Below are 57,671 nucleotides of genomic sequence, written 5' to 3'. Positions count from 1 at the left end.
GCGGTCGTAGCCTTCGGCCTAGGCAGTTTCACCATCGCCCGTCGCACGTTAGAGACGGTAGGAGACGATATTACAGAGCTACCAATTCTCGCCTCACTGATCGTCTCCATAGTTGGTGGCACAGTCATCACGATTCTGTCCTATTTCGGAATTCCGGCAAGTCTCGCAGTAAGCACGACGTCGACGATTATTGGACTCGGATGGGGGCGGGCAAGCCGAGCAGCGACCCTCATTGAGTTTGCGACGCCGGAACGTGAAAATCCGGATTTAGAGATCGCGACAGGAGCGTTGGTCACCTCCCGCGCTGAGGATATGCCTGCAAGTCCAACGATCGGCGATATTGCCCGTCACGAGGAACCGGCGGAAAAGCCGGAGGAACTGCCAGACGTGCCCGACGTTGGTGCAGAAGGGCCGGCGGATCTCGATCAGCGGAGCCTGTTCGACTCGGCAGCGGCCAAACGTATCGTTACAATGTGGGTGTTGACGCCCTCGCTAGCGGTTGTTGCCTCTTATCCGGTATTTGCGTTTTTGTTGTGAACGTGGTTTAGCCGATCTCACGTATACAATATTGACGACGTGATCGACGATCTGATGGCCTGGACGTGCCCTCACCACGTCCACCGCAACGCCTTTTGCAAACACATAGCCGCCGTCGAAACCGCAACTGAAGAGGGAACGCTCGACGCCTTCCCATCGGAAGACGACAACGATGCCGAACAAGCAGACTGCGACTGTGACGGCCTCGGTGACTTCCCGTGCTGGTCGTGCGTGCGAACGGGACGGAAAGAACTGCCGAACTAACCACCACTTCAGCCTGTTTTATCCATAACACGCCAGTTAGCGTTCTCGGGATCACCGACCAGCGAACGCTGGCGGAAAGCGCGAAAACTGCGACCGACGATACACCTGAGGGAGATACATAACAGCACACGGCCGATATCGCCGCCGAGTACTTCCCGGGACGCTTGAGACTTTCTCCTTGGGGTGAAGATTGACGAACCTAAGAAGTGCGACTATGAGGGTTTCAGCGGCATCTCATAACCGGTAAGCTGACTTCATTAACATTATTCTATACAGTAATGATGGCGGCCATTATGGTATTTTTGTGATAAATCCTATATATGTAGAGAAAGTGTCTGTGCATTGCTATGGGACTACTACATTGGTTACGCGGTGCCTTCAGTTCAGAAACCCCGTCTCAGCAGACAGAACAGCAGGTACGGGCGACCGGTGATATTTTTGAATGCGAAGAATGCGGTACCACCTTTATCTCGAAACCTTCCTGTTGTTCAAAATGTAACCAGAGCGACTTCCAGAATCTCGGCAGTTGTTAATCCGATATTTCTCACCATTCTCTTTATACTGATACAGTTTCTAAATGTTGTGACCGACGATACACCTGAGACACCGACGGCCCTCCTCGACCGAGCAGAGCAACACGCAACGAACGTCGCCGCCGAACATTTCTCTGACTTGCCGGTCGAAACGATCGACAGGGAGGTTTCACATCGAGCGCAACGACAAGCAGACGTTACGAAGTATGCCCTCTGTTCGGTACGAGACAGTCCTTATCAATTATCGACGAAATCACACGAAACCGAATGAACTCGAGAGGTGGTCGTCAATCTGGAAATAGTGCCACCGTCCCGAGCGCCGAGCTTTTGATGCCGATCATCCCCGTTTGAAGTGCTACTCGGCAGTTCGGGTACGCTACTTCCATAGTTAGTTATACTGGCAGTGATCTATTCGTAGCTTCTGTCTGAAAATAATATCTTGCTAGTGATCTACCACTGAACTCTGAGTGCGCTAGTAAGTTGCTCCACACCTGGTAGTACCACGAGTTTGGCGACGCTGACCATGGTGTGACGTTCACCCGATTCCCACGATACCTCGCAACACTGCGAGCGCTTCACCGTGCCAAAGTAGTGGCTGGTGTGCGAGGACTGTGGCGGTCGGAGTGCCCGGTATCGACGCTCGAAGACGGTACGTAACCCCGAACAGTACTGCTGTAGTGAGTGCGGTGGGTCAATTCACGTCGAAGAGGGCGATAGTCACTGACCGAATTCTCGTTTAAGTAGTTCTCGCGATAAGCAGTAGATACGAGGAAGATTTTCCCGAGTTGCAGTGTTCTGCGTGAGTCTATTCTATCCCTCTTGCATCAGATTTTGAGCCAGTAGTGAGTTAGCAGATCATACTAACCTTCGTAGTTCTACTTCGCTTCGACTGGCGACCGTCTCCGACCCTCTGCCCGGTAGCATTGATGTATACTCCGAGGAATGCCCCCTTTCGCACTACTCGTCTGCTTCACTGGGTGAGCGCTCACTGACTGACTCTGACTCGGACTCGGACTGATGGAACGTAATCTGCCCGCTGCTATCGATTCGAACGTGGTACGCATCGTACGTGAACGAAACCCGGCCATTCGTCTCACGCGGGTTACCTGCAGCCCGTGGTCCGAAGAGCGCATCAAGTGCTTCGGGGTCAACAAACTCCCACAGAAGCGCCAATTCAGTGGGGTCAGCATCATTGAGGGTGGCAATTGCCCTGACAAGTTCTTCACTAACGCTGTCTGTAATCGGATCAAACTCTGTCTGGTAGGCCGCATCGTCTGTCTGCTTGTGCTCGTCGTTGGAATGGGGGTGTTCGGTCATGGTGTGGGTGCGAGAAGTACTAACTATAGAATGCACCCACACATGGCATGTGAAACAGCCAGACTGTTTCTGAAAGGTTTGTTTCCGCCGGGTGGAAATAGATACACAGTATGTTCTTGCTTCTACGTCGAAAACTTTACGCGCCAGTCACATAAAGCTCTGGCTGGGAATCGAACACAATTGAAGTGAAGGATACTCCGTGCCACTCGTACATCCGTCCCTCACGAACACAAACAATACAACAGAAGGCAGTCAGTCCCCGCCCGCAGTCGGCTCAGAGACCGTAATCCACCCATCACTGGCAACCTCGACGTGATATTGATTATACCGGAAGGAAACACTCCCTTCACTATCACGGGTCTGCCCGGCGACTTCCTTGCCGAAGAAGCCGTCTTCGATCGCAGCAATATCCACACACTCGTATAACGGGGGATCCTTGAGATCCACGGGAGCAACGTCTGCGGCGTCCGCGATCGCGAAGATGATTTCGGTGGTCAGATCGCGGTGGCTCTCGCGGTCGTAGTGAGCCTGTGTCACAAACGTCATGTCGGGGTCATCGGGTTCGTTTCCATCCGGTGCAAGTTTGATGCCATCATCAGTGTGATCATTACTTGAGGTCATCTGTCGTCCTCCGTGTGAAAGTGTCCTATCGGTGGATCATCTCCGAGGCAGTGATACCTCTTTGGGTAGCCATGGGTTACCGAGTGTCCTCCCGGTCGAACTCGCTGCGAGCGTGTGTTTCTTGCCGATTGTCGAGACTGCCGCCTGCGCCCTCCAACGCCGCCAACACCTGCACGGTATGTGGGCCTGGCGTGATCGTCTCGGTACTGTCGTCGAACTCGATCACATCCAAATCCACGAGTTTCGGGACGTGGGAGTGATAGAGCGATGTGTACATCTCCTGGCGCGTGAGCGTCGCGATGTTCGCCTCTGCAGTATCGGTCTCCCAGGCAGCGAGTTTGGTCGCAAGGTCATCGAGTGACCACTCTGTCTCTTCGGCGAGGGTGTAGACGAGGTAGCGTCGTCGTGGATGGGCAATCGCCTCGAAGACGGGTTGTAACTCGAGGACAACTTCCGAAACATCAATATCGAGATCACGCTCGGCAGCACTCTCCCCGGCGGACTGACTGGAATCGTTCTCCCACTCGTCGGGAGGTGGCTCGTTCTCCGCCATAGTCGATGCTGAGGCGTCAAACGAAAAAATTCCGGTAGACACTGTTTTCCCGACCATATTCGACAGATACGCACTTCATCGCTGTATTGTACTATCCACGGGTACTGGTATGTTCTCAGTGTGACTATTCGAAGCGACTTGAGAATGACTAGCGATGGGGAAAAATCACTGGTGTGCTAATAGTGGACAGTCAGCCTGCATTCGTACGGAGGACAGTCGGTTGGCTGAAACAGGGTGCTTGGCATGAAACACCCCGTCTTTCAAGTGAATTCCAACATCACAAACAGTCTACACCAGCTACCCTGACAGTCCATTACTAGCACACAACAGTTCGGGAGTAACTCAGCTATATACTACCAGAAGACGCCTTCTCCTCCCACAATCACTCTTGTCCTCATAGACAGTCCCATTGACTCACCCCCACTGACAGTCTATCTGCTGATTCACAGAGGACAGTCCAGTGGTCTCAACCGGTCCACTTCAAACTCGTTGTAGCACACTGGACAGTTCTCTAGTCATCATTGGATACGACCACCTTCTACGGGTACCAGTATGACAGCCTCACGGGCTACAACACTACTATCTTCTGTTCTGCTGGTCGGCAAGGGACAGTCCAGAGCTCATAGATACCACAGCGCGGATACCCGCGACTTTAGGCTCGGGAGAAAGACGCGTACGCTTGACTACTGTACTACCGTTTTCTGCCGGGACGACTCCCGGTTGTATATCAGCATTTATAAGCACAGTCGTTGTATATGATCTATGAAGGTCAGGTGGACTGTTCAAGTCAAACTTGAAGTGACTGAAAGCGACGCCGACCTTCTTCACGAGACGATTCAACAGTTCCGATGGGCCGCTAACTACGTTGTTCTGAATGCTCGAAACGACGACGGCTATGTCGAAACGAGTAAAGGCAAACTCAACAGCCGAACCTACGACGACGTTCGTAGTGAAACAGAGCTTCACTCGAATCTCGTTCAAGCGGCACGAAGCCGCGCGGCAGACGCGTTGAAATCCGTCGTGGCAAAGTGGAAACGCGGAAAGAACGCGAGTCTTCCATACTTCTCGTCGCCGTTCCTCGAATACGACAAACGGAGCGCGACGTTCCACGACGACCACGCGTCCCTTTCGACTGTTGGCGGTCGAATCACCGCCGACTACGTGTTGCCTGACGACGAACGCGAGACTCCACATTCGGAGTACCTCTTTTCCGACGACTACGAGACGACCGGCGCGACGCTTCACTACCGCGATGCCACGGACGAGTTCTACCTTCACGTCAGAACAAAGGCTGACGTGAACGCTCCCGAACCACGCGAGAACGGAACGGTTCTCGGGGTGGACCTCGGGGTCGAAAACATTGCCGTCACTTCGACTGGCGAGTTTTGGTCGGCAGCCGAACTCGACCACTGGCACCGCGAATACGAAAAGCGTCGTGCATCGCTCCAACAGTGTGGCTCGCGAGACGCTCACGAGAACATGCAAGCGGTCGGTCTGAAAGAGACAGGCCGATTCGAACAGCTCTTGCACCGCGTGTCGAATGAACTGGTCGAAGAAGCCGACAAAAACGGCTGTTCACATATCGCCTTTGAAGACTTGACCGACATCCGTGACCGGATGTCCGGCGCGAACCGGCTTCACGCATGGGCGTTCCGCCGTCTGCTCTCCTATGTGGAGTACAAGGCCGAAGAACGCGTGATTTCGGTTCAACAGGTGAATCCAGCCAATACCTCGCGTCGATGCTCGTCGTGTGGCTTCACTCACGAGGACAACCGTTCGTCGCAGGATACGTTTGAGTGTTTGAAGTGCAGCTATGCGAACCATGCAGACTACAACGCGGCGAAGAACATCGGTTACAGACTCCTTGGCAAGCAAACCGCTGACGAAGGAGGCGCACCCGTAGGCGTGCGCTTGAACACCGGGATGATGAACGCGAACGGCGTTAAAACCGTGCCAACGTTGGTTAGAGCGGGAGTCCATGGTGAATGCCACGGCCTTTAGGCCGTGGTAGCTTACTAGTTGCTTGATGATATTCACGTAGTTCTAATTATAGTGATTGCTGGCTCACACAAATTCTACATATTAATACAATATAATTATAAGGGTTGCTGCTGTACCACTACTTTGAGTACAATCCCATGCCCATCCCATATTACCCATCCGACGACCCCGAGGAGGTGCCTGCCCCGGACATCGATGGAATCATCCAGCACATCCTTCATCCGAAGGAACGACAATCGCCGCCACCGGCCAGTGTTTGACTCCATACGATCCACGATAGATCCACAAGCAGTACTACGTAGTGGTGTGTTGATTTTCGTCTTCCAGTTTCGTAAATAACCGGCCACGATACACAGGTGAGGACAAAGAAAACAGGTTGCGTAAACTACAGCTGCTTATCGCTGGGAAGTGATCCCAATCGGTTGGTAACCGTACCGCGAGAGGTAACTCGTTTATTTCCCTTGCGAGGGCAACCAAGAGCTATCAACCGTTGGTTTCCCATTAGTGAGACGAGAACCAATGGACGACTCGATTGACCAAAGTGAACAAATAAAGCAGATCGAACGAGGTCTCGATCTGCTCTTCACGACAGAAATCGCGAAGAATCTGCTGAACAGCGTAGACATCCAAGCATTACACGATGGAGGTGGGTACGATGAGGCCGTCGACTACGAACAACTCGCTGAAACACTTGGTCGAACGCTCGGACGGGGTTTCGGAAAGCAACTCCTTAGTCGCTTCAGCGACGATCACCTGGTGGTTCGCTTCGCCGGGAGTACGGTCGCGGGACGACTAAGCGCAATCGTTGTGCGAGAACTTCTCCACCAAACAGAGCCCGAAGAGGTGATGACATGGTTTTCTGAGGTCGCAGACGAGGGTTCTCTCGACGTTGGAGATGACATAACCATCCCACTTACTGTTGTAGAAGAGAGCGACGAAGATTGAAATGCCCGAGTGCGATGCACTCCTGTCGATTGGAAAATCGACGACGGGACGCTCGAGGCCTTCCCATCGGAGGACGATACCGAATCCGAAAACTGTGACTGCGACGGCCTTAGTGACTTCCCGTGCTGGCCATGCGTGAGAACAGGACGGAAGGAATTGCTGAACTACCTCGTTTCAGCCTTTTTATCCATGGCACGCCAATTGATGTTCTTGGGGCCTGTTTCCACCCTTCGTATGGAATCTCTGTTATCTTCTACATTGTTTTTGAGTTGAAAATCTTGTCTATAACCATGCCCGAATTTTGACGGTCATAATCACGGAAAACGGAAGCGATAGCACAAATGATAAAAAACATCTATCTACTGACTTAGTCGTTCGACCTGATGTCCGTTCGCACAGGGAGTGCGAGATTTTATAACATATATACAAGTCATATGTATGAAGCGTAACTGAACCGCTGTCTTTTCACTGCCTACCCTTCTCTTTTCGTGCTATCTTCCTCCTCCGACGTCTGGAACCCACTTTCCAGATTAACTGATGTGATTCGTCCAGAGACCACGAGCCAGTCTCGAACAAAAACGAGTAACGAAGGAATCATCGCGACCGTAGCGAGCGGCACTATCACATCGGATGAGAGCACTGGAATCAGCGCGATCGTAATCACGATCATATGGAGAGCAGCGAGTGGCCGTCGGACGCGGCTCGGGGGGAGTGGCGCGACATATACTCCCCGGTAGCGACGGTACGCTGTGCCACCACGGAAGAGATAACCGGCGGCGCTAATAGCGAGATACCAAATCGGGAGTCGTCCCCAGACGACAGCGACAAGGGAAGCAACGAGGGCGCCGAGCAAGTCGAACGAGAGGTCGAGTTTCGCGCCAAGTGTCGATTGCTGGTTGGTCTGGCGAGCCACCCACCCATCGAGAAAGTCGAGGATAGCACCAGTCCCGTAACAGAGCCCCGGAATCCACCGAACCCCCTCGACTGGTGAGACAATGAGAAACCCACCCACGACAGCGTACAGCATCCCACGAGTAAGTGTTATGACGTTCGCAGCTCCCAGCGATCCGTCGCCCTGGTCGTTCAGCGAAAGGTGACGCTGTAAAAACCAAAACTCATAGACGAGCACGCCACCAGTGAGAAAAAACCACTGCCACCTTACGTCCTCCACGACAGCAGCATCGACAAAGTAACTCCCGGTGAGAGCGACGCTAAAGGCGATGAATATAGCGAGGCTCCACTCGATCCGGAGTCTCGTTGTGAGAGTACGTGTCTCGCCACTCATGGCCTAATTCCTGGGGTGGATAATAGCTGACTACACTCCCACCCGACGTCGAAATGGTTCAGCCTCACTGCGACTCCGTTCGCAGCGACGTCATTGGTCAATACTTGTGAAGATGAGGAAAACGCTCGCTCGATGGTCGATGGGAGAACAATCTGAGCGAGAGTCGCGTTGCAATCGACGACTGCCAAACGTTGGAGGCAGATGGCGGCATCAAGTTCGATCACATCTTGCATTGTGACGGCATCGCAGCCCATTGAGTCGACATGCATAGGGTATCGGAGGACTGACGAACCAAAAAGCTACGTTCCTAGGAAGTCCAGCGTGGTGACTGGCTATACCCAGTAGTTCCACTTACTGACCTAAATATTCATTTCCAAGTATATTCATTGAAATACACATGGTGGTGCCACCCGAGTGGGGGTTCTCCGAATCCCCGTGATTACAACGGTATACTCAGCGCCCTCCGTTTCGTTCCGCGTTGGACTATCTCGAAGAGTTCATAATGAACTCGGGCGCAAATCAGTGAGATGTAATCAACTCATCGGGCGGTTCGACTGCACCTAGTTGGGCGAAGAACGTGAGTCGATCGTCATTGATGTATTTGTCTTTGATCTTCCCATCCTCGATGTGCTCGATTACTATCCCTTTTAACTCGACCTCCCGGTTCGTCGGCTCAATACCTATGAACTCCCCTTCGTGGGTTGCTCGCATCGTTACTCGAGCTGCCACCCGATCATCTTTGGCGATTATTTCCTCGATTTCCGTACCCATGTTCGCGAACGCTGCCCGGAACCGCTCAGCGAATTTCCGGTACTCGTCCGGGCCACGAATCTCAGCGAAGCCCATCGGGTCATAGAAGACGAAATCCTCGGCCACGATTTCGTCTATGATGTCGAGGGAACCGCTGCTGTTCCACACCTCTCCAATATCTTGGCGAATGATTGATTCGGCTGCTGTACTCATGGAATTCCCTCCCCCGTATAACCAGTACACCAGCAACGGTAATTTGTGTTTGCACACGGGGGTGGTGAAGTCGTTCATCACCCCCTACCGGGTGGAACCCGGTTCTCCGGCACACGGTGACCAGCAGCCTTCTACCGCAAAAACACCGCTATAACAAGTTCACTTCCAAGTAATCGGGTCGTAGTTCTCACTTCCGTCCGCCGGAGGTGTTCAACCGCCAGCCGTGATGGTGGTTTCTTCGGTTGTGTTCGTGGCGGTTGAAACCCGATCGGGGTGATGAACCAGTTCACCAACCTGCCGTGTGTAGCTTAGCAGGTGAACGAGTTCACCCCCTCCCAGGTTTTCCGGGAAGGTTGCTCGTCGCACCAAATCGGGTAAGGATCCGCCGAGGGAGTCGAACCCTCGTGATGACCGTCACGGGTTGGATCGGATCGTCAGTCGTCGTCCCAGACGTCGAGGTCGGTGTAGAGTCTTTTGCGTCGGGCGTTTCCGTTATTCTGATCTGAAGGTGGTTCGGAGGCTTTCCACGTCACCCCGTGTTTTTCACCGAACTCCTCGAGAAGCGCAAGGCAGTAGCGCTCACTGAATCCGGTCGCTTACTGAATCCAGACTAAATGGTGAGTTCAGGCAAAAAGCAGTCTGGTTTCTGGAATATTGACTCGCTTCTCGATGATTGATCAATTCTATAACCGACAGTAGAACGGACGACGGCAGCGAGGTCGACTTTCGGAATTCGCCTGATTTTGGATGGGTGACTTCCTGTGGGCAGTAAAAGCGGCAATGAAAACTGGTTAGTCGTCCCCGGAAAGCATATTTCGGTTATATTTCTTCCGTATAGGTTCCAAACAGTAGCAAATCGATTAATCTGCGACGTCCGGAGTCGGCGTTTCCGGTGGTTCGTTGATAGCATACTGCTTCAAGAACACAGCAGCGATGATGGCGAATCCGACGATATCGGTCATCAGACCAGGTGCGATTAGCACTACAGCACCAATGACGAGAGCGGTCCGTTCAAGGTAATTGGTGGGCATATACAGGAACCCTTGCGTTCCAGCAGACAGTGCGAGTACGCCGACGATGGCCGTTATTGCCCCGATGGCGATCTGTGTAGTTGACCCGACAAGTAGGAGTTGTGGGCCATAAACGAACATATACGGCACGAGGAAACCTGCGGCCGCAAGGTTAAGCGCAGTAAACCCGGTCTTCCACGGGTCAGATTCGGCAATCCCGCTGGCGGTAAACACAGCCAACATGATTGGGGGCGTAATCGCCGAAATGATGCCGAAGTAGAAGATAAACAGGTGCGCAGCGATCAGTTCAACACCCATATCAACGAGTGCGGGTGCTCCAAGGGCGGCAAGAACGACGTAGGCGGCCGTCGTCGGAAGTCCCATCCCAAGAATGATTGAAGTGAGCATGGTCAAAAACAGCGCGATGATGAGCGAACCGCCCGAGAGGCTGGTGATGAGCGTGCTGAATTTCAGCCCAAGGCCGGTGAGCGTGACCATACCAACGACGAGACCGGCAGTCGCACAAGCAGCGGCGACGGTGATGGTCATCCGCATTCCGCGCTCTAGGGCTGCAACGCCCATAGCGAGGGCATTACGTCCGAGGTGGCGAATCGTTGCACTGTCACCGTTTGTGAGCGCGCGACCGAACTCTTCGGCCCGGGCACGTGGAATTGCAACCACGATGGTCAGCAGAATGGCGTAGAACGCAGCTTTCATCGCGGAGTTCCCCTGAACGAGCATTATCACGAGGGAGACGAGGGGAATCAAGAAATGAACCCCGGTTCTGAGTAGCTGCCATGGGTTGGGGAGATCTTTCGCATCCATACCTTCGAGTCCCTCCTTTTTCGCACGGAAATGCACTGCTGCGCCAATTGAAAGGAAGTAGAGCAACGCTGGAATCGACGCCGCGGAGATGATGGTCACGTAGGAGATTCCCGTCCACGAAGACATTATGAATGCACCCGCACCCATCACTGGTGGCATGATCTGGCCGCCGCTCGATGCGGCGGATTCGACGGCAGCGGCGTATTTCGATTTGAATCCGGTGCGTTTCATTAGCGGGATGGTGAACGCACCCGTGGTCGCGGTGTTAGCGACGGCGCTACCGTTCAGGCTGGCGAGGAAACCACTCGCTAGAACCGACGTTTTCGCGGGACCACCGGTTGTTCGACCCGTCGCACCGTAAGCGAGGTCGATAAACCAATCGCCGATACCGGTCACTTCGAGGAACGCCCCGAGGATGATGAACACGACGACGAAGGTCGCGCTCACGCCGAGCGGGATGCCGAAGATACCCTCGGTGGTGAGGTAGGAGTGTGAGATGATGCGTTCAATGGTATACCCTCGGTGGATGATCGGTTGGGGCATGCTCCGACCGTAGTAGGCGTACAGGAGGAACGACGAGGCGATTATCGGCAGCGCTCGACCCGTCGCACGGCGCGTGATTTCGAGAACGACGAGGATGGTGATCGCCCCGAAAACGAGGTCACGCGTCAGTGGAGTTCCCGATCGAGACGCGAGCGTTCCGAACTCGATGGCGTATGCGATGTATAGAACACTCGGAATGGAAACGAGCATCAACAGCCAGTCGTACCACGGTACGCCCTCCGTGTCCGTTTTGCGGCCGGGGAACAACAAGAACGCGAGGATGGTGACGAACGCGAGGTGAAGCGGGCGATTGATGAACGCGCCGGGCGTCCCGAAACCGGCGGTGTACACGTGATAGACGCCGGCGATGACCGCCACAGCGACCGCGAGATAGCGGGCGATTCCGGTTAGTTCACGCGTCTTTCCGGTTTTCGATTCGGCCGTTTCGTCTGGATTTGATTCAGTTGCTTCGCTCATGCTTGTGTAGTTGTTTTGTAATATGCATATTCGAGGTACGACATCCGCTCCGCGGAGAATGTGAGGGTGTCCCATCGCTCGGCGTAGTCGGTCAGCGGCGTTCGTTCATCACCGATGACGAGCGACTGGTTCGTATACGTCGCCACACGAAGGGAAAACGAGTCGAAGGCTCGCTCCATGTGAAGAACGGTGAAGTTTCCGACACGCTCTTGATCGCGTTCGGTGTACTCCAATCCGATCGCGAAATACTGAAATTCCTCCCGTATCTGAACTATTTTGCCGTCACGGATGACGTACACCTCGTGAATGGGGGTTTTATCGAATGAATGAATGTAGTGGATGGCGAACTCCTGTCCGGGGTCGATCCGTTCGACGCCGGTCGTCTCGCCAGTTCGGGCATCTTGAATGTGGAGGACGGTCACATCCGTCGTCGAACCGACACCGACAACTACCCCGCAGGCGAGGAGAGCGAGTAGCAGACGGATGCGCATGAATTTAGTTTAAATATCTGCTTCGTCGAAGTATTTCTTCGAACCCGGATGGAGGTCAATTGGGGCGGCGCGGGCCGTGCTCTCGAACTGATTCGCGGCCTGATGGACTTCCGACAGCGTATCAAGATTTTCGAAGACGGCTTCCGTCAGTTTGTACGCGAAGTCGTCATTCATGCTGCCTTGAACGACCATCGTGTTCGTGACGCCGGGAACCTGCACGTCCTCGTCAACGCCCTTGTACGTACCCCCAGGAACGGTGCCCTTCGAGTAGTAGTCGAACTGTGACGTAATCTCGTTCAAATCCTTCTCGGGGAATTTGACGAACTTGATATCACGCTGACTGGCGAGGTTCTGAATCGAGGACGCTGGATAGGCGACCGACCAGAATCCTGCCTCCACCTGTCCGTCCTGAATCGCCGTCGCTGTCTCGCTGAACGAGAGTCGCTGTGCGTCAATATCCTCGTAGGTGATATCGAAATAGTTGAGAAGTTCCTTCGCGATGACTTCGGTTCCGGAACCGGGGGCACCGACGGAGATTTTCTTCCCCTTCATATCTGGAATCGTTTCAATATTGGAGTTGTTCGTCGTGATAACTTGGGTACTGTTTTGATATGCTCCAAAGGCAGCCTTCAGGTCGAGTGCCTCGTCGAAGTCGCCCTCGCCGTTGACCGCGAGCAGGACGGAGTTTCCGAGAGCGAGGGCCATCGTCATCTCGCCGTTCGCGACGAGGCGGCAATTTTCGACGGATGCTCCTGTCGATTCGGCGGTTGCCTCGACGTTATCCAGGTTTTTGTTCATAATATCCGCCATTCCGCCGCCGAGCGGATAGTAGACGCCGCCCGTCCCACCGGTGCCGATAGTCACGAACTGCGTTCCACCCCCATCGCCGCCGCCGGAACCACCCGAATCTCCCGATTCAGCGGGACCACCAGAACAGCCGGCGAGCGTCGCCGCCGCTGCGATACCCGCGCTCGATTTGAGAAATGTACGCCGATTCACACCATGTGTGGGTCTATCACTACTCATACCAAAAAACAACAATCAGTAACAATAAATGCATCGAATTCAATTCTGTCTAATTTATCCACATATTATATTAGTATAGTTGGACATCTATAATATTCATCGGTTTTCCTCCTTCGCATCTTCTCGACGAACCGAATTCCCCGAACAATTGTTTTCAAACGTACTGGTTCGAGTCACTGACGCTTGCCGAACCCATTGACCGCCATCTAGAGCGTGGTTTTCCCGTGATTTCTCCGTCCATCCAGAGATAGAAATCGATCGTCTGCCTGTCGGTTGTAAAATAAGTTAGGTCATTTTTGCGGAGAACGCCTTACCGAAACAGTTTAACCCGGATTTTTCAAAACATCTACTACGACCATGTTAGATTTCGTCTCGCTAGCCACAAATCGACCGACTGAATTGCGGACGAGTCGGATATCCCCCCACATCACCTGCCGCCCGCCCGACGTGACCGAGAACGGAGCGAAGTACTCGTCGGTGTGTCCAATGGTGGACGCGGAGACAACGTCAATCGCGGACGAGACGCGCGACCTTCACGTGATGATTTTCGACCGACTCGCCGAGAACATTACCTAACAGCACATGGTTGGAGAAACAAAACAGCCAGAGACGAATCGTGGACCCCTCGACGGTGTTACCGTCCTCGACGCCTCTCGCGTCCTGGTCGGCCCGTTCTGTACGATGCAGTTGGGTGACCTCGGCGCGGACGTCATCAAAGTAGAACGACCGGATAGGGGTGACCAGACGCGAGGATGGCACCCGCCAACGTACGGCGATTCGGAAGAGAGCGCGTATTACCTCAGCGTGAACCGAAATAAACGCTCGATGACGCTTAATCTTGCGAGCGAAGACGGGCGCGACCTCTTTCGTGACCTCGCAAGCGAGGCTGACATCGTCGTTTCGAACTTCCGCATCGGCAAGATGGAGGAGTGGGGACTAGATTACCAGACACTACGGCAGGAGAACCCCGCACTTGTGTACTGTTCTCTCTCGGGATATGGCGAATGGGGCCCAGACAAAGACCGTCCCGCTTACGACCTCATCATGCAGGCGGAAGGTGGCCTAATGAGCATCACTGGTGAGAAGGATGGTGCGCCCGTGCGCGTGGGTGTCGCAATCGCCGATATCGGTGCAGGGATGTACGCCACGCAGGCCATTCTTGCCGCCCTGCTTGAACGTGAACTCGGGGATGGAACGGGACAGAAAATCGACGTTTCGTTGCTCGACGGGCAGGTCGCATGGATGAGTTACATGGCGTCGAACTACTTCGCAACGGGTTCCGCACCTGGCAGGATGGGAAGCAAACACCCAACGATTGCCCCCTATCAAGCGTTTCCGACTGCTGACGGCTACGTCGTTATCGCGGTTCCCTCCCCGAACCTCTGGCCGAAGTTCTGTACCGCAATCGATCGCGACGACCTCATCAATGACGACCGGTTTCACGACAACGCCTCACGCGTCGAAAACCGCGAGGAACTTGATGCGTTGCTCGAAGCGCAGTTCGCGGAGTACACGACGATGGAAATCCTCGACCTGATGGACGATCACGGCGTCCCAGCGACTGCCGTCAAGGACATGGAAGACGTGTTCAACAATCCTCAGGTCATGGCGCGAGGAATGCACCAATCCGTCTCTCATCCGACAGCGGGTGACGTTGAGATGGCAGGCAGCCCAATGCATCTCTCGAAAACACCTGCGAGTGTCCGTTCCCATCCGCCACTCCTCGGTGAACACACTGAAGAAATCCTCACTGAGTACGGCTACACGGCGGCCGATATCGACCGATTAGAGCACAATGATATTATCTAACTGATTCTCGCCCCGGTTATGTGCGTTCTCGCATTTCCGAAAGCAGTTGGTTACTATCTGAATTGTGGAATGACAATGGTGACGCTCGCGTTTGGTATTGGAGGAGACACGGGACGACAGGATCGACGCTGACCGACTTGCGACGCGACTGCTTGAAAACGATGGAGCTAAACAGTTGCTGATCGGCGTCACGGAGGGGGTAACAGCGGCCCCACCTCCAATCAAATAGTCAAATTGGTTACGAGAACGTCAATTGAGACTGACCGACTAAATGGCAACGAGAGTCGTCATATCGACCGCAAACGGAAGGACAAGTGCTTGAATCATTGCAACGGCTTGGACGTTTTTCGACTGAGTGCAATCGAAGATGATAGCAGTGAGAAGCTACTGACTGTACTGAGCGATGATTGTATCCTCAAAGGGCTCTGGAGAAACGAGGGGTGGATCGAGGGGGTGGATTAGGAGTGATGGCGCCAGATCCGGTGATGTCAAAGCGCCCTCGATACATGCTACCGTTTAGCATGGATTAATAAATACTTTGTGGCAATATGGGAAATAAAACAGAACTTCTTATTCAATAAGGCTGACACTAATCTCCTTTCTTTAGGAAAGAACTCTCCACAGAAATCCTACAGAAGCAAATATCATTGAGCCGATACGCTCTGTTGAGTTGTAAGCAATCAATCGAGGGGGCAAGAATCACGACTCATGAAATCCATAAGCGGAAGTGCACCCACCCCGGGACCCTCGAATCGATCTGTGCATATCCCTTTCTATTGAACACAGCTATGCCGAGGTCACCCATCGAGGTTGGTTCTTCGGTCGTTCACAACACATTACGCAGACGTACCTGCGTACACGGCGATCGCACCCTCATTGGTGACCTCAATACGATAGTCGCCGAAGCGAAATGCAACGGTTCCAACGCCATCCCGATTCTGGCCTCCGACCTCAGGCCCGAAGAAGGAATCCTCGATCGCAGCGACATCCACACATTCGTACAAGACGGGGTCTTTCAACTCGGCTGGAGCGACGCCCTCGGCCGCAGCGATCGTGGTGATAATTGCCGTCGTGAGATCATGACGCCCGTTGCGGTCATACTGGGCTTGCTCGACGAGCTGCCAGTCATCTGCGGTCAGATCTACTTCAGTCATGGTTCACCTCGTAAATCTCAATCCCCCACCCGGGAGCAGACCTATCTCGACACGGAGTGACCCACCACACTCACCCCAACTGTATTGCTCGGGGTTGCGAACCGTTTTCGAGCTTCGATAGCGGGCAATCCGACCGCCGCAGTCCTCGCACACGAGCCACCACTTTGGGTCGGTAAATCGTTCGCAGTGTTGCGAAGTGTCGAGAGTGTCTGTCCATCGGGTGAACGTTGTCCCGTGATCCGCGTCGTCGAACTCGTGGTACTGCCAGGCGTGGATGAGTTTGTGCCGGACGGTCGCACTGAATTGCGTCTGCCTGTGTTGTTCGTAAGCCTTCCAGGTAAGCGCAATCGTGATCGCCTCTGTTGCAGGGTCATACTTCGTGACGCCTGCTTGCCGTTTCGCTCGGTGCGAGACCTCCCAGTCGATCGTGTCGACCGGCAGTTCTGGGAAGTACACAGCAGATTATAGGGAGTATTTTTCCTCGAAATAATGAGACTGGAGTCACCAATGAGGGTTCCTGTGGGTTATCCAATTTTGTTGGCTCCTAAACAACTTAACCAGAAGACTAAGGGGAGTCACTCACGGGGTTTGGGTATGGAACACACGATTCGACTCCAGAATGGGGCTGATCTCGAACTCACAGATATCGGTATTGCAACTGACGATGATCACATTTCCTTCTCGATCGATGGCCGGATCGAGGGCGTCAATGATGACTTGATGGACGCGTTCAGTGGCAAGTCACTCACGTTGACTGCTGTTACATTCCGGGCCGAAGCAAGCAATCCTGGATGACGGACGGTACGCGACTATTCTTCGTCGGTACTCGGCTCGACAGTGACTGTTCGGTCGCTAGTAACGGTTATCTCATATCCGGCATGGACGAAGGTGATCTGGCCAGTCGTTCGGGCAGTCCCGTCAGTTCGATGAGCAAAGAGGGCGTCCAGTGCGTCAGGATCGATTGTCTCATAGAGCGGCTCAAGGTCCGCTGGATCGACACCTTTGTGGTTCGCGATAGTTTCCGCAATAACGGTACTAATCGGTTCGTTGTTCGCATTCTCTCCGCCACTTCCTAGTGCCATGCTTACAATCATTGAATCGAACTCCGATCACCCAGCCTCCTGCTGAGACAGTCACTAGGTCACCCACGTCCAGTTACAAAATCACTCTGAAGTCCACTGACCACTAACCTTGCTGTGAGCGTTGGTTAGTCGGTGATATCCGATGTGCAGGCCATCAGTTCCAGCCCGAACAAAAGTGATGCTCCTGCTACCTTCTAACCGTCTTCATCAGAGTGTACACCACGAAGTAGAGCGTCGTACTCAAGCTGGCTTTCATCCGTCCGTTACCTCGGAGACGTAACTCTCCGTAAACTACTGGAATTCTTCTAATTGGGGTCATATGAGAAGGGCGGCATTCAGGCGTACGTGTTAGCAACCATGTAGCCGAGGAAGAGCCCGGAAAGGTTGCAAGCCCCAACTATCACGCCGATCGACTCAGTGAGCGCAGGGGATGGCAGGTCGACAATCGCAAGGGTGAACCCCACGAGACTTCCGACAATCATCGATCTCAATGCTGATTTGATACTGAATACGGGTTCATACATTGTTATTACGTCCCTTCTTCAGATGCTCGTTCTCCTACCCATTGGTAGAGATCCGCTGCTTCTTCCGCCAGATCGTCGAGGCCCGCCTTCCCGCAGTATTCGGTTGTGAAAAGTAGGCCATCAAGAGCGTCTTCGAGCATCGATAGCGGGCAATTCGACCGCCGCAGTCCTCACAAACAAGCCACTACTTTGGCGCGATGACCCGCTCACAGTGTTGTGATGTGTCGAGGCGGTCTGTCCATAGGTGAATGTTGCTCCGTGACCCGCCTCGCCGAACTCGTGGTGCTGCCATGCGTGAATGAGTTCGTTTCGGACGGTGGAACTGAATTGCTCCCAGCCGTGTTGTTCGGAGGCCGTCCAGGTCAGCGTGATCATAACCTCGTCCGTTGTCGGGTCGTACTTTGTGACCTCTGTAAGTGCCTGGACGCTCTTCGAAATCTCCCTAGCAAACTACTTTGACTGCTAGATCTCGAAAGTATACTGCTGAGATCGCCATTGAAGGGTTATCTACTCGGCTCAATCGGCGTGTTCGAGGACCTTCGCGACGGTCACAATTGCGTCAAATTCGGTTGGTGTCCCCTGAATGGTAATTTCTCCTTCATTGCGATCATATTCAATCGAGTCAATTTCAGCTGTTTTCGGGATATGCACCTGGCGAAGAGAGAGTTCGATCCGATCGTACTGCTCGTCAGGAATTGTTTCATCAGTCGCGTCGTTTTCGTGATTTGCAACATACTCCACAACCTCATCAACCGTTACTGTTCCACTCTGTTGATCGAGATAGTATAGTGCGTATCGTCGCCGCTTCTTACTGAATAAGTCGAAGATAGTGTCTAATGTCGCCATGTTTCCCATCAACGTCTAGCCAATCGTCGACGATAGTGATTGTGGATTCGACCACCAGCCCGGAAAAAATTCTTGCTCCAAATTGTGTTAAGAACATTTTATTAAAACTCGGAGAGTTGTCAATCGGGACTCCGAATATCCCAACTCGTGTGAATTCTCGCGCTTTAGCGTAGGGGGAATGTCAAAGCGAACTCAGGCTAGAACGTCTGGATTGAGCAGAATCTTAGCAGCTGCCGTGATTCCGAAATTCGTTATGATCGCACTTTGAACACTGGGTTGGCTTTGAAATGAACGTTGTACCACAGTCTTCACATTCGAAAATATCACCGGTTGTTCGGACTTGCTTTTCTGTTTGCTGAGGGGCCTCTTCCGGAGTGAAGGCGTCACGTAATCGATGAAGGAGCTCCATAGTCTGGTATGGGGTACAAGCAACTCAGCCATATATGTTTTCATTTTAAAAATTATGAAACGATCGTTAACCTATTCCGCAATAAATATCGATATATAACTCTGCAATTGGAGTTTATTTGATAAATTGACGCCACTGAGAATTATTGAGAAATGGATTAAAACGGAAGCACAGGTTTGTTCGGCAGTTCCTTCCGTCTCGTTTCACGCATGGATAGTCTGGGAAGCCATCGAGGCCATCGCAGTCACGGTCCTCCGGTAGCCCGCTCTCGTCGTCGATAGGTGTCTCAGTATCTTCACTCTCGTCGCCATTCACCGAGACAAAAATGAGTCAATAGCGGTGCTAAATAATTTCTATAACCAATAAGAATCCATGACATAGCCTATCTAAATACACTTATATACTTCACCGTTCTTTTAGAAAGTAGGAAGTTTTTCTTCCGATACCATGACTGCATCCACCATCTCTCCAGACACTCGCAACACCTTCGAAAGCACCATCGGTGGCTACACGGTCGGCACCCGTGCGCACAGCCTCTCAGCTTGGTTCGTCCTCGCGCTTCGGCTTATGATGGGGTGGGCGTTCGCATACTCGGGATTCACGAAAATCGTCGCCGCCGAACCGTTCTCGGCCGGTGGCTACCTAGCGAACGTCGCCGCGACCAACGGCAACCCGATCGCCGGCCTATTCGCCTGGATGGGCTCGACCCCGTGGTTCGTCGAATTCGCGGACGTGGCCGTCCCGTGGGGCGAGCTGTTCATCGGTCTTGGACTGTTCGTCGGCGCGGTCGTCCGTCTTGCGGCGTTCTTTGGCGCGCTCATGATGCTCATGTTCTACTTCGGGAACTGGGACATCGCTCACGGCGTCATCAATGGTGACTTCGCGTACATGCTCGTCTTCCTGGCCGTTGCAGCGTTCGGTGCCGGCCGGATCCTCGGCCTCGACGCCTGGATCGAGAACTACGAGATCAGTGGGCAGTCACTCCTCGAGCGCTACCCCATCCTCGAGTATGTCCTCGGGTAGATTCTGACAGTCAACCCCATACCGCCTTCATGTGAGAATCGGTCTATCACTCGTTCTTGATCCTTCGTTTCCTCCCATCAAATTCGGCCGTCTCGCTCGTTCTAGTGAGTGAATCGGCACGGTACTTGTCATAACATTCTCATCTGCACTACGTTCGCGCCCAGACGAAAAAGCCGGTGGTGTCTAAGGTGTGATACAGTCTTCACTTTTAATGATTACAATTTGAATATACTTGATGAGTGGACACTGATCAGCGATTTACGGAAGCGTTTGTTGACGGGCTATAGAGAAGAGGGGCTGAGAGAGGAGTTACTCTGGAATCTCTCGCCGATCCGTTTTTATGCATTCCTAACACGGGAAGCCACCGAGGCCCTCACAGTCGCAGTCTTCGGGGTCGGTATCGTCTTTGATGTCCTCCAATGCGAATTCCTTGAGTAACCTGTCGTCAGTTGCGTTTTCGACGGCAGTGTCAGTGTCTCACCTTTCGATATCCGTCTATACGGTTTCTCCCCTCTCGTTCGCACCAGAGTCTTCTTGCTGATCGTATTCCTCAATAGCATCCTGAACGACGGCAGGATACTCTATTTCGCCGTCAAGCGGATGGACACCGCCGTAATCAAAGAGACACATGTACTCCCACTCTTCGTGAAAACGAATGTTCTCTGGAACATCCTCGACACGGAACGACCCACTACACTCACTACAGCAGGACTGTTCAGGGTTGTGGACGGTTTTCGAGCGACTCACTCGTCGCGACGCGGGCGGACGTGGCCGCCCGTTCACTCCACAACATATAATTCGGCTCCCACCAATCCTCGGAACGTATGGTACCAATTGACATCAACTGCGACATGGGGGAGAGTTTCGGCAATTGGAACATGGGGAATGACGAAGCGGTGATGCCCTACATCACCTCCGCCAACATCGCTGGCGGATATCATGCGGGTGACCCCCACGTGATGCGCGAAACGGTCGCCCTCGCGGCAGAACACGACGTCGGTGTCGGCATCCACCCTGGCCTGCCAGACAAGATGGGTTTCGGGCGGCGAACGATGGCCGCCTCGCCTGAGGAGGTCAGAGACTACGTGGTCTACCAACTCGGGGCTCTCAGGGCGTTTGCAGACCAGCACGATGTTACGTTCCAGCACGTGAAACCTCATGGGGCGATGTATTCGATGCTCTCTGAGAGCAGTGAGCACTCCCGGGCGGTGATGGAGGGAATCCTTGACGTCGACGACAACCTCATCTACCTCGCGACAGACATGAACATCTACGAGGTCACCGAGGAATACGACGACTTGCGCGCCGTCTTCGAGGGCTATGTTGACCTCGACTATCGCTCCGACCGCAGCCTCATCGTTGAGCAGGAGAAAGTAGCTCCCGACCCCGAACTGGTCGCAGACCGGTTTGTCAGCATCGCGACTGAGGGCGAAGTCGAGGCGGCAACCGGTGAGATGATAGACGTCCCGGCAGACAGCATCTGCATCCACGGGGACAGTCCAAATGCCGTCGAACTGCTCGAGGCCATCCACAACCGTGTCGAAGAACACGACATCGAACTCGTGCCGCTCGACGATATTGCCTGATTCTCACGCCGCATTTTGTTTCGCGGTCGAACGACCCCTCGCGGCAGTTCCTGATTCGAACTTCGATACCGTCTCCGGCGACAGTGAATGCGGCGGCGAAGCCGTCATCCATCGTCCGTGGAGGCACTGCCCGCACGATAGAGGAAGACGGTCGCCATGGCAATGAGCGAGAGCGACACGAAAACGGTCATACCCGCGAGTGCGAACACTTCGGGTGAGAGTTCGACCTGCAGTTTCGCGTACACGTAGGTCGGGACAGTGTTGTCACTGCCCTGAAGATAGACCGTTCGGGAGAACTCGTTGAACGACAACACGAAGCTGAAGATGACCGCGCTAATAATGCCAGGTTTAACGAGAGGAAAGATGACGTACCGAAACGTCTCTAACTCGTTCGCACCCAGATCGGAACTTGCGAGAAGGACGTCCTCGCGAACCGACGACATGCTCGTTAGTAGAACGAGGAACGCGAACGGAAACGCCCAGATGACGTGTCCGATGAGTTCGGCGACGAAGGGATTGTTGAACCCGAGTTGCTTGAACAACACGAGTAGGCTGAACCCCTGGACGACACCTGGGACGAACAGCGGGACGATCATCGCGCCGACGAACAGCGATTTGTACGCCGTCTTTCGGTAGGAGAGGACGGCAAGCAGCGCGAGGAGTGGCGCGATACCCATCGTTGCGACGCCAAGGATGAGCGACCGTTTCATCGCGGCGATCAGCGGTTCGCTCTGGAGCATCATCTCGTACTTCTCGAAGGTGATCCCCTGTGGAACCCGAACGAACGACGCCGTATCCAACGAAATGAACACGAGCATCACCGGCGGTGCAAGGATATACAGCACCCAAAAGGCGATGAAGGCCTTCCAAAGACGTTCTTTCCACGAGGTCGAGAGCCAGTCCGAAGGATCCATCCGTGCTACGCGACTGACCGACCTGGAAACGGGTTGGGTGGACATCAGATCTCACCCACTTTGTCGAGGCCGAACACGTAGTCCCAGACCAGCACCAACCCAATGGCGAACAGCAACACGATGGCACTGATGGCGCTCGCGAGCGGCAGCCGAAGCGAATTTACTGCGTTGTCGATGACGGTCGCGACGAGCGAAATGTTGCCACCGCCGAGGACAACGGGGACAACACTCTCACCGAGGACGCCAACGAACACGAACACCGACCCGATGACTAGCCCGGGTAGCGAGAGCGGGAGAACGATATGTCGGACGGTCGCGAGGGGCGACCCCCCGATATCGGCGCTCGCCTGCAGAATCTCGTCATCAATGCGACTCATGGCGAGCCACGCCGGAAATATCATGAACGGAAGGTAGCTCGCCATCAGGCTGAGGCGAACCGCGAACGTGGAATACAGTAGCCACCCCAGTGGTTCGCTGATGAGTCCGACCATCATCAACACTGTGTTGATTACACCGTCACTGCCGAGGAACGCGATCCACGAGAGCGTGCGAAGAATGTAGCTCGTGAGGAACGGAATCGCGAACAGGAGTAACAATGGGAAGGTGTAAGGTGAGTGACGCTTTCGGATGCCAGCATAGTAGGCGATGGGAAACCCAAACAGAAGCGCCAACGCAACTTGTAGGAGTCCCTCCTTCACCGTTGTCCAGAACACCGACAGTCGGTAGGAATCAACAAAATTCCGGTAGTTGTCGAGGGTGAATCCTAACTCCATTCCGAACGGCTCCTCTATTGCGACACTCCAGATGAAGATTGCTGCCAGCGGCAAGAAGACGAAGAACGTGAACAACGCGAGCCACGGCACCACCTCTAGTCCGAACCGAAGGCGGTCATTGTCGATGAGTGGCCGGAGGGGTGACGGGAGTCGCTCCTGCGGTGCGTAGTCGACGCCCCTACTTTCACTGTGCTCCACCGGCGTCGTTTCGGAGTTGTCGTAAGACATAGTGAATCTGAGGAGGGGTTAGGCCGTTAGCCGGTTCCACTGTTCGTTCAGATGACTAAACGTTTCGGGGTAGCGATTTCCGAATACACTGCGGTCGTCACGGAACCGACTCCGAACCTCTTGGTGGCGCTTCTCGATGAACTCGGCGTCGAAGTCTTCGTCGTTCTTTGCGTGATCGATTCCGAGTTCGCTCGCAGAGAGATAGCCACGGATGGTCGTGATCTGGGCATTGTACCAGCCGTCCATCATCCAATTGATGAGTTTTTCGCTCGCCTGGCGGTTTTCCGCCCCTTTCTTGGTCACCCACGGTCCGATACCCCATAGCGAATAGCCCTCTTTGGGTTCGAGGTACTCGGCCTCCATGTCCTTGTCGCGCAGCGCGAAGACGACCGGTTCCCAGGTGTCCATGGCGTGAACCTCCTCTTTAGCGAGGAGATTGACCGCGGATTGCCAACCGCTCCAGAACGTCCGGAACTGCCCAGCTTTCTTTTGTTCGAGCAAGAAGTTGACAACCGCGTCGATGTCACTTTCGGTCGGATTTGTGACGCTCTCGATGTCGGCCATGTTGTTGAATTTGAGATAGTTGGCGACCTTGTGGAACGCTGTCGCCCAGCCGGCCTCGAGTGCGGTTTTCCCCTTAAACTCGTCGTCGAAGAGGATGCCGTAGGAGTTGACGGAAGAAGCGTCGCCGACGTGTTGTGGGAGAAACGCGACCGAGTCGCCGTTCTGCACACTCGATAAAGAGTATTGTTCTCCGTCGACCGTCGTCGGTTTGCTGTCTTTGATCTCGTCGTAGACGTGCTCCCAGTTCGGGAGGTCGGCGAGATTGGTCTTCTTGATAGCGTCCTGTTCGTGGAGCACCTGCGTGAGCGTGGTGTCATTGCCAGCGAGGTCGAAGTCGGTCGATGCCGTTCCCTGTACCATCTTGGTGACGATCTGGCCGGGACGCCACGGCGCAGCCGTGTATTTCACCTCCATGTCGGTTTGGTTGGTGAAGTCCGCCCACTTTTCGGGATTCGTTGTTCCGACACCCCAGTAGGAAAGTTGGTCGACTTGCTTGTTGCCGCCGTCGGAGTTCGAGTCGTCCTCGTCGTCTCCGCCACCGTCATCGTCACTACCGAGACAACCGGCGAGACCACCTACGGTCGCGGCGCTGGCGACGCCACCGGAGAGCTTCAAGAAGTCTCGACGGGTGCCTGGTGTTTGTTCACATGCATCATTCCTGCTGTGCATGCCCTCTCCTGTGTAGCAGGGGGTTATCAATGTTGCTATAATTACACACCATAGAACGAGAAATATAGCCAGTATTAAATAATACCTTATTATAGCGATGAAACTTAATCACCGTTCCATTTTGAGACATGAGCTAGGATTGAGTTCAACAGATGGTGATTCACTTGACCGAGGGGGTACCATTGCTCTTTATAATGCCTAGTTGAATACAGTCCAACGATGGACGCACGAGATATCGAGATTTTAAAAGCGATCTCGGATTTAGGGGAACCGAGTCCAAAGGTTATCGAAGAAGAGACAGGGATCCCGAAATCGACCGTTCACTATCGAGTAGAGAAGCTACGGGAGCAGGGAGTCATCGAAGACAATCTGTACAACATCGATCTCGGTGCGTTGAGCCTGAACCTCACAGTCATCTCAGAGGTAACGGCTCGGTACGACGAAGGGTATCAGGAAATAGTCGGCGAGAAACTGAGCAACATCGAGGGCGTGAATCAGGTGTATTTCACGATGGGGGATACGGACTTCATCGTCATCGCACACGTGGCAGAGCGCGAGATGGTCGAAGATCTGATTCAAGCCTACGAGCGCATAGAAGAGGTCGAACGAACGAGTTCCCGCTTCGTCATCTCTACAATCAAAAATCAGTTCGCACCGTTACGGGACTTCGAACTCGAGACGCTCATCGAACTCGGCACCGAGAACGGGGAGTGAACAGCCCTCGCGGACGCGTCCTCCGCGTCAGAAGTCCGGACTGCAATTTATTACTCGATAGTCAGTTCCTCGTCGACGTACTTGGTGGTGTGTTCAGCCTCGACGAACGTCTCGTCGGTGAGTACCTGGACGTGGAACGGAATCGTGGTAGGAACACCGCGAATGTCGGCTTCATGGAGCGCGCGTAAGCCGCGACGAATCGCTTCGTCCCGGTTCTCGCCGTGTACGACGAACTTTGCGAACATCGAGTCGTAGAACGGAGCGATGCTGTCACCCTCGTCCACACCGTCGTCGATGCGCGTGCCGATCCCGTGCGGTGGTCGATACGTCTCAAGCTTGCCCGGCATCGGTGCGAACTCCTCGCTCGGCTCTTCGGCGTTGATACGGAATTCGATAGCCGCTCCTCTAGGTTCGACGTCACTCTGTGCAAACGATAGTTCCTCATCCGCAGCGATACGGAGTTGCCACTTCACGAGGTCAATACCGGTAACAACCTCGGTGATCGTGTGTTCCACCTGGATACGGGCGTTCACTTCGAGGAAGTAAAACGACCCGTCTTCATAGAGGAACTCTACCGTCCCTGCATTTATATAGCCTGCTTCGGCAACGCCGCGTCGAGCCGCATCCCATACCTCAGCCCGCGTGTCCTCGTCGAGGACTGGACTCGGCGTCTCCTCGATGAGTTTCTGCTGTCGACGCTGTGTCGAGCAGTCGCGTTCGGTGAGGTGCCTGACGTTGCCGTGATGGTCGGCTAGTACCTGGACTTCGATGTGGCGTGGATTCTCGAGAAATCGCTCGACGTAGACGTTCGAATTGTCGAAGTATGCTTCGCCCTCGCGTTGGGCGTTCTGGAATTGCTCTTCGACCTCGTTGTCACTCCGAACGACTTTGAGTCCACGTCCCCCACCACCGCCGTCAGCCTTGATGGCCACCGGGTAGCCGTGTTCAGCCGCGAACTCGCGTATTTCGTCGGCGCTCTCGACCGGGTCGGTCGTACCGGGCACGATAGGGACGTCTGCTCGGCGCATTATTTTACGAGCTCGGGTCTTCTCGCCGAAGTCGTTCATTACGTCGCTCGGCGGGCCGACCCAAATGAAGTCGTTCGCAGCGACGTTCGCAGCGAACTCCGTGCTCTCTGCGAGGAAGCCATACCCCGGATGGATGGCGTCGACGCCGGCCTCACGGGCGACGTCGATGATGGCTTCCTGGTTCAGGTAGCTCTTGCGTGCGACCGACGCTCCGACGTGGTAGGCTTCGTCCGCGAGGCGGACGTGTTTCGCGTTCTCGTCCGTGTCACTGTAGATGGCGACGGCGTCAACACCGAGTTCTCGACACGCCTGGATGACACGAACGGCGATCTCACCCCGATTGGCAATGAGTACTCTGTCAAACACACTCGTGGTATCGCACCATTTAGGATAATACTCTTGTGGTCTTGATAATGCTGAACGCAGTTCTATTTGAGATATAAAACTGGGATAAAAATCAAATCTATGTCGTATCTGTCACGGACGCGGAACGCGACGCACGTGGGTTCGCGCCGCGTCAGGAGAACAGTTTCGCGGCGGCAGGATCGAACCCAACCGTGACGTCGGTCCTTTCTTCGAGAAGGGATTCACCGGTCGTCTCGTGAGCGCGGAGTTCACGACCGTTCGGGAGTTCGAGTGCGTACTCCGTGTGCGGACCCTTGAAGATGGTGTCCGTGACGACAGCTTCGAATGCGTTCTCGTGGTCATCGCTGAACACGACTTGTTCGTTCGGGACGAGGAACGTGACCCTATCGTCGAGTCCCGAACCATCGTCCACATCGTCAACTGCCACCACATAGTCGAGGCCGTCGCTTCGGACGGTCAGCACCCCGCTCTCTGTGGCGACGACGTCGCCGGTAATGACGTTCGGCATCTGGAGGAAATCGGCGACGAACTCCGACGCGGGATTCTGGTAGATTTCGAACGGTTCGCCTACTTGTTCGACGTTTCCGTCGTTCATGATGGCGATACGGTCGCTCATCGAAAAGGCCTCCTCCTGGCTATGAGTGACGAAAATAAACGTTTTGTCGACTTCCTCCTGGATGCGTTTGAGTTCGACTTGCATCTCCCTGGCGAGTTTTTCGTCGAGTGCGCCGAGCACCTCGTCGAGCAGGAGGACGTCGGGTTCGACAACCAGACTCCGCGCGGTGGCGACGCGTTGGCGTTCACCACCGGAAAGGTCCTGAATCGGACGGTCTTCCTTCCCAACGAGGTTCATCAGTTCGAACATCGCGTCGGCGCGTTCGTGGCGCTCTCTATCGGGGATGCCCCGGAGCATCAGACCGTACTCGACGTTCTCACGTGCGCTCATGTGGGGAAATAGTGCGTACTCCTGGAAGACCAGACTCGTGTTGCGATTGTAGGGTTTAACGTCGTTAACGAGGGCTCCGTCCAGGCGGATTTCACCGGCCGTTGGCGTTTCGATACCCGTAATCATCTGTAACAAGGTGGACTTCCCGCTGCCGGATGGGCCGAGGATCGTGAAAAATTCGCCCTCTCGGACACCGAGATCTACGTCGTCGACGGCGACGATGACGTCGTCGTAGACCTTTCGTAGGCTGCGGATTTCGATGACGTTGGCGGGTGAAGTCTGCGAGTCGTGTAGTTCGGTTTGCGATTCCGTGCTCATTGTTGACACTCCATATACGAATGTACACCCATATAAATCCACCAGTAAATTCCCAACCTAGTTTTAGATTATTGCAATAATCCGAACAAAATCCGAGGAAAGGTTTAGATATCAGAAGCAATCCTATACTGGTAGATGAGTGGGAGCCGAACGAGTTCGACGGAGATTATCGACGGTACTGACGTGCTCCACGGTGCTGCACTGCTGGGCGACCTCGTCGCCGGACTGTACGGACCCGATGGCCGCTACAAACTGGTTCAGACCGCAGATGGTCCGGTCGTCACTGGAGATGTCAACCGACTGTTCGACGAACTGATCGTCGAACATCCAGGTGCCAGACTCGTGGCGGAAGGAGCTGTCCAACAAAAGGAAACGGTCGGTGACGGGTCGCTGTCTGTGGTGCTGCTCACCGCTGATCTCGCTCGACGGGCTATTGGCTTGCTCGATCGCGGCTTCCACCGAGCGACCGTGATAGACGGGGTCAACCGCGCCCGGCTCACCGCGCTCGACGCGCTTCCCGCGTTCGCCACGCCAGTCGACGGGCTCGACGACCCGCGAGGGCGAATCGCTGTGCAGACCGCACTCGGTGGGGCACCACGCACGGAAGCCGCAACGGGCGCGATCGTGGAGGCAGCACGCCTCATCGACCGTGCTCGCCGTACTCACACCGGTGGCCTCCGCATCGACGATATCGAGTTCCGTCGTGGCCCGACTTCCGACGCGGTGAACGTAGAGATCCTCCGCGGCGTCGTCCTCGAACGGGAGCCTGTAACGCCGAACACCCCGTGTGAGGTCGAATCCCCGCGGATCGCGGTCGTCGGCGGTGGTAAGAAGGCCGGATCGGGTATCGAGGAGCGGGAGTTGAAGCGTGCCGGTGGAAGCACGGGGAAGGGACGAACGGATGTCGTCTTGGATGGCAAGACGCCGTCGGACATTGAGGCAGCCCGCCAGCACGAGCACACCGACGTTCGGAGGCAAGTTCAGACGTTGGAGGACGCCGGTGTGAATGCGGTCTTCACGACGATGGGTATCAGCGACGTTGCCATCTCCGCCCTTGACGAGGCTGGCATCATCGCATTTCGGACGCTGACCAGCGAGCATGCACGCCGATTGTCACGGGCGACCGGTGCAGACGTCGTGATGGACCTCGCCGATTTCTCTGCAGAAAACGTAGGCACGGCTGGACAGTTGCAGGTGACTACACACGACGACGATTCGTTCGTCCGCGTCGAGGGGTGTAACCACGGAGGGGTTGGAACGTTGCTGTATGCGGGGGCCGTCGAACAGGGCGCCGCCACGTTCGAACGGGATCTGATGACGGCTATCGTCGTGGCACTCGCCGTCCTCGATGGAGGGCGCGTCGTTCCGGGTGGTGGAGGTGTCGAGACACGACTTGCGACCGCCATCCGTAAGGAATCGCGGAGCGTCGGTGACCGAACAGCACTTGTCATGGAAGCGTATGCCGACGCACTCGAAACGATTCCGCGGGTGCTCGCTCGAAACGGCGGCGCAGACGCCATCGATGTCGTGACATGGTTGCATGCTAGCGGCGAGAACGCAGGCTTCAACACCGACGCGGGAGTTGTGGGCTCAACGCACGCGAGGGGTCCGCTGGGCTTGGAACCGGTCGTCAGAACGACTGTCGACACTGCGACAGACGTGCTTATTCACCTCGTTCGCGTGGACGACGTCATTCCAGCCACGGCTGACGACGACGAGATCACGGATTTCAATCTCCGACCCGACCCCGAGCGGGACGTTGTCTGAGAAACAATCGAAGTGGTTCGATGGACATCATACGACCCGAGTGAATCAGTTTGAATAAGGTCTTAGGATGGTTTACAAAATTGTACCGTCTCCCATATTCAGGGAATGAACCTAGTGAGCCACCGGCATCTATAAATCACTGAGTGCGAAATCGTGAACACACACCATGCCTGAGACTAGCATAGAACGGCAGCAGTTATCCTCGCCTCGGTACGGGTACGGAGGAGACGACTATGTGTTCGTCGAACTCTCCGAAGAGATGAGCTTCGACGCGAATTTCAAAGCCCAGGCCATCACCCAGGAACTCCGGAAGCGTGATCCAGCCGGAATCATCGAAATCGCACCGGCGAACGCCTCCTACATGCTCCAGTTTGACCCGGCCGAACTGCGCCCCGACGAGCTTATCGATGACCTCAAACAGCTCGAAGACGAAATTAACCTCACCGAGTACACGTGGAAAGCACGTGTCATCGACGTGCCCGTCCTCTACGACGACCCGTGGACCCACGAGACCTTGATGCAGTTCCGCGACCGGCATCAGGATCCCGACGCAACGGATCTGGAATACTCCGCACGCATCAACGGCTTCGACACCACCGAGGAGTTCATCGACGCTCACGCCGGGTCTCCTCACATGGTCACGATGGTCGGGTTCGTCCCCGGTCTGCCATGGACGTTCCAGATGGTTCCCCGGGACGAACAGATAGAAGTACCCAAGTATGTCCAACCTCGAACCGCCACCCCAAGTCGAGCGATCGGATATGGCGGCGCGTTCACCGCCATCTATCCCGTGAAAGGGGCGGGAGGGTACCAACTGTTCGGCCGAACGCCCGTCGAAGTGCTCGACGTCGAACAGGAGCTCGCGGACTTCGAAGAATCGATGGTGCTACCGAACCCCGGCGACATCATCAATTTCCGTAAAATTGACCGACGCGAGTATGATGAGATTCGGAACGAGGTCGAAGACGGAACGTACGAGTACGATATCGGCCACATCGACTTCCGGCCGGAGGAGTTCTTCGAACATCCACAACAGTACAACGAAGAGATTCTGGAGGTGCTACACTGATGATTCAGATACTCGAACCGGGGCTCTCGACCACGGTTCAGGACAGCGGCCGGTACGGTAATTATCACATCGGGATGCCGCCGTCCGGCGCGATGGACCAGTACGCACACAAGGTGGCCAACTACCTGGTCGGCAACAACGAGGATGCTGCCACGCTGGAGATGACGTACGCGGGGGCGGATATGGAGTTCACCGAGGATACCGTCGTTGCCATCACTGGCGCAGCAATGTCTCCCAAGTTGGATGGCGACTCTATGCCCCAGTGGACGGCCGTCCAGGTCGAGGCCGGAACCGTGCTCTCGTGTGAGTTCGCCACCGAGGGTGTCCGGTCATATCTCGCGGTAGCCGGCGGCATCAACGTGTCGAAAATAATGGGGAGTCGTTCGACGTACACCCTCATCGGTATCGGCGGGCACGAGGGGCGCGAACTGGAAGAGGGTGATGAACTTCCCATCGGCGACACCGACGACGGAACAACCCTCGTCGGCTCGCAAATCGATGACGAGTACGTTCCCGACTACGCCAACGACAACACGATTCGCGTCGTGATGGGCCTATGTGACTATCGACTGACCGACGAGGGGAAAGATCGATTCCTCGGAACCGAGTGGAAAGTCAGCGACGAAGCGAACCGCGTCGGCTACCGCCTCGAGGGTGAAGACATCGAATCGATGTTCGAGGAGCGCGAACAGCCGTTCGGGGCAGGTCCCGACCCGACGAACGTGGTCGACCTCGGCTATCCCGTCGGCTCGATCCAGATGGCCGGCCAACCCATCGTTCTGATGCGCGACGCTGTCACGGGCGGCGGTTACGCGACCGTGGGGACGGTCATCAGCATCGACCGTGGGAAGTTGGCACAAGCACGAACCCACCGAACCATCACCTTCGAAGCGGTCGACGTCGATGAGGCAGTTGAGGCTCGCGCGGAGAACGACGAACATCTCGAAGCGATTCGGGCGTCACTCTCCGAGTGAGTCGGCTACTCCAATCCCACTTTTTTCGGCACGGATGTTTCTCCATTTCCGAACAGCAGTCAAAATTGAACTGCAATGTCGGATACGTATTATAAAATCCTCTGCTGATTTGTCTCTGGTATAGTATCATGGGAAAGCTATATGTGGGTAGGAGTTGCTACCAATCTTCAAGCAAATGGCAGAGAAAACTATCATCACGTCGCCAATGCCCGGCGTCTTTTACCGACGATCCGACCCAGAAGAACCAGCGTATGCAGAGGAAGGTGATTCAGTCGAAGCGGGTGACGTCGTCGGCCTCGTGGGTGTGATGAAGAACTTCCACGATATCAAAGCAGACGAAGCCGGGACAGTACTCAAATTCTTAGCAGAGAACGAAGCAGAAGTCGATGCCGGTGACGACCTCGTGGAACTCGAAATCGACTGATTCCAGTCTTCTGTTCCCGCCGTCGAACGCATCCGCATACTTCTCTGAGCCCAACATGAAAACCATCGACGAACCGTCCGTTTGTTCATCCCGCTATTTTTCTGGCACCGCTTAGTCGGGGATGGTTCCGTCATGGTTCCAACCGCGGACATCGTAGTACGCGTCTAGCGCGTCCTCAAAGCCGTCGAGGTCGTAGGGGAGCCGGTCGTCGTCCCGGTCGAATCCGCGTTGATTGTTGAAATGTCGTTCGAGTTCGACGATGCGGCCGCCAACCGCCAAGAGCGCCTCGAACTCCGCGTCGAACAGCATCTCGTAGCGCTCGGGGTTCATATAATCCCGTGAGAACTTGCAGACGACACCAGCATCGTTCAGGGCCATCAGATTTTCGCGTTCAACAAGGCGTTCCGGCTTTCCGTCGAAGCCGTCCGGGGGCATCGCCTCATCTTTGTCGACGAGTGGATATTCGACCGAATAGAACGTTGCATACATGTGGTCGGCGCCACGGTTCGCCACCGCGTACGAGAGCCCCTGACCGTGGAGGACACGCCCCTCATGGGCGGCGAAGTCGAGTCCCTTCACCGTCCAGTTTTCGACGTCGAGGTCGGCGGCGACCCGATCGATACCCTCGGCGAGATCATCGCCGACGCCCTCGCGATAGGCGATTTGTTCGACGACGTCCCAGATGAGATCTCGGTTGCCGAACTCGTCTTCCGCCGCGAGGTACGCGGCAACGGTGTTCCCCGCGGAGATGGCATCGAGGCCGAGTTCGTCACACAGCTCGTTGGACTTCATCACGTCCACGATGTCGTCCACGCCAGAGTTCGAACCGAACGCCATCGCCACCTCGAACTCGGGGCCCTCCGTCTCGACGCCACGCTCTTCGTCCCGTGTCGGGAGTTTGCAAGCAAACGCGCAGGCCGAACAGGTGCCTTTCTTGTACTTTTTCGCCTCGACCGAATCACCGTTGATTCCCTCGACACCCTCAAACGACTGCTCGGAGAAATAGTACGATGGTAACCCGTTCACCTCGTTGGCCAGATCCATGACGGCGACCGTCCCTTGCCGTTTCATGATGTGGTTGTCAGTCGCGGCCTCGCGGTGGATCTCCATCTGACTGGCGGGAATTTCGATATCCGGACGGGAGTCGCCAGTGAATGTGACTGCCTTGACGTTCTTCGACCCGAGGACTGCACCGAGTCCCCCGCGGCCGAACGCCCGCTCCTCTGTCGTCATGATAGACGCAAAGCGGACGAGGTTCTCGCCAGCCGGCCCGATACATGCGACGTGTTCGGCACTGAGGCCGTGCTCGTCATTGATATACGTACACGTTTCCGAGACAGTTGCACCTTCGAGGTCTGGCACCACTTCGAACTCGACGCCCTCATCGGTGACGTGAACGATGATGAGGTCATCGCTCACGCCAGCGAACTCGATGGCACTGTACCCCGTGTCCGCAAAGTTTCGGGACATGAATCCGCCAGCGTTCGACGACAGCAACCCATCGGTGAGTGGCGAAACGGCCGTCGCGTTCATCCGCCCTGTGAAACTCATGTTCGACACCTGCATCGGACCGGTCGTGAACACAAGACGGTTCTCCGGTCCCAGCGGGTCTGCGTCGAACGGAACGCGATCGGAGATAAGTCGGGTAGCGACCCCTCGGCCACCGATGAACGCCGCCAACACGTCGTCTATCTCTTCTACCTCTGTTGTTTGGGCATCCAGATCGATGGAGAGCAGTGGGCCAGTCGTGTGGAGCATGCAGGAATAGATGTGAACCTGGCGTAATAAAACTTCATTAGTATCTATTCATGAGGTTTTTTATTCCTTGAACACAGTACAACATTCTATGAGGTATCTGTACTGTATCTCTTTCACTCGAGGTAAAGTTATTTATTGTCCGGCTTCCTTCGGCTACGCATGGTCGGACCGAGTATTCACGAACTCCATTTCGACGGCGCCCCAGACGTCGGGAGCGTCCCCGGACCAAAGACAACACGATTGTTACAGAAGCAGCGCGAAATCGATAGCGCGGCCGTTTCCTATCCAGAGAACATCCCTATCGCCTTCGAGGAGGCGAAAGGTGCAACCATCCGCGACGTCGACGGCAACACCTATCTGGACTTCTTCGCGGGCATCGGCGTCCTCAACGTTGGTCACGCGAACCCCTACGTGATGGAGGCGATGCATAAACAGGCGGACAAGCTCGTCCACACCGTCGACTTCCCCACCGAAGCCCGTCTTGACCTCATCGAGAAACTCGATGCCATCGCGCCAGGAAATCTTGCTGGCAATAGCAAGGTCGTCTTCGGCGGCCCGACGGGTAGCGACGCTATCGAGGCCTCCATCAAACTCGCGAAGTACAATACGGAGGGCAACGGTTTGGTCGCGTTCCGGAACGCCTACCACGGCGCGACAAGCGGTGCGATGAGCCTCACAGCCAACAAGAAGTTCAAAGCTCCCTACACACCGCTCCTTCCAGACGTTGTCCATGCACCGTACCCGTATCCGTTCCAACAAGCGAAGGACCCTGAAGAAGCCGTCGAAGACGCGCTCGCCGAGGTTCGTGCCACCGTACTAGATCCCTACGGCGGCCTCGCTAATCCGGCGGGTATCTTCGTTGAACCCATCCAGGGCGAAGGCGGTATCGTTGTTCCGCCACAGGGATTTCTCTCCGGGCTCCGAGACATCGCCGACGAAGCGAAGATACCTCTGGTCGTCGACGAAATACAGGCCGGTCTCGGCCGTACCGGCGAGTGGTGGGGGAGCGACCACTTCAACGTCACCCCTGACGTCATTACCACAGCCAAGGCGCTCGGCGGTATCGGTCTGCCGCTCTCTGCGACCATCTACCACGAAGATCTCGATACGTGGGGGTCGGGCGACCACGCAGGCACCTACCGCGGTCACGTCCCAGCGATGGAGGCCGGCCTCCGCTCCATCGAGTACATCGAGTCCCACGACCTCCTCGCCTACGCGCGCGACCTCGGCGAGTATATCCGCAGCCGTCTCCGTGAGGTCGGCGCGGACAACTCGTTCCTCGCCGACGTGCGCGGGAGGGGGCTTTTCATCGGGGCAGAGTTCGTCGACGAGGACGGCGACGTCCGGAACGCAGGCGACTTCGTAGCTGGAATCCAGCAGCGGTGTTACGAGAACGGCGTCCTCGTCTGGAAGGCCGGGCAGTACGGGAACGTGCTCCGTCTCCTGCCGCCGCTCGTTCTTACCGACGCGCAGGCGGAAGTCGGGATGGATATCATTGTTGATGCGATTGAGGCCGAGAGTAGTGATCGAGCGGCCGGTGCCTGATTTCACATACATTCTCTTAGTTAGACAAGCTCATTGTTCGGCCTCTGGGCGATACGACACTTCTCACCGGCGATCACACTACCGAATTCGTCATTGAACATTGTGTCGAGTTCGTCGGTGAGGGCGGCCATATCGGATAGTGTCGTTTTACTTGACATAAATGGAAAAGTGTAGATGGGTTAGCAGCAGTCGATGAGTGCACCTTTCCGAGTGGCTTCCGCGCTACAGTCCTCACACGTCCAGTAGGTGTGATCGACGGTGCCGTACGTGTCGTAGCCGGTGTACGGGCCACTGATACGCTCGTCGTCCGACGGGCAGATATCGAATGTTCCGTTGTCGGTTATATTGTCGACACAATCATATTCGAGATTTTTAAAAGATAATTTGTTTTCCTCTCTGGCAGTCGGGGAATGGCAGCAAAGATAGAAATCACCATTGAGTGAAATGAGACGGAGCTTCATCCCCTATTTCGAAAGCGACGGCGTGGTCTCTGGTGCCCGTCGATGGTGGGTTGCCTGCTCGAACGAATAGCCAAACCCGAGCACTGTTGGTTCATCATAGGGCCTTCCAAGAAATTCAATCCCAACCGGCAGCCCGTCATCGGTGAATCCTGCAGGCACTGACATCGCAGGGCATAACGACTGAGATGAAATAAGTGTATTCGTCGGGAACGTCATTGTCTCGTATTTGCCCTCTCGAATCTCACTTTCTAATGGTGGGATCACTTGGACATCTGGATACACCAGTGCATCGAGATCATGCTCTGCAAAAACATTGAGGATCTCTTGCTGGAAAGTATACTGTGCTGTTCGGCTTCGCCAGTATTCAACCTCGTTCTCTAAGTCGTCAGGACCATCTTCGACAAATGCGATGAAAAGATCTAGCAGTTCGTGGTACTGATCCGTCTCATAGAGCTCGTCAACTGTCTCGACTGGGACGTCTCGTTGTGCCAAGAAGCCGTTGATGTCTCGCTTCGACTGCAGTACGTACAACATGGTGTGTGCAAGATGATCGTCGAGATTCGGGAGTTCGATCGGATCGATTAGGTTTGCACCGGAGTTGCGCATTGCGATGAGAGCGTTTTCGATGACATCGTTGACAGGTGCTGCGTTGGGGTTCTCACTGTCACCGAACGCATTACGGACAACACCGATATGTGCGTCCCGGAGGGCGTCTGGCATAAGCTGATCGACGTATGAACCATGAATGGATTCGAGTTCAGTCACAGCAGTGAGTGGGTCGTCCGGATCGTAGCCAATCAAGACATCCAGTAATCTAGCAGTGTCTCTGACGGTTCGTGTCATTGGTCCAGCCGTATCCTGATGAGAGACAAGAGGATTTACCCCTTCCCGGCTGATTAGGCCAGGAGTCACACGAAATCCAACCAAATTGTCGAACGAGGCGGGGACACGAATTGACCCTCCACAATCGGTGCCGATACCAATGGCACCAAGATTGGCGGCTACTGCAGCGCCAGTCCCACTGCTTGAGCCACCTGGATCTCGATCCGTCGCATACGGATTCTTCGTTCGGCCCGTAATGGACGAAAATCCAAACCAAGAGGTCGCCCAGTCCGGTAAATTGGTTTTTGCAAGTATAACTGCTCCCGCTTCCCGAAGGTTCCGAATAACGGTCGCATCGTGCTCAGCTATGTAGTCTGCGAAGGCTTCTGAGCCAAACGACGTCGGCATATCAGTCGTCTCAAGCGCGTCTTTTACGAGTACGGGAATTCCGTGGAGGGGGCCGACGAATTCACCGGTGTCATCAAATTTAGCATCCAATTCGTCAGCTCGGGTGGTTGCCTGTTCGTTGACCAGAATGATGGAGTTAAGCGCCGGTCCGTCTTTGTCATAGGCTTCGATCCGTTCGAGATACTGTTGGACGAGCTCGTGACTCGTAATAGCGCCTGCTTCAAACGCTCGGTGGATATCGTCGACAGTGGTCTCTTCCAACTGAAATTCGGTGGTTGACATACTTCTCCTCCTTCAAAGAGGAGGCCATCAAACTGCATAAAGATATAGACACCTACGCTCATCAGTGACATACGGAACATCACTTACCGTGCTATGGATACAAAGAGCTGAAGTGGTGGTTCGTTCGGCAGTTCCTTTCGTCCCGTTCGCACGCACGGCCAGCAGGGGAAGCCACCGAGGCCATCGCAGTCGCAATTCTCCGAATTTTTATTATCTGTCTTCTGCGCGCGTTTCGGTGCCGCTCATCATTCTGTGGGATCAGTGGCTTGCTGCTATTCTCGTTCTTAAATTGTGTCGAATGAAGTGATAACGTCACTCGTCGAATACACCGGTACCAGACCTTGCTCATCGAAATCAGAGTCGTCGCTCCAGACGCCTGCCTCACAAGCGAGCGCACATTCAATATACAATACATCGTCAGGGTCTGTCGCACCAATCGCGTCATTGGCTTGCTCAATGAAGGGGCAGAAGTCTGTTGCGGGAACCACGTCGATATACTGAAAGAGTAGTTCGATAAACTGCTTGACCCGATGTGTATCCATGCCTGATTTCTCAACGATAAGATCTTCGTAGTTTCCGATTTCGTCGTAGACAACTTCAGGAGTTAGAAGCCCGGGTTCAAGTGTGACAATGAGTTCACGTGTTTTCGAGTTCGCGATTGTATGCGTCCCCATCGTTTCCGTGATGGACACGGTAGTGACAATTCGGACAGAGGGCGATCACCGTTTCGGGTCTGTCCGAAACATCGCTGGAAGTTCTCGAGGCGGCCCTCGAAACCACTAAAGAACTGATCTGTGGTCATCCGACGATCATCATGCATGGATGGTTCAATCGGCAAAATTATAAAATAGAACCTATCTTGTTGGAGTAGTATTTCATTTCCAGGATATTTTTCACACAAAGCTTATTCTGGTGTTCGAGAGAGCAAGAAATACTAATGAACCGGAGAGTTTTCGTAAAAACAGTTGGAGTAACAACTACTGCGCTCATCGGAAACTACACAGCTACTGCGATCTCCAGTTCGTCCTCAAAATCAACAGTTGAAGAATGGCCTCGTCCTTGGGGAACAAGCGGGCGTACACGATCAACGCAATCAGAAGGAATACTTGCTAAGGAAGTCGGCGTCGAGTGGACCTCTAACTACGTTGGGTATATGAGTGGAACACCTACCGTAGCGAATGGATTGGTCTATACTGGTGTACGAACCGATGACCGGACATTGGCGGGTGCGGTTAAGGCCTACGAGACAGAGACAGGAGAACATGTATGGACAACCAATGGACCTGCTGATGAGAGAGATCAATATGATCGCCCAGTAGAGTATGGAAATGTATACGACGCTCCAGCCGTTGAAAACGGTATTTTGTACTTTGTTGCAGGAGAAGGTGAGGAGAATACGGGAGATAGCGTCGTTGGAGGGGTATTTGCACTCGATGCGAAAACTGGCAAAGAGGTGTGGAAGCGCGATGACCTCCGTTCTGGCGCCTTCAGCGTCGCAGACAACACAGTGATTGTTAATCAAGGGGATTATATCGTCGCACTAGGTGCTTCAGCAGGAGAGACACGGTGGAAAATAACGGACAGGATGCGTATGATCGGTATTGCTAATGGCAATCTTTACACATATACAGTCGATGGTTCTAATCAAGACCGCACAGATGAAATCATCGCACATGATATCGACTCGGGGGCAGTCCAGTGGCAGGTAGCTGTACCCACTGCAATTAGTGGATTTCCAAGAACTGTCGATGGAGAGTTAATTTATTTTGTTAGCCGAGGAGAGTCAGAAAAGATGCCGCCGGAAATAAGCGCGCTTTCAGCGGCTGACGGATTTGTACAATGGACGAAGTCACTTTCCGTCCGTGAAGGAACAGTCGATGTGAGTTCTCCAGCCGTTGATGAATCACAACTATACGTCTTTACACGCAGCAATGAGAATTTTGGCTGGTACGAAAAAACGGATACATCGCTTGATGCTGTCGGAACCGTCTTTGCACTCAATCGAACCACCGGCGAAGAACAGTGGCGATTCGAGACGCCAGCCAATTTAGCTGGTGCACCGGTCGTGGATTCAAAGAGATTGTATGCAGCCGCTCGCTACCGAACCTGCTCTGAGTCTCCGTCAGAGGGAATAAAAGGAGGTTTCTATGCACTCGATAAAACGACTGGAGAAGCACAGTTGAACATTGCGCCATCGGGAATGTTGAGTGTATATCCTCCAGCAGTTGGAGATGGGACAGTATATCAGGCAACCGATGACGTCGGGCAAGGCGAGGATGCATATCTTCTCGCATATGCGGGCCGTAACTCTCCACCAGATTGTAATCAGAGATTTGCTGACGAGGGGAAAACACGGACAGTACCGACATCCAAGCCGGAAACAACCATGACCACTACGGAACGGAAGAGTACTGAGACGACTACGAACACATCTACAGTTAAAACAACAAACACCACTACTCAATCAACCACAGTAGAACCAACTACCAAATCGACGGATAAAGAGACATCGACGCCAAACGCAATAACGACTGCGACAGAATCAATATCTAATGACGGACAACCAGGATTCGGAATCGGTACCGCATTACTTGGGGTTGTAGGAGCTGGATTATATGCACTTCGTCACAGGACTGGTGATCAGTAATTAGAAACTCTCGGGGTGCACTGCTGTAATGCGTCTTGATTTTCCCATAACCACATCTTAGCGAGGAACGACTCGTGACAGAACTGTCCAAATGCGAGTTCGCCGAAGTTCCCGCCGCCACCGCGGAGCGCCCAGAACAGATCCGGGTTCTCGGTCTCGCTGGCGTGGACCAGACGTCCGTCGGCCAGCACGACGTCGGCGCTCAGCACGTTGTCGATTGTCAGGCCGTGCTTGCGGGTCAGATAGCCATGACCCCCGCCCAGGGTCAGCCCGCCGACGCCGGTCGTCGAGTAGATCCCGCTGACCGTCGCCAGGCCGAAGGCGTGGGTGGCGTGGTCGATGTCACCCCAAGTGCAACCGCCCTCGGCCCGGACGGTCTGGACGTCAGGGTCGACGCGGACGCCGGTCATCTCCGAGAGGTCGATGACGAGGCCGTCGTCGACCATCGCGAGGCCCTGGCCGTTATGTCCGCCGTGGATCGGGATCTCTAGGTCGTGCTCTCTTGGTCCGGGTATTACCGAACCGGGATGAACAGCAGTATATCGGGCAGACGTGGACCTATAATCACCTAGAAATAATTTTCACTACGTGAGAATCTCTCATTCGCACTTGAAGGAACTCGCTACTGGGAGTGCCCTCACTTAGCGGCGAACGCTACGATATCGAACACCTGGCTCCCAACCTCGTGGGCGAAACACCGGCACCAGCCCATCAACAATGCAGCAACGATTGCACAGCGGTTTACAGTAGCATATCGTTTAAACAGGTGGATTCGCACATCACGAACATGATTCACGTCGAGGGACTCGAGTACACGTACACTGGAGCCGACCGGAGGACGCTGGGAGGCATCGGCTTCACCGTCGAGGACCGCGAGGTATTCGGGTTCCTCGGCCCGAGCGGCTCCGGCAAGAGCACAACCCAAAAGGTACTCATCGGTCTCCTCGACGACTACAGGGGGCAGGCGAAGGTATTCGATCGAGAGGTTCGCGAGTGGGGGAGTGACCTGTACGAGCGAATTGGAGTGGCCGCGGAGACGCCGAACCTCTACCAGAAACTGACTGGGCGGGAGAACCTCGAACTGTTCGCCTCGCTCTACGGTGGGGCCGTTCGCGACCCGGACGAGCTGCTCGACCGAGTCGGATTGGCCGACGCAGTAGATCGCCGCGTGGGGACGTACTCGAAGGGAATGCAGATGCGGCTGAACTTCGTCCGTGCGATTGTCCACGACCCGGAGCTCGTCTTCCTCGACGAACCGACGGCGGGAATCGATCCTGGATACGCCCGCGCGATGAAGGACGTGATCGAAGATATTCGGACTGATGGGGGAACGGTCTTCCTGGCGACCCACGACATGACTGTCGCCGATCAAGTGTGTGATCGCGTCGCGTTCATCGTTGACGGCCAGCTCGCGTTGATCGACGCCCCCCGGACGTTGAAGCTCGAATACGGCGAACCGACCGTCCGCGTGGAGTATCGCATCGACGGCACGGCCGAAGCTCGTGAGTTCTCGCTGGCTGACCTCGATACCGACGACGAGTTCCGGGGCCTGCTGCGAGAGGGTCGGATTGAGACGATCCACACGGAGGAGGCGACGCTCGAAGACGTCTTCATCGAAGTGACTGGAGAAGCGTTGACATGAGGAGTCTCTCGATTGGCTGGAGTACGTCTCGGCGGTCGGGTGAATAATCGTGGTGAGCGCGCTCCGGACGATGATAGGATGGGACGTGCGGCTCCAGGTGAAGTACGGCTTCTACACCGTCTACGCGGTTCTCACACTGGCGTTCATTGTGGGGCTCCAGGCCGTGGGTCCCGACCTTCGAACCGACGCCGCAGTGTTGCTCATCGTCACTGATCCGACTATCCTCGGGTTCTACTTCATCGCCTCGATGGTGTTGTTCGAGAAGGAGGAAGGGGTGCTGGATGCGCTGGTGGTGTCGCCGCTCGGTGACCGAGGGTATCTCGCGTCGAAGGTACTGACTTTATCGCTGCTCGCAGTGGTCGCGTCCACGCTCGTTGCTGTACTGGGACACGGGAGGACGTCCAGGTTGGGAATCCTTATTGGTGGAGTTTGTCTGTCTGCGACACTGTTCGTCCTCATCGGATTCGTTGTCGTCGCTCGATATGATTCCGTCAACGAGTACTTCATCAGTGCCGTCGGGTGGGGGACAGTCCTGTTCCTCCCGTTGTTTGGATACGTCGGGATCATCGAGACACCGCTGTTCTACCTCCTGCCTGCGCAACCGGTGCTGCTCCTCGTCGAGGGGGGCTTCCGGTCACTCCCCGCGTGGCAGCTGTTCTACGGCGTCGGGTATCTCCTCGTTGCCAACGTGGTGGCGTATCTGTGGGCGCGCCGAACCTTCCGTCAGCACGTCGTTCGCGGTGGCGACCCGGGCCGGCAACTCGGCCGAGATACAGTCCCGCAAACGCATCAGCAACACGGTCGATCTCGGCTCGTCTCCCGGTCACCCTGGGTCGGACTGTTACTGGCCGATTTCCGGAACTGGGTTCGTGATCCGATGCTGGCGATCGCCGCCGTCGGGCCGCTTGCACTCGCCGTCGTCGTCAGATTCGGCGCGCCGATCGTGGCGGACTTGGCCGCATCCGTGTTCGCATTGGAACCGTTCTATCCCGTGGTCGTCGCGTCGATGGTGGCGTTCGGTCCGGCGATCTATGGGTTCATCGTCGGTATGTTCGTACTGGAGGACCGCGAGCAAGGCGTTCTCGCGGCCTATCGCGTCAGTCCGCTCTCCGCCCGCGGCTATCTGCTGTACCGGGGAATATCGGCGTACGCCCTTAGTCTGGTGGCGACTCTTCCGGCACTGGCCGTCATCGGGCTCGTACAGGTCCCGCCGGCAGTCCTCGTCGGGTCGGCGGCAGTTGGCGCGCTCAGTGGTCCAACGATTGCACTGGTGTTCGGGACAGTGGCGTCGAATACCATCGAGGGGATCGCAATCAGCAAACTCATCAACCTTGTCATCCTGGGCCCCGTGGTCGGGATTGTCGTGGTGTCGGAGCCGCTTCAGCTCGCCGTCGGTGTTCTACCGACGTACTGGCCGATTAAGGCCGTCGTCTCTGGTGTCGCCGGCGAGGCGCTCTGGCCAGTCTTTCTTTTCGTCGGTGTTGTCGTTCACCTGCTGGTGATATCTGGTCTCGGCCACTGGTTCGCTCGGAGGGCCGACTGAGGGTCGGTCAGTCTGTCCGAGTTCGTTGTACTCTCGGTCTCGGATTCGGGGTGTTCTTCATCGGCAGCGGCGTCAGCCACACGATGGGGCAGTTGCTCATCGACGGTAGACTCCTCGCCGTTCGATGGGTTCGCGGTGCAAGCCGGTGAGCGCGACGTGTCGTTCCGACACCGCGGGTGACGCGTTGTACAGGACGGTGCAGCGAGATTTGTCGCACGAGGAACCAGTCAGAGCGAGACGCCCAATCCTGAAGATCCGGGGAATCTTGTGGCGTTGAAGCGTTGTAAGGGCAAGAACGTGCTTGTTGCTGACGCAGACGAGTGGAAGACGTTCTTTACCACCCAGATGGTCAAGGTGGTCGGAGCCGAGCAGGACAGCTGTGATGAGGACGACGTCGAGACGGTCGATACACTGACAGGGACGGCTGCGGAGACGGACGTGGTAGAGAATGTTGACGAGGAGTTCGACGGCCTCTCGTCGGCAGTCGTTGAGTCCGACGGGGACGATGAGAAGACGGAGGAAATTATGGTGTCGTAATTCGGGCTAGTTGTCCGGGCGTAAGTGACGCCCGTTCGGACATAGCGAGGGCGTACCATGCGCCCCCTCGGGCGGTGGAATGAACGGTCGGCTACTGGTGGGTGTAATCTCTTCTTCTTCTCTTCCCGCAGATGGGAAGAGAAGAAAGGTAGTGGTGTGAATTACACTGGCCTGCCGGGGGAGATTACGACACCGTAATCGCGATCACCGATCGAGAACTGAATCTCTAAGGGCGATAACCTCGGCTATGATTGCGTCGATGGTGTCCACCTCAACGTCGTTCAGTGCTGTCAACAGTAGCGATTTTCTCTGCGTGACTAATTACGTGACCAAGGAGCGTAGACGACAGCTTATCAAACCACGTCGCGAAAGCATCGAATACAGGCCAGCAGCTCTTCGAGACCGTCCAGCGCGCAGAACAGAACACCGAACTGGTCAACTTCCGCGAGAAGCGCACCGAGAGTCAGCAGGTTGAGGACAAATACCTCGATGTGCTTGAGCATGCGAAGAACGTCGCCAAGACGAATGATGCAATGATCGCACGGTTACGCTATCGGGAGCGGCGACGCACTATGGCTGTGCGTACAAAAATGACGGGTATCGGGTGATGGAGGAGATGGCAGAGCGTGTACCTAGCGTGACCGACAAGGAATCTCGAACGCTGTCGATTGACGATGCGATGGGTGTCGGCGACCATCACATCGAGATCACGTTCGCCCACCCCGACCTCGCTGGGGGGATGCGAGCACACGAAACCAACGCAGAACGAAACGGAGGGCGCTGAGTATAGCGTTGTAATCACGGGGGTTCGCAGAACCTTAGCTTGAATCACACCATCACACGATATTTATACCGCGTTGCCGGTGACACATGGTGGTACTAGTGGGTTGGTGACGGTGAAGTACGTCTATTTCTGCGAAATGGAGGGGTTCGCTCTCGCGATCCCCCCTCTATTACAACGGTGTAATCGACCACAGATAGTGGCGGCAAGCACGGACGGTGCGGTCAAAGTAATATCGAGGGCACAGTCTGTGACCCTAAATCGCCTCTCAAAATCAATTCTCTCGTGTCATCAAAAGGTGAGGCAAGCATAACCGTTCACGTTCCCTTTAGTAACGAGTACACAATGGATATCTCTGAGATCGTTTCAACACAGTTCACCGAGTTCGACATCGGGGCACCCCTTTCGAAGGTCGCCGGTGCGTTCGAGAATCAAGAACTCGACGCCGTCGTCGTTACGGACGGTGACGAGTATCGGGGCGTCGTCAGCCGCCGACAACTGGCCTCGTCGTCCAATCAACCCTCGGCGAAGGTTGGCTCACGGGTACAACACGTCCCAACCGTCGACCGAACCGAAGATGTCCGTGAGGTTGCACGGCTCATGATCGGGAGTAACGCCAAGACGCTTCCAGTGTTGGACAAAGATCGCGTCGTTGGTGTGGTGACTGCAGATGCCGTCTTGGAGGCCGTGAGCCCGTTCCTCGACGCGGTGACTGTTGACGATGCGTACACAACGAAGCTCATCAGTGTCTCCCCAATGACCACGATGGGGAAAGCCCTCAACACGCTCCGAGAAGGACGTATCGCACACCTACCAGTTATTGACAATGACGAACTCGTCGGGATATTGAGTCTGTACGATGTCATCGAATTCACGACACGTGGGGGGAACAAGAGTCAGGGTGGCTCGTCAGACGAGTTTAGTGGTCGCGGCGGCTTCGGTGAACGTGACGGTACTTCCGACCGGATGCTCGATCTGCCGGTGCGGAACCTGATGTCCGATGTAGCTGCGACGGTTCAGCGAGACACACCGCTTGATGCGGTAGTCGAAACGATGTTTGATCAAGAGATCTCCTCACTTGTCGTCACGGATTCCGAGACGGACGAACCGGTCGGAATCATCACGAAGACGGACGTCATTGAGGCGCTCACGTGGGAACAAGAAGAACGGCGTCCCGTGCAGGTGTTCGGTCTCAAGTTGCTCGATGAAATGGACTACGATGACGTTTCCGCGTTGATCGACAGCGTGACCTCGAAGTATGGTGAGATGAACGTAATCAAAGCCAGTATCGAACTGCACGAGCACAAAGAACAGAGTCGAGGAGTGCCATTGGTGCTGGCACGGATTCGGCTTGTCACCGACCGTGGTTACTTCACCGCCAAAGGGGAGGGATACGGAGCCACCCATGCACTCCGTCTTGCCGCGAACGCAGTCGAACGCCAACTCCTCAAAGGCAAGACCTACGGCCAATCGAAGAAGCATCCAGACACTGAGGAGCAAGAGCAACTGTACGGCTGGTGGCTCGGCGCATAGCGTTCTCGACTTCCAGTACAAGATGACCACACGATCCGGGGTCATTACCAGTCGCTTGCTCTCAAAGCAGGGCTAAATCAGGTACTCAGTACCTCTGAAAGACAAGCGGATGAAATGCATTGATGCGCGAGCTCACTGTACAGACAAGAGATGCCGAAATACCGTCATGGAACGAAATCGTTCATCGATTTCATGGGAACATATCTACAGGATCATCCCAAACGCTGTTCGGTGCAAACGCTGTTCGGTGTGTAGGAACGAAGCACGATCTCCGTCGGAATGGCGAATCGAAAAGCGCGATGACGACGGCCTCCACTTCGTGCATGCTTGTCCAGAGTGTGGTGCTGAAGACGACGTGTTTCTCAACCTCACGCCAGAACATGAGCGATCCAAACGTAACTGAATCTAACAGGGTTTCGAGTAGCGGTGATCGAAGATACAAATGTATTCGTCTCAGTGGCGATCAACCCACGAGCAGGAAAGATGAGCGGTGTCGTACTGATTGCCGTCGTTTTTCATCTCGTTTGTGGCAGCGGTGGTGAGAAGGTCATTCCAGTTGTGGATGAACCGATCACATTCAGGAGACTACATTGAACACAGAGCTATCCCTGCGTTTGGCGGATGAACTCGTCAAATCGTTCTTCGATGAGTGTTGCAACGCGTTCGCTATACTGCCAGAGCGCGGCGTTGAATTTCTCCTCGGTCTCGTCATCGATACCATCGTCCCCCTGAAGCACGGAATCTTTGGTGATCTGGGGATGGTACACATAGACGATTCCGATCGAACTGTCCGAACTTGTGGTCCCCCCCTGTGTGGATTCCGTACTGATCGGTACCCCACACGCCATCGCCACCGTGCCGTTCCATTACGGAATCGAGCGCATCGAGCCGTTGCAACTCCTCGGGGGGTTCATCTGTGTGAGTGTGCCTTAATTCGAGGAGTGGCTGAGCCTCGTCAAAGCGCGGGCCCGTTCGCAAAGGTAACGGGTAATCTCTTTTGGGAGTATGCCTCATCCTGCCAGCACGACCAATACACCAGTCGTAACGAAAATCGATGGTGTCAACTGTCCTCAGAGCGACCTCACGTATCTTCTGGTGGGGATTTCGGTAGAGGGTTGTGGAGTTCGAATATCCTCGTTGAGTGCCCCAAAGGACTACGGTCGTACTTCTCACGTGAGGATTTTATTGTCACCGACCGTCATTTGTGGCGGTTGGAAATAAGGAGCTAGACGTACAAACAGAGTGCAATGTCGCTATCTGAACAACAGTGGTATAATGATTACTTTCCAAACAGAAAGTGTAAAAATTTTATTCTTTCTTCGTTCGCAGTCATTGGATTTTGGAGCTACTGGGCGTTCACACGTGGTATTGTCTTTGCAACGATGTATCTCGTTATGTTCAGTTTCCTGGGAATCTTGTTCGTACTACTGTTGGAGTGGTAACTCCCACATTCGATCAAGATATAATCTAATTCACGACTTTGATCGAGTTAGAGATCAAGTTACCTCCTCTAGAATCTCCCGAGGTGGACAGTCCAATAAAGAGCATACTCAATGTCATCTCTCTCTCTCAACTACTTCAGGCACCGTATAACAATATTCAACGCAGTCATTGGAAAAGGTGCGAGCGTCGTAGGAACGTGCCTGGAACCATGCGCCTGCGACGTTCAAGCACAAAGAATCAAATGTGGTCATCTCACGCCAGTTCCATACCGGCGTAGTCGTGCCCACTCTTCCCGGCATGACCACGCTCCACTCGCAGGGAGTTCTGGGACGAGAACGGGTTGCTTGTTGGTAGAAGCACCATCGACGTGGTGTCGATGGCGGCCACTTCCTGGCCCCGGTGGTTCGAATCCACCCCCGTTCGTATCAGAGCATATTTTCACAGTTTTCACACGTCGACCACTCCGTGGGCTTTTGAAATGTGGTTGGGTCAGTTCGCTACCAACGAACCTCTCTTCTTTTCGTTCCGATGGCAAGGCGATGAAGACGATCTAGTCCTTGATCGTGATCAGACACCTCGATAGCACGATGAATGTCAGTCACACTACTTTGGAACCTAAGCAACTCCGTTAGTATGACAGTCTTAAAAGAGAGATGTCTGTAGTTGATAAGCGTACTGTGAGGTTTGTGGTCCTCCCGTTGCCGAGCAGTACTAATGTAGGCTGGCCCGCCGTGACATTGTCTAACTCCTGTTTAAGACGTCGAGTAACTCGTCCCCCGGAACACCTAAAGGGCAGTTTTATAGGTAGTAGGGGCACTCTACCGTGAATTATCAACACGCGCAAAAGTGAAAGATAAGGGTTGTATATGACGCCAACAGTTAGAAACGATATCAGTACAAAGAGAATGGTGAGAGATGTCGGATTAACAACTGCCGAGATTCTGGAAGTCGCTCTGGTTACACTTTGAACAACAGGATGGTTTCGAGATAAAGGTGGTACCGCATTCTTCGCATTCAAAAATATCACCAGTCGCCCGTACCTGCTGTTCTGTCTGCTGAGACGGGGTTTCTGAACTGAAGGCACCGCGTAACCGATGTAGTAGTTCCATAGCAATGCACAGACACTTTCTCTACATATATATTTTACCGCCAAAATGGCATAATACTTACTATTATTACTGTGTCGAATATTACTAATGAAGTCGGCTTATCGGTTCCGAGATACCGCTGAAACCCACATAGTCGCACTCCTTAGGTTCGTCGTTCTTCAGCCCGAGGAGAAACTCTCAAGCGTCCCGGGAAGTACTCGGCGGCGATATCGGTCGCGTGCTGTTATATCTCTCTCAATGTATCCTCAGTCGTAGCGTCTCGTGTTCCGTGAGCGTTCACTGGTCGGTGATATCCGAGACCGTCACAGTCGCAGTCGTCTGGTTCAGCATCGTCTTCGCCCTCGGAGGAGAATGCGTCGAGTGTCCCATGGTCAGTTGCGGTTTCGACGGCGGCCATGTGTTTGCAGAAGGCGTTGCGGTGAACATGGTGTGGGCACGTGCAGGCCATCAGGTCCTCGGTCACGTCGTCGATGGAGACAGTGTACTGTGGTGGTTTGCAGGGCTCTCGTGGCTCTCATTGGTGACTTCTACGAGTCCGGGGGGATCGATGTCGAAGGAGAGTTGCTCCAACTGTGCGCGTTGCTGTGCCGTCTCGGTAGGGGTACAGTCTGCAGTTGGTTTCGTACAAATTGTCTTTCCCTAGATTAGAGGATCAATATGGGACGCATTTGTGTTTCAATCATCAATTTGTCTTCGTTGGAGAAACCTCTCGTGCGTACAACTCTGTGGTTATAAAATTCTCCTAATAGGATTCATGGAGTTACTTTAATCCGTCTTCTATTCTTAGGAAGAGCCTTCGAGTAGTAATGCGCGCAGAACAATGGAGGTGCTGCTCATATAGGTGAGTATGTCCACAGATGTAACCGTTCTAGATCAAGAATTCACCGACGTGATCCACGCATTCTTCGAAGAATCAAACTCGGTACTCATCGTCAATCCCGCACCAGATGTTTTCCAAACAATAATGCTAACGGCAGCGTCGTTCAATGATGAACTGCCTACTCTACAGGTACTTGCCGACCCAAATGTACTGAAAGCGTCACTAGAAGATTTCATTCTCGCAAGTCAGGTGGCCGATTTGATCGACCAAGGATCACTCGAACTTCGGACAACCACAGACATTGCGCGAACTTCGTTGCTCGTCAGCGATGATGCAATCGTAACTGTTGTAACGTTGGATGCTGGGTTGACGGGGCTGCGCTCAACAGACGACGAACTAGTTGAAAACGCACAGTCGACGTTTTTCGATGATTGGGAGGACGGTGATGCATTCACATTGCGAACCCCGCCACTTTCGCGTATCCAAGGAACGCTTAGTGAGGAATTTGGAGATGAAGTTGAAGGCGATTTCACGATGATTGTTGAATCAGCCGAGACGATTCCTGAAGAGGGCGGTGATCTCGATGAAGTGGCCCTCGCATTATTGGTGGCGGCGAACAACGAGGTGCTGCTCTATGATATTAGTAAGTGGGGTGAGGACATTGGCCTCGCGAGTAAAGCGACCTTTTCACGAACCAAAACGCAACTTGAGGATCGTGGCCTTATCGAGACGGAGAAAGTACCGATCGATGTTGGTCGGCCACGGCTTCGATTGCTCTTGGCACCAGGCGATCTTGAGGATGTTGACAGTCTTGCAGTATCCTCTTCGTGAGCGTTCGCTAGTCGATTCGATCTGAGACCGTCAATTACAGGCTAGAGATAAAAAAGCTGAACGGTAGTTAGTTCGGCAGTTCCTTCCGGCCCGTTTGCACGCATGGCCAACACGGGAAGTCACCGAGGCCAGCGCAGTCACAGTCTTCCGGTTCGATATCCTCTTCTACAACGTCAACCAGCTCATCCAGCACTGGATTGAATGGCGGTGGGAGCTCGAACGTGAATGACAAATGTGCCCGTTAGAAGCCACTGCTATGGGTCACTCGGTAGCAAATATCCACAACCGACTGGAGTTACAAGCGGAAGTAGACTACCCCGAGATCCCCAAATCAATCTGTGGTCGTTGCGTAGTACGGACTCGACGCCTACGGAATCACATTTCACTACAATTCGTACAAATTCTCGCACTTGCCTGTCCTTACCTTTGAAGTAAAGTGGTAACTCAGTGGGCATTACTACTCGACTTTTCATCACGCGTAACGAGTTCACGCTGAAGTCGAACCCGCTTACCGCGGATACGGTTTGGATCGTGGGTATGTCGGGGACTTCAATTCGGCCATCCAGTCTGGATACGCTTGCCGTTCGGTGCCCCCAAACGAGGGGTCGCCGGACATCGCTGTGATCGCTCGAGCGTCATCCAGACTCCAAACGGCGCCATCTTCATGAAAGAGTCCGTTTACCATCCCTTGGTGACGGAAGTGTAACTCGGAGGCCGGTCGGAGCATAAGCGACCAAAAGAAGTTGCCGATATTCGTGGTCTGGAGTAACCGAGCCATCGACGAGTAGTCCGGAAACCGTGTTTCGCCGTCGAGATCGGCAAAGAACGAACCACCCGGTCGAATTCGTTGCCACTCAGATAGCCACACGGGTGTTTCGTATTTGGATTGGATGTGTTCCGCCTGACGAAGTACTCGGCGAAAGTGGGACGGAGATTGTGCAAAGTTGTAATGAAATTGCAAAATGTCCATCCCCCACTCCAGATAGTCGGTATTATTCGTGAGACTCGTTGATCCGATCGTCAACGGAATGGAACCACGATGGAGGGTAAATATATCTGACATTCCTCTGACAAAGCGTCTGCGTTCGGGTCTCCAGCCTGGTTCATTCGAGAGCTCGATCGCAAGCAGTCGAGAATCGTTATTGTATCGTCTCATAAACCAGAGGATAAAATCGCGAGGGTTGTCCCAGAGGGTTGGATTCCGCATCGTCCGAGTTGATGGGGAAAATGTCTGCACAGCAGAATGTAGATCAGAGCCAATGAGATTATCGAGCGTCGGTTCCTCGCCGATACTGTCGAAAAGCCCGAGGAGAACACGGATTCCGTACATATCCGCAGTCTCCAAAAAGTGCTCCAGTTTTTCGCCATGTGCCTCGCGGTCTTCGAGCCAATACTCGTAGCTAAGCCACGTTCGGATCGAATTCAAATTCAAACGTGCTGCATAACCGAGGTCACGCTCGGTGACATCGGGGTCATACTCTCGCCACATCTGATATCGATTAAACGCACGCGTTGGAACGTAGACGGCACCGCGGATATCGACAGGTGCAGTGTCTTCGGCCTGAGAGTGAAGTTGCGTCGAACCGGCAGAGTGCAGTCGTGGAGGTGCGTATTTCGAACCGTCATCTTCCGATGCTTGACGAACTGCACTCACAGCAGAACCGGCAGTGGATGTCGTTGCGCAGAGTTCGAGAAACCGACGGCGGCTAAGCCAATTATCCATTCGTACGGGGGGATAGTAGAGTCGATTTATAAATGCTGTTGCCGAGAAGAATACAGTGGACGAGTGTCTCCTCAGCGCTCAATTCGTACGGACCGTTCGAACGATGAGTACGCCGTCGTTCTCGTGTACGATTCGATATCGGTCGCTTCGTTCGAGCGAAAGACGCATTTTATCGATCTGGGTAATCGTTTGTCCGCGAACCGTATATTCGCCTTTCGGGATGTAGAGGTAGTCCGGTTGTCTGGGTTGAGACTGGAGATTGTCCGTCAAACACCGGGCAGTGTCACACTCAGAGAGGGTGATATAGGAATCCTTCTGGCGCTGGTATGCTTGTGGTGTCTTCCACTCGACGCCCCACGGGCCGACGAGAATCGTCCGGTTGGTCTGCTGTGGGAACCATTCTGCGGCATCGCCGAGAACCACGAACTCCGCATCGGCTGGTGTCTCCGATCGAACCCATTCCATTGCTTCGGTGTCTTCGTGATCGATGAACGCTGGCATCGATGGTTGGCTTGCTACCGAGTGCCCGCCGACGAACAGGATACCGAGGCACGCAAGCAATCCGAGTACGAGCGCCGGAACAGCAACGAGTGATGTGACCGTCCGGCGTGAATTCCGAAGTCGGGCGTGAATCGTTGGCACGATATCGGTCAATCCAACAGTGATAATCATAACACCAGGAATGAACGCAAACCGTATCTCGTCCATCAAAAAGATCGAGATACCGAACCAGGTGGGGAGAAAAAACTGCCGTCTAGTAACAAAGTAGTAGAGTCCAAAACAGAGGAGTATATACCACAAAACAACGGCAGGAAAGCTGACAAATGGATCTGTAAGCCGTTCGAAAAACATCGTCGCGCCCGCACCCAATCCACCATGGGTACCCGCCGCCGATGTGAAAACAGAAACACCGTGAGAGGTAGCAACCTGTGCAATCCAAGGGCCTGCGATTATCAGGCCACTTCCAGCGACAAAAATCCCACTGAGAAATCCCCTGAACGACCGATTTTCGACGAGGAAAAAGAGGAGATAACTCACACCGAAAAAGACCGAATATGTCGGATGAGTTAAAATCATTACACCGAAAAGAACTGACGCTGCAGCGAGGGTAGATCGCTGTCCGCAGCGGAATAATCGAATTCCAACGTACAGTCCCGTGAGAAGAACCAAGAAAGCAGGTGCCCGAACGATTCCACCAGCCGAGAGATGCCACTGAAGCAACGTGGGAGTGACTGTGGCGATAAGGGCCGCGACACCCGCACGTCGCGACGATGGGAGAAATTCGCGAGCGAGAAAATAGTATGCAGTGAAAGAGACAGAGGTGACGACAGCTGGAACTGCACGCGTAATTACGAGCGGATGGATATCGATATCGAGCAGAAGCGCGGTAGCGTAAAACGCGAGCGGAGGATATGCAAAGGGAACACCGCTATGTGTATACCCAGCCACCTTCGTGGGAAGGGCGTAGTTTTTACTCACGACGGCCTCGGCCATCTCGAGAAATAGACCAGCACCGTATGCTGGAAATGGGTGGGTGAGAAGATAGACGCTACTCACGAAAAGCGAGGTCGCGAAAATAAAGACGATCCTTCGGTATCCGCTGAAAAAGGTGGCCAAAAAACCCTCATAGAGTCTGCTGAAAACAGCCCCCAATCGGTCACCATATTGGTCAGCATCCGTTCTTGTATTACTCATTATAGATACTCGTCAGTGATTTCTATAGGATCCCCTAGTTGTAATAGGCATTGTGGCCATCAGTCATTAATAAAGCAGGCCACTCGGGTCGCGCCTGTGAGGAAGTTCAAAACATAGAAGACGATGCCATGATTACTCGGAATTTGCCCTAAGAAACTGACCTTCGAGATGGAAGTTGATTTATCTAACTCAGATGGAGAATGCGAAGATATAAATGAATGGTTATTGGAATATCTTTGGCTTACACCCGCTCTTTTCATTTCTCTTCTCACATACAGTAGCTATCTCGCCACGCATCAGTTTCCGGCCTTCGGAGGTGGGCTTTTCCTCTCGATTTCCGAACAGATAGCGAACAACGGCTATCAATTTCCTCGCGTCGTGCCCCAGTACACGGCGAACGGAGTTCCATTTGCGTATCCTCCGCTGATCTTTTACAGCCTTTCGGCTCTCCATGGCATCCTAGGTGTCGATTTGTTCATGCTCTCTCGCTTTCTCCCTGGAGTGATCACTATTGCCAGCTTAGTTCCATTTTATTTGCTTTCCAAATCGTTGCTCCAGACGCCAAAACGAGCAGGTTTGGCGAGCTTCATTCTTGCGGTGACGCCGGCGTTCGTTCGATGGCACTTCTCCGCAGGTGGTATCGTTCGAGCACCGGCTTTCTTTTTTTCGCTCGCCGGACTGTACACGGCCTTGCGTCTCTGCAAAACTGGTTCCCGCCGCTGGATCGTTCCGACGATCGTATGGTTTACGCTCACCGCACTCACGCACCCGGAATATGCTGTCTTTCTCGCAATCGGCATCAGCGTGTTTACTGTTCGCTACGCTCCATCGGTTCAAGGATTCACAGACGCGATCCTCGTCGGTATCTGTGGGGTTATTCTAACGGTCCCGTGGTGGGGACGGATCATCTCCATCTACAGCCTCGAGAACCTCGTTTCAGCGTCAAGTACGCACGGCGGTCTGGGAGGCGGCCTCGGTGTAATAGTAGACGTGGTATTCACACCGCAGCAACTGTCAGCGGGGATTTCACCGTCTCCGAATCTCTATGGTATAGTTCTCCTTTCGTTGTGGTATGCGATTCCAGCTGCTGGGGTCGTGTACTTACTCGCAGAGCGCCGTCTCTTCCTTCCGTCTTGGTTGCTCCTCGTCGGTGGGACGACCGGTGAAACACGATTCATCGCCGTAATCGGGTCACTGGTGACGGCCGTATTTGTCCTCGATGGTGCTGTGCCGTGGATCGCACAACGGATAGAACCGGTCTTATCTCGACAACATACACTCACTGCGATTCTCCTAGTGCTTTCACTCCTTGGAGCAAACATCATGACTCTGTATGTCTCCGGGTCGGTGAACGAGTATGAGGGGAGCAATTCGATGCCCTCGTTTATCGATGAACAGGATTACGCCGCGATGCAGTGGGTGCAACGAAACATCGATTCTTCTGCCGAATTTATGGTCATCGGCGATGCCGCAGAATGGTTTCCGTACTTGGCGAATCGGACAAACGTTGTCGGTCCGTGGGGCGTTGAGTGGGAACGAAGTTCGGTCGCATACCAGTGGCAACACACGGCATATCAGCGGATTTCGACAGCCAAGAGTGCCGACGATCTGGATAAAAATATCGCGCTTACCGAGACGAATCCAGACTACATCTACGTGCCGAAAGGCGCGTACACGGTGTATGGACGCAAGTACAAGCAGCAACGAGCATTCATTACGGGACTAAATCGCTCGGACGAGTATCGACAAGTGTACCAAAATCAGGGGGTCATTATATACGAACGTAAGTCAGACGTGTCCACCTCAAACAACGGATAAAATTACGCTTCTACTTCTCAGTCGAACATCGTTAGAATCTCCCGCGTCGTCTGCTCGACATCCCAAGTGGAAGTGAAATCTTGCATCGCGCTAGTTAGATCAGCCCGTGATGCAGGTGGAATCGCCAATCCGTGCGCTATCGACGGAAGTTGGGTGTTCGTTTTTCGAAAGCGGTTAATCTGGCGACGATAGAAGGGGTCGTATTCCGATGCTGGCACATCTTTCCTCGGTGGAATCGAACCTCGCTTTTGCGTAAATCGCTGTTGTGCTTCGACCGAACTAACGTATTGCAGGAATTTGAAAAGTGCCGTTTTAGCAGAACTGTGCTTCGAAAATGGGAACGAATCCATACTCAGCAGGTACTGATCGTTTGTCCCGGGAAATGCGGTACAGTTCCAGTCGATTTCGAATTCAAAATCGTCGTTCCGAAATGCCGCTGGAGCCCAATCGCCTTGATGAAAGAAGGCGACGTTCCCGCTTTGGAACTGTCTTGCTGCTTCGCGCCAGTTAGACGAAACGATGCCGTCGGGGGACTGTTCATGATATTCATCGACGAGGCCGAGCGACTCCCTCACCGCTCGTTCGTTCGAACGCATCTCTCCGTTGACAATGGCCTGGTGCGTTTCGAAGCCGTGTTCACCCAGCAACACCGATTCCCATAGTTCCAGCGTCGGCCAGACGTTTTTGGTGGCGTGTACGACACCGCTACTATCAGTCGTCTCTTCGACCAATTTTACGGTGTCTATCAGCATACGTGGTGTCTGAATGGTGTGTGGATCGATACCCACCTCATCCATGATTTCGACGTTATAGAACAAATTGTTTAGACGGTGGATATTTAGCGGAACCGCAACGAACGATCCGTCGATCTTCGTGAGTTGTTTCGATATCGGTGAAAAGGCGTTCCACCCCATCTTTTGTAACATCCCATTTTGAAGCCGTTGGAGTACCCCTGCGTCCACGTATGTTCGGAGGTTTTGCCCCGACCAAGATTGCCACGAGTCAGGGGGGTCGTTGTCGATAATTCGTTTTTTCACTGTTGTTTGTAGATTGCCGCCTCCTCGACCGGCGACCGTCTGTTCGTTGATTTCTATCTCGGTATGGGAATCTTGAAACCCTTCGAAGAGCGACGTAATCGCGTCTTTTTCAGTGGCCTGAGTCCAAGAATGTTGGATTTCGAGCGACATCGATTCATCTTGGGTTTTTTGCTTGGTTGTCGTTTTTTCGACCTCGCTTCGATTCGAAGAGCAACCGGCAAGACTAGCGATACCTACCACGCTCGCCGCAGCCGATCTGAGGCACTTGCGACGCGTATACATAGAAGCTATTGCTTAGATAAGCAGGTGCTCATGTATTAAACTTCCAGTCCTGTTTCGAGGAGGATTCTCATTTTTTCAACCACTGGATCGAAGTTGACATTCTCATATTCAGTGCCAGTGGTTGCCGTGACGAACAATTCGGCACGCGGTGCAAGAGAGTCTCGGTAGTACTCATTTTATAATTCCGTCAGCGTCTGTCGACAAGTCATCACTGAGAGGGGGCGGGGTTAATTGGCAGTTCTTTTCGTCCCGCTCTCACACACGGCCAACACGGGAAGTCACCGAGACCGTCACAGTCGCAGTCGTCTGGTTCAGCATCGTCTTCGCCCTCGGAGGAGAATGCGTCGAGTGTCCCATGGTCAGTTGCGGTTTCGAC

51 protein-coding genes and 2 pseudogenes (1 of these 53 running past the window's edge) are annotated in these 57,671 nt (G+C 54.3%); 25 read left to right on the top strand and 28 right to left on the bottom strand.

Annotated features, from left to right (window positions below):
- The 3 genes from BW974_RS14625 to BW974_RS14615 all read left to right on the top strand — a co-directional run.
- Window positions 1-537: the end of an inorganic phosphate transporter gene (locus BW974_RS14625; RefSeq protein WP_076431016.1), read on the top strand. Its footprint begins 708 nt before the window's first position; the window shows 537 of its 1,245 coding nt (coding positions 709-1,245); the start codon falls outside the window, past its left edge; its stop codon occupies window positions 535-537.
- Window positions 538-591: 54 nt separating this feature from the next.
- A complete protein-coding gene (locus BW974_RS14620; RefSeq protein WP_139328884.1) occupies window positions 592-801 on the top strand; it encodes an SWIM zinc finger family protein in 210 nt (69 codons plus the stop codon).
- Between the two features lie 582 nt (window positions 802-1,383).
- On the top strand, window positions 1,384-1,605 hold the full coding sequence (locus BW974_RS14615) for a hypothetical protein (protein ID WP_076431014.1): 222 nt from the start codon (window positions 1,384-1,386) through the stop codon (window positions 1,603-1,605).
- Between the two features lie 686 nt (window positions 1,606-2,291).
- Here the strand turns inward: BW974_RS14615 and BW974_RS14605 are convergent.
- From BW974_RS14605 to BW974_RS14595, 3 genes are all read right to left on the bottom strand, one after another.
- Window positions 2,292-2,651, bottom strand: a complete 360-nt coding sequence (locus tag BW974_RS14605) for a DdfA family disk-determining factor (RefSeq protein ID WP_076431013.1) — start codon at window positions 2,649-2,651, stop codon at window positions 2,292-2,294.
- A gap of 252 nt (window positions 2,652-2,903) precedes the next feature.
- The gene (locus BW974_RS14600) at window positions 2,904-3,272 is read right to left on the bottom strand and encodes a HalOD1 output domain-containing protein (RefSeq protein ID WP_084186304.1); all 369 of its coding nucleotides are present in this window, start codon (window positions 3,270-3,272) and stop codon (window positions 2,904-2,906) included.
- 76 nt (window positions 3,273-3,348) lie between these two features.
- Window positions 3,349-3,825, bottom strand: coding sequence for a DUF7344 domain-containing protein (locus tag BW974_RS14595; protein ID WP_076431012.1), 477 nt, complete (start codon window positions 3,823-3,825; stop codon window positions 3,349-3,351).
- 762 nt (window positions 3,826-4,587) lie between these two features.
- Between BW974_RS14595 and BW974_RS14590 the strand changes: the two genes are divergently transcribed.
- The 3 genes from BW974_RS14590 to BW974_RS14585 all read left to right on the top strand — a co-directional run bounded on the left by BW974_RS14590 (window position 4,588) and on the right by BW974_RS14585 (window position 6,771).
- On the top strand, window positions 4,588-5,826 hold the full coding sequence (locus tag BW974_RS14590) for an RNA-guided endonuclease InsQ/TnpB family protein (RefSeq protein WP_076431011.1): 1,239 nt from the start codon (window positions 4,588-4,590) through the stop codon (window positions 5,824-5,826).
- A gap of 137 nt (window positions 5,827-5,963) precedes the next feature.
- The gene (locus BW974_RS26990; protein WP_281247697.1) at window positions 5,964-6,086 is read left to right on the top strand and encodes a hypothetical protein; all 123 of its coding nucleotides are present in this window, start codon (window positions 5,964-5,966) and stop codon (window positions 6,084-6,086) included.
- Window positions 6,087-6,345: 259 nt separating this feature from the next.
- Entirely contained in the window at window positions 6,346-6,771 is a 426-nt protein-coding gene (locus BW974_RS14585) for a hypothetical protein (RefSeq protein WP_076431010.1), read from the top strand.
- A gap of 472 nt (window positions 6,772-7,243) precedes the next feature.
- Here the strand turns inward: BW974_RS14585 and BW974_RS14575 are convergent, their stop codons facing one another.
- The 5 genes from BW974_RS14575 to BW974_RS14550 all read right to left on the bottom strand — a co-directional run bounded on the left by BW974_RS14575 (window position 7,244) and on the right by BW974_RS14550 (window position 13,391).
- A complete protein-coding gene (locus BW974_RS14575; protein ID WP_076431008.1) occupies window positions 7,244-8,056 on the bottom strand; it encodes a CDP-alcohol phosphatidyltransferase family protein in 813 nt (270 codons plus the stop codon).
- 519 nt (window positions 8,057-8,575) lie between these two features.
- Window positions 8,576-9,019 carry an ester cyclase gene (locus tag BW974_RS14565; RefSeq protein WP_076431006.1) on the bottom strand — a complete coding sequence of 148 codons (444 nt, stop codon included), beginning with the start codon at window positions 9,017-9,019 and terminating at the stop codon, window positions 8,576-8,578.
- A gap of 860 nt (window positions 9,020-9,879) precedes the next feature.
- Entirely contained in the window at window positions 9,880-11,874 is a 1,995-nt protein-coding gene (locus BW974_RS14560) for a TRAP transporter permease (RefSeq protein ID WP_076431005.1), read from the bottom strand.
- Complete coding sequence (locus tag BW974_RS14555) at window positions 11,871-12,365, bottom strand: DUF1850 domain-containing protein (RefSeq protein WP_076431004.1); 495 nt, start codon at window positions 12,363-12,365, stop codon at window positions 11,871-11,873. The genes BW974_RS14560 and BW974_RS14555 overlap by 4 nt, the downstream gene beginning before the upstream one ends.
- A gap of 9 nt (window positions 12,366-12,374) precedes the next feature.
- Window positions 12,375-13,391, bottom strand: coding sequence for a TAXI family TRAP transporter solute-binding subunit (locus BW974_RS14550; RefSeq protein WP_245800104.1), 1,017 nt, complete (start codon window positions 13,389-13,391; stop codon window positions 12,375-12,377).
- A 357-nt stretch (window positions 13,392-13,748) separates the two neighbouring features.
- Between BW974_RS14550 and BW974_RS14545 the strand changes: the two genes are divergently transcribed.
- Window positions 13,749-13,967 (top strand): hypothetical protein, encoded by a 219-nt coding sequence (locus BW974_RS14545; protein WP_076431002.1) that lies wholly within the window; start codon window positions 13,749-13,751, stop codon window positions 13,965-13,967.
- Window positions 13,968-13,973: 6 nt separating this feature from the next.
- Entirely contained in the window at window positions 13,974-15,200 is a 1,227-nt protein-coding gene (locus BW974_RS14540; protein ID WP_076431001.1) for a CaiB/BaiF CoA transferase family protein, read from the top strand.
- A gap of 836 nt (window positions 15,201-16,036) precedes the next feature.
- Here BW974_RS14540 and BW974_RS14535 read toward each other — a convergent pair.
- Complete coding sequence (locus tag BW974_RS14535; protein WP_076431000.1) at window positions 16,037-16,354, bottom strand: HalOD1 output domain-containing protein; 318 nt, start codon at window positions 16,352-16,354, stop codon at window positions 16,037-16,039.
- A 3-nt stretch (window positions 16,355-16,357) separates the two neighbouring features.
- The gene (locus BW974_RS14530; RefSeq protein ID WP_084186302.1) at window positions 16,358-16,810 is read right to left on the bottom strand and encodes a SprT-like domain-containing protein; all 453 of its coding nucleotides are present in this window, start codon (window positions 16,808-16,810) and stop codon (window positions 16,358-16,360) included.
- 138 nt (window positions 16,811-16,948) lie between these two features.
- On the opposite strand from BW974_RS14530, the gene BW974_RS14525 reads away from it, so the two are divergent.
- On the top strand, window positions 16,949-17,149 hold the full coding sequence (locus tag BW974_RS14525) for a hypothetical protein (RefSeq protein WP_076430999.1): 201 nt from the start codon (window positions 16,949-16,951) through the stop codon (window positions 17,147-17,149).
- Between the two features lie 14 nt (window positions 17,150-17,163).
- On the opposite strand, the gene BW974_RS14520 is transcribed toward BW974_RS14525, so the two are convergent.
- A complete protein-coding gene (locus BW974_RS14520; RefSeq protein ID WP_084186301.1) occupies window positions 17,164-17,436 on the bottom strand; it encodes a DdfA family disk-determining factor in 273 nt (90 codons plus the stop codon).
- 1,040 nt (window positions 17,437-18,476) lie between these two features.
- Window positions 18,477-18,806: a DUF7344 domain-containing protein gene (locus BW974_RS14510; RefSeq protein WP_076431304.1), complete on the bottom strand. Its 330-nt coding sequence runs from the start codon at window positions 18,804-18,806 to the stop codon at window positions 18,477-18,479.
- Between the two features lie 856 nt (window positions 18,807-19,662).
- Between BW974_RS14510 and BW974_RS14500 the strand changes: the two genes are divergently transcribed.
- Window positions 19,663-20,238 (top strand): DoxX family protein, encoded by a 576-nt coding sequence (locus BW974_RS14500; protein WP_076430996.1) that lies wholly within the window; start codon window positions 19,663-19,665, stop codon window positions 20,236-20,238.
- Between the two features lie 495 nt (window positions 20,239-20,733).
- Here the strand turns inward: BW974_RS14500 and BW974_RS24710 are convergent, their stop codons facing one another.
- Window positions 20,734-20,985: a hypothetical protein gene (locus BW974_RS24710; RefSeq protein ID WP_139328883.1), complete on the bottom strand. Its 252-nt coding sequence runs from the start codon at window positions 20,983-20,985 to the stop codon at window positions 20,734-20,736.
- Between the two features lie 77 nt (window positions 20,986-21,062).
- Here BW974_RS24710 and BW974_RS14490 point away from each other — a divergent pair, with 77 nt between their 5' ends.
- Window positions 21,063-21,824, top strand: a complete 762-nt coding sequence (locus BW974_RS14490; RefSeq protein WP_076430994.1) for a LamB/YcsF family protein — start codon at window positions 21,063-21,065, stop codon at window positions 21,822-21,824.
- Between the two features lie 104 nt (window positions 21,825-21,928).
- On the opposite strand, the gene BW974_RS14485 is transcribed toward BW974_RS14490, so the two are convergent.
- The 3 genes from BW974_RS14485 to BW974_RS14475 are packed head-to-tail and all read right to left on the bottom strand — an operon-like array spanning window position 21,929 to window position 24,972.
- Window positions 21,929-22,738, bottom strand: a complete 810-nt coding sequence (locus BW974_RS14485) for an ABC transporter permease (RefSeq protein WP_076430993.1) — start codon at window positions 22,736-22,738, stop codon at window positions 21,929-21,931.
- A gap of 44 nt (window positions 22,739-22,782) precedes the next feature.
- Entirely contained in the window at window positions 22,783-23,739 is a 957-nt protein-coding gene (locus tag BW974_RS14480; RefSeq protein ID WP_076430992.1) for an ABC transporter permease, read from the bottom strand.
- A gap of 18 nt (window positions 23,740-23,757) precedes the next feature.
- The gene (locus tag BW974_RS14475) at window positions 23,758-24,972 is read right to left on the bottom strand and encodes an ABC transporter substrate-binding protein (protein WP_076430991.1); all 1,215 of its coding nucleotides are present in this window, start codon (window positions 24,970-24,972) and stop codon (window positions 23,758-23,760) included.
- 219 nt (window positions 24,973-25,191) lie between these two features.
- Between BW974_RS14475 and BW974_RS14470 the strand changes: the two genes are divergently transcribed.
- Window positions 25,192-25,686: an Lrp/AsnC family transcriptional regulator gene (locus tag BW974_RS14470; RefSeq protein WP_076430990.1), complete on the top strand. Its 495-nt coding sequence runs from the start codon at window positions 25,192-25,194 to the stop codon at window positions 25,684-25,686.
- A 50-nt stretch (window positions 25,687-25,736) separates the two neighbouring features.
- Here the strand turns inward: BW974_RS14470 and BW974_RS14465 are convergent, their stop codons facing one another.
- Together BW974_RS14465 and BW974_RS14460 are read right to left on the bottom strand one after the other, a co-directional pair.
- Window positions 25,737-27,080: an acetyl-CoA carboxylase biotin carboxylase subunit gene (locus BW974_RS14465; protein ID WP_076430989.1), complete on the bottom strand. Its 1,344-nt coding sequence runs from the start codon at window positions 27,078-27,080 to the stop codon at window positions 25,737-25,739.
- A 151-nt stretch (window positions 27,081-27,231) separates the two neighbouring features.
- Entirely contained in the window at window positions 27,232-28,344 is a 1,113-nt protein-coding gene (locus tag BW974_RS14460) for an ABC transporter ATP-binding protein (protein ID WP_076430988.1), read from the bottom strand.
- A 135-nt stretch (window positions 28,345-28,479) separates the two neighbouring features.
- On the opposite strand from BW974_RS14460, the gene BW974_RS14455 reads away from it, so the two are divergent.
- The 4 genes from BW974_RS14455 to BW974_RS14440 all read left to right on the top strand — a co-directional run bounded on the left by BW974_RS14455 (window position 28,480) and on the right by BW974_RS14440 (window position 32,578).
- Window positions 28,480-30,111: a TCP-1/cpn60 chaperonin family protein gene (locus BW974_RS14455; RefSeq protein WP_076430987.1), complete on the top strand. Its 1,632-nt coding sequence runs from the start codon at window positions 28,480-28,482 to the stop codon at window positions 30,109-30,111.
- Window positions 30,112-30,277: 166 nt separating this feature from the next.
- A complete protein-coding gene (locus BW974_RS14450; protein ID WP_076430986.1) occupies window positions 30,278-31,180 on the top strand; it encodes a 5-oxoprolinase subunit B family protein in 903 nt (300 codons plus the stop codon).
- Window positions 31,180-32,154: a 5-oxoprolinase subunit C family protein gene (locus tag BW974_RS14445; RefSeq protein WP_076430985.1), complete on the top strand. Its 975-nt coding sequence runs from the start codon at window positions 31,180-31,182 to the stop codon at window positions 32,152-32,154. The genes BW974_RS14450 and BW974_RS14445 overlap by 1 nt, the downstream gene beginning before the upstream one ends.
- A 175-nt stretch (window positions 32,155-32,329) precedes the next feature.
- A complete protein-coding gene (locus BW974_RS14440) occupies window positions 32,330-32,578 on the top strand; it encodes an acetyl-CoA carboxylase (protein WP_076430984.1) in 249 nt (82 codons plus the stop codon).
- Between the two features lie 111 nt (window positions 32,579-32,689).
- Here BW974_RS14440 and BW974_RS14435 read toward each other — a convergent pair whose 3' ends face one another.
- Window positions 32,690-34,336, bottom strand: a complete 1,647-nt coding sequence (locus BW974_RS14435) for an aldehyde ferredoxin oxidoreductase family protein (RefSeq protein WP_076430983.1) — start codon at window positions 34,334-34,336, stop codon at window positions 32,690-32,692.
- 159 nt (window positions 34,337-34,495) lie between these two features.
- Between BW974_RS14435 and BW974_RS14430 the strand changes: the two genes are divergently transcribed.
- Window positions 34,496-35,881, top strand: coding sequence for an aspartate aminotransferase family protein (locus BW974_RS14430; RefSeq protein WP_076430982.1), 1,386 nt, complete (start codon window positions 34,496-34,498; stop codon window positions 35,879-35,881).
- Between the two features lie 464 nt (window positions 35,882-36,345).
- Here BW974_RS14430 and BW974_RS14420 read toward each other — a convergent pair whose 3' ends face one another.
- Window positions 36,346-37,854, bottom strand: a complete 1,509-nt coding sequence (locus BW974_RS14420; RefSeq protein WP_084186299.1) for an amidase — start codon at window positions 37,852-37,854, stop codon at window positions 36,346-36,348.
- 284 nt (window positions 37,855-38,138) lie between these two features.
- The gene (locus tag BW974_RS14415) at window positions 38,139-38,528 is read right to left on the bottom strand and encodes a PIN domain-containing protein (RefSeq protein WP_076430980.1); all 390 of its coding nucleotides are present in this window, start codon (window positions 38,526-38,528) and stop codon (window positions 38,139-38,141) included.
- A 263-nt stretch (window positions 38,529-38,791) separates the two neighbouring features.
- On the opposite strand from BW974_RS14415, the gene BW974_RS14410 reads away from it, so the two are divergent.
- Window positions 38,792-40,501 (top strand): outer membrane protein assembly factor BamB family protein, encoded by a 1,710-nt coding sequence (locus BW974_RS14410; RefSeq protein WP_084186298.1) that lies wholly within the window; start codon window positions 38,792-38,794, stop codon window positions 40,499-40,501.
- Window positions 40,502-40,581: 80 nt separating this feature from the next.
- Here BW974_RS14410 and BW974_RS14405 read toward each other — a convergent pair.
- Window positions 40,582-41,004 (bottom strand): annotated as a pseudogene (locus BW974_RS14405) (FAD-binding oxidoreductase); the annotation flags it as partial.
- 284 nt (window positions 41,005-41,288) lie between these two features.
- Between BW974_RS14405 and BW974_RS14400 the strand changes: the two are divergent.
- From BW974_RS14400 to BW974_RS14390, 3 genes are all read left to right on the top strand, one after another.
- Window positions 41,289-42,143, top strand: a complete 855-nt coding sequence (locus BW974_RS14400) for an ABC transporter ATP-binding protein (protein WP_076430978.1) — start codon at window positions 41,289-41,291, stop codon at window positions 42,141-42,143.
- 52 nt (window positions 42,144-42,195) lie between these two features.
- Window positions 42,196-43,686: a fluoroquinolone export ABC transporter permease subunit gene (locus tag BW974_RS14395; RefSeq protein WP_245800101.1), complete on the top strand. Its 1,491-nt coding sequence runs from the start codon at window positions 42,196-42,198 to the stop codon at window positions 43,684-43,686.
- Between the two features lie 267 nt (window positions 43,687-43,953).
- Window positions 43,954-44,223, top strand: a complete 270-nt coding sequence (locus tag BW974_RS14390) for a hypothetical protein (RefSeq protein ID WP_139328882.1) — start codon at window positions 43,954-43,956, stop codon at window positions 44,221-44,223.
- Between the two features lie 353 nt (window positions 44,224-44,576).
- Here the strand turns inward: BW974_RS14390 and BW974_RS26520 are convergent, their stop codons facing one another.
- Window positions 44,577-44,726 carry a hypothetical protein gene (locus BW974_RS26520; protein WP_245800099.1) on the bottom strand — a complete coding sequence of 50 codons (150 nt, stop codon included), beginning with the start codon at window positions 44,724-44,726 and terminating at the stop codon, window positions 44,577-44,579.
- Window positions 44,727-44,860: 134 nt separating this feature from the next.
- On the opposite strand from BW974_RS26520, the gene BW974_RS26515 reads away from it, so the two are divergent.
- Window positions 44,861-45,007 (top strand): hypothetical protein, encoded by a 147-nt coding sequence (locus BW974_RS26515; protein WP_245800098.1) that lies wholly within the window; start codon window positions 44,861-44,863, stop codon window positions 45,005-45,007.
- Between the two features lie 342 nt (window positions 45,008-45,349).
- On the top strand, window positions 45,350-46,537 hold the full coding sequence (locus BW974_RS14380) for a CBS domain-containing protein (protein ID WP_076430975.1): 1,188 nt from the start codon (window positions 45,350-45,352) through the stop codon (window positions 46,535-46,537).
- A 602-nt stretch (window positions 46,538-47,139) separates the two neighbouring features.
- On the opposite strand, the pseudogene BW974_RS27165 reads toward BW974_RS14380, so the two are convergent.
- Both BW974_RS27165 and BW974_RS26510 read right to left on the bottom strand, forming a co-directional pair.
- Window positions 47,140-47,434: pseudogene (locus BW974_RS27165) on the bottom strand (DUF7539 family protein).
- A 1,878-nt stretch (window positions 47,435-49,312) separates the two neighbouring features.
- Window positions 49,313-49,552, bottom strand: coding sequence for a hypothetical protein (locus BW974_RS26510; RefSeq protein WP_245800097.1), 240 nt, complete (start codon window positions 49,550-49,552; stop codon window positions 49,313-49,315).
- A gap of 384 nt (window positions 49,553-49,936) precedes the next feature.
- Here BW974_RS26510 and tbsP point away from each other — a divergent pair, with 384 nt between their 5' ends.
- Window positions 49,937-50,740, top strand: coding sequence for a transcriptional regulator TbsP (gene tbsP, locus BW974_RS14365; protein WP_076430974.1), 804 nt, complete (start codon window positions 49,937-49,939; stop codon window positions 50,738-50,740).
- Window positions 50,741-51,248: 508 nt separating this feature from the next.
- Here tbsP and BW974_RS14360 read toward each other — a convergent pair.
- Together BW974_RS14360 and BW974_RS26505 are read right to left on the bottom strand one after the other, a co-directional pair.
- Entirely contained in the window at window positions 51,249-52,463 is a 1,215-nt protein-coding gene (locus tag BW974_RS14360) for a glycoside hydrolase 5 family protein (protein WP_245800096.1), read from the bottom strand.
- 78 nt (window positions 52,464-52,541) lie between these two features.
- A complete protein-coding gene (locus tag BW974_RS26505; RefSeq protein ID WP_245800162.1) occupies window positions 52,542-53,105 on the bottom strand; it encodes a hypothetical protein in 564 nt (187 codons plus the stop codon).
- Window positions 53,106-54,326: 1,221 nt separating this feature from the next.
- On the opposite strand from BW974_RS26505, the gene BW974_RS14350 reads away from it, so the two are divergent.
- The gene (locus BW974_RS14350; protein WP_139328881.1) at window positions 54,327-55,976 is read left to right on the top strand and encodes a glycosyltransferase family 39 protein; all 1,650 of its coding nucleotides are present in this window, start codon (window positions 54,327-54,329) and stop codon (window positions 55,974-55,976) included.
- A gap of 17 nt (window positions 55,977-55,993) precedes the next feature.
- Here the strand turns inward: BW974_RS14350 and BW974_RS14345 are convergent, their stop codons facing one another.
- Window positions 55,994-57,163: an ABC transporter substrate-binding protein gene (locus tag BW974_RS14345; protein WP_175609703.1), complete on the bottom strand. Its 1,170-nt coding sequence runs from the start codon at window positions 57,161-57,163 to the stop codon at window positions 55,994-55,996.
- Between the last annotated feature and the right edge of the window lie 508 nt (window positions 57,164-57,671).

It is taken from the genome of Haladaptatus litoreus (assembly GCF_900156425.1).
Classification (GTDB): Archaea; Halobacteriota; Halobacteria; order Halobacteriales; family Haladaptataceae; genus Haladaptatus; species Haladaptatus litoreus.
This window is presented reverse-complemented; position numbering and strand designations above follow the sequence as displayed.

What these genes read in the sequence shown, in the direction of transcription:
- BW974_RS14380 (WP_076430975.1), top strand. Translation starts at nt 45,350, where the DNA reads ATGGATATCTCTGAGATCGTTTCAACACAGTTCACCGAGTTCGACATC.
- BW974_RS14545 (WP_076431002.1), top strand. Translation starts at nt 13,749, where the DNA reads ATGTTAGATTTCGTCTCGCTAGCCACAAATCGACCGACTGAATTGCGG.
- BW974_RS14555 (WP_076431004.1), bottom strand. Translation starts at nt 12,365, where the DNA reads ATGCGCATCCGTCTGCTACTCGCTCTCCTCGCCTGCGGGGTAGTTGTC.
- BW974_RS14415 (WP_076430980.1), bottom strand. Translation starts at nt 38,528, where the DNA reads ATGGGGACGCATACAATCGCGAACTCGAAAACACGTGAACTCATTGTC.
- BW974_RS14595 (WP_076431012.1), bottom strand. Translation starts at nt 3,825, where the DNA reads ATGGCGGAGAACGAGCCACCTCCCGACGAGTGGGAGAACGATTCCAGT.
- BW974_RS14575 (WP_076431008.1), bottom strand. Translation starts at nt 8,056, where the DNA reads ATGAGTGGCGAGACACGTACTCTCACAACGAGACTCCGGATCGAGTGG.
- BW974_RS14550 (WP_245800104.1), bottom strand. Translation starts at nt 13,391, where the DNA reads ATGAGTAGTGATAGACCCACACATGGTGTGAATCGGCGTACATTTCTC.
- BW974_RS14480 (WP_076430992.1), bottom strand. Translation starts at nt 23,739, where the DNA reads ATGTCTTACGACAACTCCGAAACGACGCCGGTGGAGCACAGTGAAAGT.
- BW974_RS14540 (WP_076431001.1), top strand. Translation starts at nt 13,974, where the DNA reads ATGGTTGGAGAAACAAAACAGCCAGAGACGAATCGTGGACCCCTCGAC.
- BW974_RS14445 (WP_076430985.1), top strand. Translation starts at nt 31,180, where the DNA reads ATGATTCAGATACTCGAACCGGGGCTCTCGACCACGGTTCAGGACAGC.
- tbsP (WP_076430974.1), top strand. Translation starts at nt 49,937, where the DNA reads ATGTCCACAGATGTAACCGTTCTAGATCAAGAATTCACCGACGTGATC.
- BW974_RS14360 (WP_245800096.1), bottom strand. Translation starts at nt 52,463, where the DNA reads ATGGATAATTGGCTTAGCCGCCGTCGGTTTCTCGAACTCTGCGCAACG.
- BW974_RS14600 (WP_084186304.1), bottom strand. Translation starts at nt 3,272, where the DNA reads ATGACCTCAAGTAATGATCACACTGATGATGGCATCAAACTTGCACCG.
- BW974_RS14585 (WP_076431010.1), top strand. Translation starts at nt 6,346, where the DNA reads ATGGACGACTCGATTGACCAAAGTGAACAAATAAAGCAGATCGAACGA.
- BW974_RS14470 (WP_076430990.1), top strand. Translation starts at nt 25,192, where the DNA reads ATGGACGCACGAGATATCGAGATTTTAAAAGCGATCTCGGATTTAGGG.
- BW974_RS14460 (WP_076430988.1), bottom strand. Translation starts at nt 28,344, where the DNA reads ATGAGCACGGAATCGCAAACCGAACTACACGACTCGCAGACTTCACCC.
- BW974_RS14450 (WP_076430986.1), top strand. Translation starts at nt 30,278, where the DNA reads ATGCCTGAGACTAGCATAGAACGGCAGCAGTTATCCTCGCCTCGGTAC.
- BW974_RS26520 (WP_245800099.1), bottom strand. Translation starts at nt 44,726, where the DNA reads ATGCTCAAGCACATCGAGGTATTTGTCCTCAACCTGCTGACTCTCGGT.
- BW974_RS14560 (WP_076431005.1), bottom strand. Translation starts at nt 11,874, where the DNA reads ATGAGCGAAGCAACTGAATCAAATCCAGACGAAACGGCCGAATCGAAA.
- BW974_RS14430 (WP_076430982.1), top strand. Translation starts at nt 34,496, where the DNA reads ATGGTCGGACCGAGTATTCACGAACTCCATTTCGACGGCGCCCCAGAC.
- BW974_RS14485 (WP_076430993.1), bottom strand. Translation starts at nt 22,738, where the DNA reads ATGGATCCTTCGGACTGGCTCTCGACCTCGTGGAAAGAACGTCTTTGG.
- BW974_RS14490 (WP_076430994.1), top strand. Translation starts at nt 21,063, where the DNA reads ATGGTACCAATTGACATCAACTGCGACATGGGGGAGAGTTTCGGCAAT.
- BW974_RS14500 (WP_076430996.1), top strand. Translation starts at nt 19,663, where the DNA reads ATGACTGCATCCACCATCTCTCCAGACACTCGCAACACCTTCGAAAGC.
- BW974_RS14350 (WP_139328881.1), top strand. Translation starts at nt 54,327, where the DNA reads ATGGAAGTTGATTTATCTAACTCAGATGGAGAATGCGAAGATATAAAT.
- BW974_RS14400 (WP_076430978.1), top strand. Translation starts at nt 41,289, where the DNA reads ATGATTCACGTCGAGGGACTCGAGTACACGTACACTGGAGCCGACCGG.
- BW974_RS14410 (WP_084186298.1), top strand. Translation starts at nt 38,792, where the DNA reads ATGAACCGGAGAGTTTTCGTAAAAACAGTTGGAGTAACAACTACTGCG.
- BW974_RS14565 (WP_076431006.1), bottom strand. Translation starts at nt 9,019, where the DNA reads ATGAGTACAGCAGCCGAATCAATCATTCGCCAAGATATTGGAGAGGTG.
- BW974_RS14510 (WP_076431304.1), bottom strand. Translation starts at nt 18,806, where the DNA reads ATGGCGACATTAGACACTATCTTCGACTTATTCAGTAAGAAGCGGCGA.
- BW974_RS14420 (WP_084186299.1), bottom strand. Translation starts at nt 37,854, where the DNA reads ATGTCAACCACCGAATTTCAGTTGGAAGAGACCACTGTCGACGATATC.
- BW974_RS14535 (WP_076431000.1), bottom strand. Translation starts at nt 16,354, where the DNA reads ATGACTGAAGTAGATCTGACCGCAGATGACTGGCAGCTCGTCGAGCAA.
- BW974_RS14525 (WP_076430999.1), top strand. Translation starts at nt 16,949, where the DNA reads ATGGAACACACGATTCGACTCCAGAATGGGGCTGATCTCGAACTCACA.
- BW974_RS14435 (WP_076430983.1), bottom strand. Translation starts at nt 34,336, where the DNA reads ATGCTCCACACGACTGGCCCACTGCTCTCCATCGATCTGGATGCCCAA.
- BW974_RS14455 (WP_076430987.1), top strand. Translation starts at nt 28,480, where the DNA reads ATGAGTGGGAGCCGAACGAGTTCGACGGAGATTATCGACGGTACTGAC.
- BW974_RS26990 (WP_281247697.1), top strand. Translation starts at nt 5,964, where the DNA reads ATGCCCATCCCATATTACCCATCCGACGACCCCGAGGAGGTGCCTGCC.
- BW974_RS14520 (WP_084186301.1), bottom strand. Translation starts at nt 17,436, where the DNA reads ATGGCACTAGGAAGTGGCGGAGAGAATGCGAACAACGAACCGATTAGT.
- BW974_RS14475 (WP_076430991.1), bottom strand. Translation starts at nt 24,972, where the DNA reads ATGCACAGCAGGAATGATGCATGTGAACAAACACCAGGCACCCGTCGA.
- BW974_RS14440 (WP_076430984.1), top strand. Translation starts at nt 32,330, where the DNA reads ATGGCAGAGAAAACTATCATCACGTCGCCAATGCCCGGCGTCTTTTAC.
- BW974_RS14620 (WP_139328884.1), top strand. Translation starts at nt 592, where the DNA reads ATGGCCTGGACGTGCCCTCACCACGTCCACCGCAACGCCTTTTGCAAA.
- BW974_RS14345 (WP_175609703.1), bottom strand. Translation starts at nt 57,163, where the DNA reads ATGTCGCTCGAAATCCAACATTCTTGGACTCAGGCCACTGAAAAAGAC.
- BW974_RS14590 (WP_076431011.1), top strand. Translation starts at nt 4,588, where the DNA reads ATGAAGGTCAGGTGGACTGTTCAAGTCAAACTTGAAGTGACTGAAAGC.
- BW974_RS14605 (WP_076431013.1), bottom strand. Translation starts at nt 2,651, where the DNA reads ATGACCGAACACCCCCATTCCAACGACGAGCACAAGCAGACAGACGAT.